At 57.1% G+C, this 42,788-nt stretch carries 43 protein-coding genes; 27 read left to right on the top strand and 16 right to left on the bottom strand.

Annotation, left to right across the window (positions count from 1 at the left end; all coding sequences use genetic code 11):
- The first annotated feature begins 57 nt into the window (after positions 1–57).
- The 3 genes from soxZ (at position 58) to R6U90_RS08110 (ending at position 1,436) form a co-directional block, all read left to right on the top strand.
- Positions 58–372, top strand: coding sequence for a thiosulfate oxidation carrier complex protein SoxZ (gene soxZ, locus R6U90_RS08120; RefSeq protein WP_410352173.1), 315 nt, complete (start codon positions 58–60; stop codon positions 370–372).
- Positions 373–510: 138 nt separating this feature from the next.
- On the top strand, positions 511–657 hold the full coding sequence (locus R6U90_RS08115; RefSeq protein WP_410352172.1) for a hypothetical protein: 147 nt from the start codon (positions 511–513) through the stop codon (positions 655–657).
- A gap of 116 nt (positions 658–773) precedes the next feature.
- Positions 774–1,436: an alpha/beta hydrolase gene (locus R6U90_RS08110; RefSeq protein WP_410352171.1), complete on the top strand. Its 663-nt coding sequence runs from the start codon at positions 774–776 to the stop codon at positions 1,434–1,436.
- Positions 1,437–1,486: 50 nt separating this feature from the next.
- Here R6U90_RS08110 and R6U90_RS08105 read toward each other — a convergent pair whose 3' ends face one another.
- Positions 1,487–2,080 carry a DUF938 domain-containing protein gene (locus R6U90_RS08105; protein WP_410352170.1) on the bottom strand — a complete coding sequence of 198 codons (594 nt, stop codon included), beginning with the start codon at positions 2,078–2,080 and terminating at the stop codon, positions 1,487–1,489.
- Positions 2,081–2,193: 113 nt separating this feature from the next.
- On the opposite strand from R6U90_RS08105, the gene R6U90_RS08100 reads away from it, so the two are divergent.
- Together R6U90_RS08100 and R6U90_RS08095 are read left to right on the top strand one after the other, a co-directional pair.
- Positions 2,194–3,255 (top strand): c-type cytochrome, encoded by a 1,062-nt coding sequence (locus R6U90_RS08100; protein ID WP_410352169.1) that lies wholly within the window; start codon positions 2,194–2,196, stop codon positions 3,253–3,255.
- A complete protein-coding gene (locus tag R6U90_RS08095) occupies positions 3,255–3,701 on the top strand; it encodes a DUF302 domain-containing protein (RefSeq protein WP_410352168.1) in 447 nt (148 codons plus the stop codon). Before R6U90_RS08100 ends, R6U90_RS08095 begins: the two co-directional genes overlap by 1 nt.
- A 5-nt stretch (positions 3,702–3,706) precedes the next feature.
- Here the strand turns inward: R6U90_RS08095 and R6U90_RS08090 are convergent, their stop codons facing one another.
- Complete coding sequence (locus R6U90_RS08090) at positions 3,707–6,613, bottom strand: class I adenylate cyclase (RefSeq protein ID WP_410352167.1); 2,907 nt, start codon at positions 6,611–6,613, stop codon at positions 3,707–3,709.
- A 123-nt stretch (positions 6,614–6,736) separates the two neighbouring features.
- Here R6U90_RS08090 and R6U90_RS08085 point away from each other — a divergent pair, with 123 nt between their 5' ends.
- Complete coding sequence (locus R6U90_RS08085) at positions 6,737–7,600, top strand: diguanylate cyclase domain-containing protein (RefSeq protein ID WP_410352166.1); 864 nt, start codon at positions 6,737–6,739, stop codon at positions 7,598–7,600.
- Positions 7,601–7,824: 224 nt separating this feature from the next.
- On the opposite strand, the gene argH is transcribed toward R6U90_RS08085, so the two are convergent.
- Positions 7,825–9,219 carry an argininosuccinate lyase gene (gene argH, locus R6U90_RS08080; RefSeq protein WP_410352165.1) on the bottom strand — a complete coding sequence of 465 codons (1,395 nt, stop codon included), beginning with the start codon at positions 9,217–9,219 and terminating at the stop codon, positions 7,825–7,827.
- A gap of 126 nt (positions 9,220–9,345) precedes the next feature.
- Between argH and R6U90_RS08075 the strand changes: the two genes are divergently transcribed.
- Both R6U90_RS08075 and R6U90_RS08070 read left to right on the top strand, forming a co-directional pair.
- Entirely contained in the window at positions 9,346–10,440 is a 1,095-nt protein-coding gene (locus tag R6U90_RS08075; RefSeq protein ID WP_410352164.1) for a sensor histidine kinase, read from the top strand.
- A complete protein-coding gene (locus tag R6U90_RS08070) occupies positions 10,418–11,170 on the top strand; it encodes a LytR/AlgR family response regulator transcription factor (protein WP_410352163.1) in 753 nt (250 codons plus the stop codon). Before R6U90_RS08075 ends, R6U90_RS08070 begins: the two co-directional genes overlap by 23 nt.
- 198 nt (positions 11,171–11,368) lie before the next feature.
- Here R6U90_RS08070 and R6U90_RS08065 read toward each other — a convergent pair whose 3' ends face one another.
- Positions 11,369–11,902 carry a thioredoxin family protein gene (locus tag R6U90_RS08065; protein ID WP_410352161.1) on the bottom strand — a complete coding sequence of 178 codons (534 nt, stop codon included), beginning with the start codon at positions 11,900–11,902 and terminating at the stop codon, positions 11,369–11,371.
- 114 nt (positions 11,903–12,016) lie between these two features.
- Between R6U90_RS08065 and hemC the strand changes: the two genes are divergently transcribed.
- Genes hemC through R6U90_RS08045 form a run of 4 tightly spaced genes read left to right on the top strand, consistent with a single transcriptional unit; the run spans position 12,017 to position 16,042 of the window.
- Positions 12,017–12,943: a hydroxymethylbilane synthase gene (hemC, locus tag R6U90_RS08060; protein WP_410352160.1), complete on the top strand. Its 927-nt coding sequence runs from the start codon at positions 12,017–12,019 to the stop codon at positions 12,941–12,943.
- Positions 12,933–13,709, top strand: a complete 777-nt coding sequence (locus R6U90_RS08055; protein ID WP_410352159.1) for a uroporphyrinogen-III synthase — start codon at positions 12,933–12,935, stop codon at positions 13,707–13,709. Before hemC ends, R6U90_RS08055 begins: the two co-directional genes overlap by 11 nt.
- A gap of 6 nt (positions 13,710–13,715) precedes the next feature.
- Complete coding sequence (locus R6U90_RS08050) at positions 13,716–14,873, top strand: uroporphyrinogen-III C-methyltransferase (protein WP_410352158.1); 1,158 nt, start codon at positions 13,716–13,718, stop codon at positions 14,871–14,873.
- Positions 14,870–16,042: a heme biosynthesis HemY N-terminal domain-containing protein gene (locus R6U90_RS08045; RefSeq protein ID WP_410352157.1), complete on the top strand. Its 1,173-nt coding sequence runs from the start codon at positions 14,870–14,872 to the stop codon at positions 16,040–16,042. Before R6U90_RS08050 ends, R6U90_RS08045 begins: the two co-directional genes overlap by 4 nt.
- Here R6U90_RS08045 and R6U90_RS08040 read toward each other — a convergent pair.
- Positions 16,031–16,297 (bottom strand): hypothetical protein, encoded by a 267-nt coding sequence (locus R6U90_RS08040; protein ID WP_410352156.1) that lies wholly within the window; start codon positions 16,295–16,297, stop codon positions 16,031–16,033. The genes R6U90_RS08045 and R6U90_RS08040 overlap by 12 nt on opposite strands.
- Before the next feature lie 84 nt (positions 16,298–16,381).
- Positions 16,382–17,398 carry a CDP-6-deoxy-delta-3,4-glucoseen reductase gene (locus R6U90_RS08035; RefSeq protein ID WP_410352155.1) on the bottom strand — a complete coding sequence of 339 codons (1,017 nt, stop codon included), beginning with the start codon at positions 17,396–17,398 and terminating at the stop codon, positions 16,382–16,384.
- 44 nt (positions 17,399–17,442) lie between these two features.
- Between R6U90_RS08035 and R6U90_RS08030 the strand changes: the two genes are divergently transcribed.
- Positions 17,443–18,372 (top strand): SDR family oxidoreductase, encoded by a 930-nt coding sequence (locus R6U90_RS08030; protein WP_410352154.1) that lies wholly within the window; start codon positions 17,443–17,445, stop codon positions 18,370–18,372.
- Positions 18,373–18,729: 357 nt separating this feature from the next.
- Positions 18,730–20,388, top strand: coding sequence for a ubiquinone biosynthesis regulatory protein kinase UbiB (ubiB, locus tag R6U90_RS08025; protein ID WP_410352153.1), 1,659 nt, complete (start codon positions 18,730–18,732; stop codon positions 20,386–20,388).
- A 435-nt stretch (positions 20,389–20,823) separates the two neighbouring features.
- On the opposite strand, the gene R6U90_RS08020 is transcribed toward ubiB, so the two are convergent.
- Both R6U90_RS08020 and R6U90_RS08015 read right to left on the bottom strand, forming a co-directional pair.
- Positions 20,824–21,039, bottom strand: a complete 216-nt coding sequence (locus tag R6U90_RS08020; protein WP_410352152.1) for a Nif11-like leader peptide family natural product precursor — start codon at positions 21,037–21,039, stop codon at positions 20,824–20,826.
- A 364-nt stretch (positions 21,040–21,403) separates the two neighbouring features.
- Positions 21,404–22,171, bottom strand: coding sequence for a class I SAM-dependent methyltransferase (locus tag R6U90_RS08015; protein ID WP_410352151.1), 768 nt, complete (start codon positions 22,169–22,171; stop codon positions 21,404–21,406).
- A gap of 294 nt (positions 22,172–22,465) precedes the next feature.
- Between R6U90_RS08015 and R6U90_RS08010 the strand changes: the two genes are divergently transcribed.
- On the top strand, positions 22,466–22,744 hold the full coding sequence (locus R6U90_RS08010; protein WP_410352150.1) for a hypothetical protein: 279 nt from the start codon (positions 22,466–22,468) through the stop codon (positions 22,742–22,744).
- An 86-nt stretch (positions 22,745–22,830) separates the two neighbouring features.
- Here R6U90_RS08010 and R6U90_RS08005 read toward each other — a convergent pair whose 3' ends face one another.
- The 6 genes from R6U90_RS08005 to gpmI form a co-directional block, all read right to left on the bottom strand.
- Positions 22,831–23,841, bottom strand: coding sequence for a TIGR00341 family protein (locus R6U90_RS08005; RefSeq protein ID WP_410352149.1), 1,011 nt, complete (start codon positions 23,839–23,841; stop codon positions 22,831–22,833).
- On the bottom strand, positions 23,841–24,398 hold the full coding sequence (locus R6U90_RS08000; RefSeq protein ID WP_410352148.1) for a DJ-1 family glyoxalase III: 558 nt from the start codon (positions 24,396–24,398) through the stop codon (positions 23,841–23,843). Before R6U90_RS08000 ends, R6U90_RS08005 begins: the two co-directional genes overlap by 1 nt.
- Positions 24,344–25,162: a divergent polysaccharide deacetylase family protein gene (locus tag R6U90_RS07995; protein WP_410352147.1), complete on the bottom strand. Its 819-nt coding sequence runs from the start codon at positions 25,160–25,162 to the stop codon at positions 24,344–24,346. The genes R6U90_RS08000 and R6U90_RS07995 overlap by 55 nt, the downstream gene beginning before the upstream one ends.
- 31 nt (positions 25,163–25,193) lie before the next feature.
- The gene (locus tag R6U90_RS07990; protein ID WP_410352146.1) at positions 25,194–26,513 is read right to left on the bottom strand and encodes a S41 family peptidase; all 1,320 of its coding nucleotides are present in this window, start codon (positions 26,511–26,513) and stop codon (positions 25,194–25,196) included.
- A gap of 114 nt (positions 26,514–26,627) precedes the next feature.
- Complete coding sequence (locus R6U90_RS07985) at positions 26,628–27,812, bottom strand: murein hydrolase activator EnvC family protein (protein ID WP_410352145.1); 1,185 nt, start codon at positions 27,810–27,812, stop codon at positions 26,628–26,630.
- 151 nt (positions 27,813–27,963) lie between these two features.
- The gene (gpmI, locus tag R6U90_RS07980) at positions 27,964–29,532 is read right to left on the bottom strand and encodes a 2,3-bisphosphoglycerate-independent phosphoglycerate mutase (RefSeq protein WP_410352144.1); all 1,569 of its coding nucleotides are present in this window, start codon (positions 29,530–29,532) and stop codon (positions 27,964–27,966) included.
- A 249-nt stretch (positions 29,533–29,781) separates the two neighbouring features.
- Between gpmI and R6U90_RS07975 the strand changes: the two genes are divergently transcribed.
- The 8 genes from R6U90_RS07975 to R6U90_RS07940 all read left to right on the top strand — a co-directional run bounded on the left by R6U90_RS07975 (position 29,782) and on the right by R6U90_RS07940 (position 33,993).
- Complete coding sequence (locus R6U90_RS07975) at positions 29,782–30,105, top strand: ArsR/SmtB family transcription factor (RefSeq protein WP_410352143.1); 324 nt, start codon at positions 29,782–29,784, stop codon at positions 30,103–30,105.
- Between the two features lie 121 nt (positions 30,106–30,226).
- Positions 30,227–30,436 (top strand): DUF2892 domain-containing protein, encoded by a 210-nt coding sequence (locus R6U90_RS07970; protein WP_310694340.1) that lies wholly within the window; start codon positions 30,227–30,229, stop codon positions 30,434–30,436.
- 23 nt (positions 30,437–30,459) lie between these two features.
- Positions 30,460–30,897, top strand: coding sequence for a rhodanese-like domain-containing protein (locus R6U90_RS07965; RefSeq protein WP_410352142.1), 438 nt, complete (start codon positions 30,460–30,462; stop codon positions 30,895–30,897).
- Positions 30,898–30,911: 14 nt separating this feature from the next.
- A complete protein-coding gene (gene grxC, locus R6U90_RS07960; RefSeq protein ID WP_410352141.1) occupies positions 30,912–31,175 on the top strand; it encodes a glutaredoxin 3 in 264 nt (87 codons plus the stop codon).
- Between the two features lie 10 nt (positions 31,176–31,185).
- Positions 31,186–31,620 (top strand): thioredoxin TrxC, encoded by a 435-nt coding sequence (trxC, locus tag R6U90_RS07955; protein WP_410352140.1) that lies wholly within the window; start codon positions 31,186–31,188, stop codon positions 31,618–31,620.
- Between the two features lie 86 nt (positions 31,621–31,706).
- Positions 31,707–32,207, top strand: a complete 501-nt coding sequence (gene secB / locus R6U90_RS07950) for a protein-export chaperone SecB (protein WP_410352139.1) — start codon at positions 31,707–31,709, stop codon at positions 32,205–32,207.
- A gap of 6 nt (positions 32,208–32,213) precedes the next feature.
- A complete protein-coding gene (locus R6U90_RS07945; protein ID WP_410352138.1) occupies positions 32,214–33,224 on the top strand; it encodes an NAD(P)H-dependent glycerol-3-phosphate dehydrogenase in 1,011 nt (336 codons plus the stop codon).
- A 271-nt stretch (positions 33,225–33,495) separates the two neighbouring features.
- On the top strand, positions 33,496–33,993 hold the full coding sequence (locus R6U90_RS07940) for a DsrE family protein (protein WP_410352137.1): 498 nt from the start codon (positions 33,496–33,498) through the stop codon (positions 33,991–33,993).
- A 362-nt stretch (positions 33,994–34,355) separates the two neighbouring features.
- On the opposite strand, the gene R6U90_RS07935 is transcribed toward R6U90_RS07940, so the two are convergent.
- The gene (locus R6U90_RS07935; protein ID WP_410352136.1) at positions 34,356–37,070 is read right to left on the bottom strand and encodes a cation-transporting P-type ATPase; all 2,715 of its coding nucleotides are present in this window, start codon (positions 37,068–37,070) and stop codon (positions 34,356–34,358) included.
- Positions 37,071–37,553, bottom strand: a complete 483-nt coding sequence (gene trmL / locus R6U90_RS07930; RefSeq protein WP_410352135.1) for a tRNA (uridine(34)/cytosine(34)/5-carboxymethylaminomethyluridine(34)-2'-O)-methyltransferase TrmL — start codon at positions 37,551–37,553, stop codon at positions 37,071–37,073.
- A gap of 419 nt (positions 37,554–37,972) precedes the next feature.
- On the opposite strand from trmL, the gene R6U90_RS07925 reads away from it, so the two are divergent.
- The 4 genes from R6U90_RS07925 to R6U90_RS07910 all read left to right on the top strand — a co-directional run bounded on the left by R6U90_RS07925 (position 37,973) and on the right by R6U90_RS07910 (position 42,715).
- Positions 37,973–38,935 (top strand): dihydroorotate dehydrogenase, encoded by a 963-nt coding sequence (locus R6U90_RS07925; RefSeq protein ID WP_410352134.1) that lies wholly within the window; start codon positions 37,973–37,975, stop codon positions 38,933–38,935.
- Between the two features lie 246 nt (positions 38,936–39,181).
- Positions 39,182–40,966: a GspE/PulE family protein gene (locus R6U90_RS07920; protein ID WP_410352133.1), complete on the top strand. Its 1,785-nt coding sequence runs from the start codon at positions 39,182–39,184 to the stop codon at positions 40,964–40,966.
- On the top strand, positions 40,953–42,182 hold the full coding sequence (locus R6U90_RS07915) for a type II secretion system F family protein (RefSeq protein WP_410352132.1): 1,230 nt from the start codon (positions 40,953–40,955) through the stop codon (positions 42,180–42,182). The genes R6U90_RS07920 and R6U90_RS07915 overlap by 14 nt, the downstream gene beginning before the upstream one ends.
- The gene (locus tag R6U90_RS07910) at positions 42,182–42,715 is read left to right on the top strand and encodes a prepilin-type N-terminal cleavage/methylation domain-containing protein (protein ID WP_410352131.1); all 534 of its coding nucleotides are present in this window, start codon (positions 42,182–42,184) and stop codon (positions 42,713–42,715) included. The genes R6U90_RS07915 and R6U90_RS07910 overlap by 1 nt, the downstream gene beginning before the upstream one ends.
- The last annotated feature ends 73 nt before the right edge of the window (positions 42,716–42,788 follow it).

Here is a 42,788-nt window from a genome sequence, read left to right as displayed (position 1 = left end):
GGCGGTTGCGGCGGTTAAGCCCGAACTCACACGAATTCAGTCAAGAGGATTTTAATTATGGCGAGTACTATTCGAGCCCGGGCGACCCTCAAGGGGGATACCGTCACGGTCAAAGCGTTGATTACGCACGTTATGGAAACCGGTTTGCGCAAAGACGAGAAAACCGGCAAGAAAATCCCCGCCCACTTCATTCAGGAAGTGAGCTGCACCCATAATGGCACTGAAACCCTGCTGGCGCAGTGGGGACCGGCCGTCTCCAAGAACCCGTATCTGTCTTATCAGTTCACGGGTGGCAAATCCGGTGACGACGTCTCCATCAGCTGGGTCGACAACAAGGGTGAGAAAGATTCCCTGACGACCCAGATCAAGTAAGCGTTAAACCGCCACTTGAAACAAAAGGCGAAGGGGTCTCTCTTCGCCTTTTTGTTTGTGCACTTTTCACTCCTGTAAATTAAACGTCCGAAGAGCCGTTGATTTTACTGTAAGTGGCCTGGAACAAGGAGTAACACGATGGCTCCCGGCTTTGCCGGATTTCAGGTGGTACCGCTTCGTTTGTTCCACCCTGCAGGGGATGACCGGGCAGGGGAAATTTTTATTTTGTGCGGCATTGATATGCCGTTCAACATACCACCGAACACCCTGATAACACTGAAATAACAGCCTTAACAATCCCGGCAGTCGGTACTGTCGGGATTCTCCTCCCCTGTCGCAAGTTGTCGGGTGCATCTCATCGGGCGTACAATCGCGGCACAAATACCACCTGCGATAAATCGATGTCTCAATTACCCGAATGTGTCGAAGTCGGGCCAGCCGAAGCACAATCCAGCATCCTCTGGTTGCATGGGCTGGGGGCCGATGGTCATGATTTCGAACCGCTGGTTCCCGAGCTGGGGCTGGACGATCTCAGCGTGCGCTTTGTGTTCCCCCATGCCCCGGTACTGCCTGTCACCGTCAACGGTGGCATGCCCATGCGCGCCTGGTATGACATTCGCTCACCACAAATCCAGCAGGACGAAGACAGCGACGGCATCCGTGCTTCGCAAATGATGCTCGAAGATCTGATCCGCCGCGAACGCGAGCGCGGTATCGACAGTCGTCAGCTGATTCTGGCCGGCTTTTCCCAGGGCGGCGCCATTGCCCTGCATACCGGCCTGCGCCATAGCCAACCGCTGGGCGGCATTCTCGCCCTCTCCACCTACCTGCCGCTGGTCGATACATTTGAGCAGGAACGTGCGCCCGCCAACCAGACAGTGCCCGTTTTCATGGCCCATGGTAAAAGCGACCCCATCGTGCCTCTGTGGCTGGCCGACGATTCACGCCATTATCTGGAACAGGCCGGCTACAGCATCGACTGGCACACCTATGCGATGCAACATCAGGTCGCACTGGGTGAAATTAGCGATATAAGTCGTTGGTTAAAGCTACGTTTTCAATAAACGCTGTGCTGTACGGATACAGGTTCTAGCTGCTAGCGACTAGTGACCAGTCACTGTTTCTGCCAGACCAGCACCCGGTTATTCACCGGCATTTCGATATCCTCGATCAGCGACAAGCCCCCGGCCTCGGCAAGTTGCTGCAGATCGTTCCGATCACGTACGCCACTGACCGGATTGCGTTGCCGTAACCCCACGTCAAATCGTGCGTTGTTTTCACTGGTATGCACACCATTATATTTGAACGGCCCGTAGAGACAGAAGCGGCCGCCGCTCGCCAGCACGCGCCCCACACCCAAAAACAACGTCTCCACCGCCGGCCAGCTCATGATGTGCACGGTATTGGCACTGAATATGCCGTCGAAGATAGCTTGAGGCCAGTCGGGTTTACGCATATCCAGCACAATCGGCTCAGCAATATTGTCACTTTGGGACTCCGCCAGCCATAACCCAATGCCCGGCAGATTTTCCGCCATGTCACTGGGTTGCCAGTGCAGGTGCGGCAGGTGCGCCGCAAAAAAGACCGCATGCTGACCCGTGCCGCTGCCGATTTCCAGAATAGTCCGGCAATCGGCGAACTGCTGTTCCAGCACCGCGAGAATCGGACGCTTGTTTTCTTCACAGGCTTCGGCAAAAGGCTTTATCATGAGCGACACCATAGATTAAAAATTCTGATTCGTTTGATCTGCATCAACAACCCGATTCTATATAAGTAATACAGTGACTTCTAATGAATCAGCCACGCAATAAAGGAATCAGCATGCGCATTGTGCTGCTATTTGGCCTGCTGTCAATCGTTCTGGCCGGTTGTCAGGAACCGTCTTCAGACGCCGTCGCGCAACCTGATGGGGCGCAGCTGTATGCGCAACACTGTGCGGCCTGCCACGGAGACAATGGCGGCGGCGGGGTGGGTGTCCCTCTGAATCTCGCAGTATTTCAGTATGGCGTGAGCGATGAATTCCTGAAATTGACGATTCAACACGGTCGTCCCGGTCGCGTCATGCCTGCTTTTCCCAAACTTAGCGAGACGGAGGTTGACGCGCTTGTCATGCATCTTCGCAGCTGGGCCCCGGGTAAACCGGTCATCCCGGCCAATGGGCATATTGACGGCAATCCTCAACGGGGCAAGGCCCTGTATGCACAACACTGCGCCAGTTGCCACGGCAACCAGGGTGAGGGCGGAGAAGGCACCGGAGTCACCTTTTCACGACCCCGCGATCTGCCTATCATTGCCCCGGCACTGAATAACGATGGCTTTCTCATCGCCGCCACAGATCAGCTGATCAAAGCCGCCGTGGTTAACGGCCGTGAAGGCACGCCGATGCCTTCATTCCGTGAACGGGGACTGAGTGATACCCAGATCAACGATATCGTCAGTTATGTGCGCAGCTTTGAAAACCAGCCCGATCCCAATCCGGTGGGCAACACCGATAATGAGCCACTGACCATCGCCCACGACTCTCCCTATTCGGTCGAAGAAACGGTCAAAGCCCTGGAGCGTGCGGCGGTTGGCATAAACTTCCGCATCATACGCACCCAGACCCTGGAAGATGGCCTGTTTCCCGAACAGGAACAAAACCCGGACCAGATAATCGTTTATTTCTGCAACTTTGACCTCGTCAACAAGGCGCTGGCGATCGATCCCCGTGTCGGTCTGTTTCTCCCCTGTCGCGTTACGGTAGTGGAACAGGACGACGGCGTGAAGGTTATGTCGATCAACCCCAAGCGTCTCGCATATCTGTTCAACAACGCCGAGCTGAACCGGTTGTGCGATGAAATGGTAAAAACTTATTCTAACATTATCGAAGAAGCGACATTCTGATGATAAAACGACTCGCAGCGCTGTTTTCCCTGATCCTGCTAACATCGCCGTTACAGGCGGATGATCGTCTGCTCATGGCGCGCACGACCCAGAACTTCCCGGAAGCCATGCTGCAACTGCAGGAAGTAATCAAACAGCACGGTTATACAGTCAGCCGGGTCCAGCGTGTCGACATCGGGCTGACCAATTTCGGTTATCAGACTGACAAGTATCGTCTGGTCTTTTACGGAAAACCCGAACAAATCCGCGAGATGACGGATCAATATCCGCAACTGATTCCCTATCTCCCGTTGAAAATTGCTATTTTCGCCGAGCTGGAGGACACCCTGCTGGTCGCCTCCAGTCCGATGCAATTGATGCAGACCGATGAATCCGAACTCACACAGATATTAAATACCTGGACAGCTGATCTGCTGTCGATTATGGAAGCCATGCGCAGTCAATAATCCCATTATTGCAATTCGGCGAGCAATCGCTCCTCGATCATTTTCTTATACTCGAGAAACCGGACCGTCTGAACCTGATTACCACTTTCGTTTAGCAGGTTAGGCGCTAAATCCATATCGGTAATATAAATCGGATACGCCTCTCCACTGCGCCGCAATCCCACAATATGCGCAGCTACCTGGCGATATAGATCCTGACCATATTCAAGGCTGGAGAATTCACGGTCTTCACAAAACACCGAGAACGCCGGTTTGTCCTCGACGGCACTGACCAGCACCTGCAAACGCAGATAACCCGAGGGTTTGACATACTGGTTGAGCGAATGAGGTTTAACGCTTTTTTGCCCGTCGCTACCGCTGTCGACACGGTAAAACTGAACTTCCGCCATTGCAGTCTCCCCGGAGACCTCTTCCTGGCCCAGTAACAGTTGACGCTCCCGGATGCAATCAAAGAACTCCTGATAATGCCTGATCAGGCCCACCACGTCATAAAACGGTTTATTCTGCATGGTCAGCGAACCTCGTTCATCCAGAATATACACCGCGACCTGCTCACCGCGCACTTCATAAAAACACTGAACCATGCCCGGACGATTGTTCTGGTAGATGAGAGGCAACACATTCTCGGCCAGACTCTCGTCATCAAACATCAATCGACGAAAGTGCGCCTGCGGATTACCCAGGTAACGGAAAAGAGCCTTCATGTCACCAACTTTATGATACTGCAAAGTATCATGTTCGATGCGCAGTACGTAGTATGCCGATTCAATGCCCAGAATATATTCGATATACTCTGCGTCTCCTGTGCCATAAAAACAGCGCAGAATCCCTGCAAAAAGATTTTCTATCCGGCGGGCAATGGCACTGCCCCGGTAGGAAGAAAAACTGAACGCATTGATCGATGGCGGCGGCCTGCCAGAACCCGGCGGCGACCATTTGATATAGTCCTGCAAACACTTCATCAGGCCGGCGACACCCAGATAACGATAGGTCATCACTTCCTGCCAGCTGTTAACGATCACCTGATCGATACTCAAGGCAAGATTCTCGAACAATCCACCGTATTTAAGCGCATCGGTACGATTACTGGTCAGATGACGACCCTGTCGTGTCCGGCTGGAGAAAGGATCCAGCCCGACATTCACAAACGTGCCGATCGCCGCAATGCGCGCCGGCTGACGCAACTCATGAATCGAAGACTCCTTCAGCACGTCATCCGTAAACAGTCTGCATAATCGCTCTACAACCTGCTGCAGCTCTTTTTCAGTCAAATCGGTGTCGTCGGTATAAATCCCCATTAACGTGTTCGCGTGTAATATGCGATTGAAATAGCACCAGGCAATCAGTTCCAGCAGGCTATAGGCACGCCGCAGCGGGCGGGTCACCGCCAACTCAGAGGCGGGAACCACGCCGTTAAACACCATCCAGTATTCGTCACCCTCTTCACTGAATAAACGATGAAATGACAAGTGGCTGGCATACATGTCCGGCGTGATGCCACGATACATGATCTCGATCTTGCCTGCCTTGCGCTCGAACGCAGCATACAGCTTGCGTCCCAGGATATGCACGTCATCGGCCCTGATCAGGTTTGTTGTGTTTCCTTGCTGGCGGGTAAATTCAGACAGAAACCGATAGGTGGTAGTAAATTCACGAATGATCTGTTTGCGCTCGTCCATCACGCTGTCCAGCTTCCATTCATCACGTCGATCCAGGCGCAGCACTTTGCCATGTGGCCAGCCCCATTGTTCGACCAGCCGGGTCAGTTGTTCCCGCCGCCAGGGTGTGCCCACCGCATCCGGATCAGACAGCTTCTCGTTGACCTTGAAATAAAAACTGCGCCGAGCCAGATCCAGCCTTTGCGGTGACTCTTGCGTGGAAAGATATGCCTCAACCTTGTGCAACATCATACGATAGGGATCCAGCGCGTCGATATCCGGATCCTGTTCCTGATAGATCTGCCTTTTAAATTCGACGCACAACAAATCGATGCCGGGAAACTCACTGGCGTAGGCTTCCATCAACAGTGTCTTGAGTATCGACTTGTAAGGGGCATTGATGCCCTTGTACAACAACCATAGCGAGGCGCCGTAAAACTCCTCTGCCCGTATGGCCGCCAGTCCGCCGAAATCGATATGGTCCTTGCTGTGGATATAACGCTTGAGTTTAATGTCCGCGACATACTCATCGTAGTTCAGCTCATGTTCCGCTGGCACCAGCCACCACAACGGATACCTTCCCGCCAGCAACACCCCGGTTCGGTAGAATTCCTCCAGTAACAGATAATGCTGCATGCTGCCGCTGCTTTCCCGGGTCAGCCGACTATGCTCACCCTGGCGAAAACGCTCCGGGTTGACCAGAAACAGATGCGCCTCAACATCCAGTGTTCGGGCCCACTGTTCTATGCCCTGGGCCTTGAGTTGCAAAGCTTCGATCTGGCCGGGATCCAGCCCCGGATCGTGACAGACCCAGATATCAAAATCGCTGGTGGGAGAATAGGCGATGGTGCCGGGACTGCCCATCAGATAGAGCGCCTGGATCTCGAAACGCCGATAGGCCCGCTTTTTCAGCTCGAAGCTTTTGGCCAGCCGCCGGGCGGCGCTTAACGCCAGTGCATCAGGCGAATAGTCAGGGACCCCCGACGGTGTCGTCTTGTCGACATAGCCGGGCAGAAGGGGATGATTGATATGAAACAGCAATGGCAACAGTTGCAGAAATTCCTGCTGCAACGGCCGCAAATCCCCGCTGATGCGCGCCAGCCGGGCCCGGTTGAGGCGCTGAAAACGGTCCCGGATGACCCGAAAATCGGGGCGGTCGGTATGTGTTGGCTCAATAGGCTCGTGCTGTTCCATCACCCTGAGGTTATCGGCGCCGGCGGCAGTTTCTTCAGTCCGGGTCGGGACAGACGTCACACTTCGAGACCCGGACCCGATTTGCTGTCAGCGCGGCGGGGCAACGTGCTCTACGCACTTGCACATTGACCGCTGCGGCGGTAGCTTAGGTCTCCGCCAACGCAGCGCAACAGGCTTATCAACATGCTCGACAAACTCGATCCCATTTTATTACAGCAGATCATCCGTGCCTGCCCCACCGGCATCTTGCTGCTGGATAACCATGGCCGCGCCAACTGGGCCAACGACGCCCTGGGCGAGATGCTGGGGGAAGTTCGCTGCGCACAATTGCTCAACAAGCAGGTCGATGAAGTGTCCGCCCCCCTTTCAGCCCTGTTCGATTTGAGTACCACCCTGCATTTGCCCGGTGATGAATTCCATGAAGATCTATGGCTGATGGGGCATCAGCAACCGCTGCCGGATAATACCGGCCAGGTGCAGTATTTTGTCGACATCACACCCCTGTACTGGCTGATGCAGGAGCGCGACCAGCTCAAGGATGAACTTAACGACGTCATCATGGTGGATAGCGAAACCGGGATGCGTAACCGCAAGGGACTCTATTACAGTCTGGAACCACAACTGTCCCGCAGCCGCCGCTACGATCGCCCCCTGACTATCATTTTGCTGCGCCTCGACTGCCTGGATCGCTTCAAACAGCAGTACCAGCGCGAGGATGCGCGCCCGCTGCTGGTCACCCTCAGCCAGCTACTCAGTGATCAGCTGCGCTGGGCGGATATCGTCGGACGTCTGAACGAAACCGACTTTCTGCTGGTACTGCCGGAAATTCACGCCAACGATGCCGCTACCGTGGTGGAAAACCTGCGCCAGCAGCTGGCCGAACTGACCATTGATGAACCCGAAACAGAGGATTTCACCATCACCGCCCGCTTCGGCATCGCCGAATGGCGCAAGGGCGACGACATGAGTCTGCTGCTGATGCGTGCCCGGCAAATGCTCGATGACGACGCCGATCCCCAACCCGCCGAACCCATGTCTCATGGGTAGGGACGAGTGACGAGTTACGAGGGACGAGGAAACCTGTAGGCCCGATAGAGCACCCTGCGGGCATCAACTCCGTGGTATCGGGCATTTCTCCGGGTTGCCGGACACCGCTTTGCTATGTCCGGCCTACCCCCTCACCAGAAACCACGAAACAGTTAGATTCATTCTTCGTGTCTTCGCGTCTTCGTGGTGAATATTTTTCCTCGTCACTCGTCCCTCGTAACTCGTTACTGTTCCATTCTGGTGCGCACCCGGATGATGGCAGTGCGGACCTGTTCGGGGGCGGTGCCACCGATGTGGTTACGCGCGGCCACGGAGCCTTCCAGGGTCAGTACCTCGAACACATCCTGTTCGATCACTTTGGAAAACTGTTGCAACTCATCGAGGCTCATCTCGGAGAGGTCCTTGCTGTTATCCACGCCGTAACGCACTGCCTTGCCGACAATTTCATGCGCATCGCGAAAAGCCACGCCCTTGCGTACCAGGTAATCGGCCAGATCGGTGGCGGTTGAAAAGCCGCTACGAGCGGCTTCATACAGCCTGTCACGTTTGACACTGATCTGCGGCATCATATCAGCATACAGTTTAAGGCAGCCCTTGAGATTGTCGATGGTATCGAACAGCGGTTCCTTGTCTTCCTGGTTATCCTTGTTATACGCCAGCGGCTGGCCCTTCATCAGGGTCAGCAGCGACATGAGATGCCCGTAGATGCGTCCGGTCTTGCCGCGCACCAGTTCGGGGACATCGGGGTTTTTCTTCTGTGGCATGATGCTCGACCCGGTACAGAAGCTGTCCCCCAGATCGACAAAATCGAATTGCGCCGATGACCAGAGGATCAGTTCCTCGGAAAATCGCGACAGATGCATCATCAGCAGGGAAGCATCGGAGACCAGTTCGATGGCAAAATCCCGATCGCTGACCGCATCCAGCGAGTTTTCCGCCACACTATCGAACCCCAGTTCGCGGGCGGTAAATTCGCGATCGATCGGATAAGTGGTCCCGGCCAGCGCGGCGGCCCCCAGCGGCATGACATTGACCCGCTTGAAGGTTTCGCCCAGGCGCGCCATATCCCGCACCAGCATCTCCACCCAGGCCAGCATATGATGGCCAAAGGTGACCGGCTGGGCGGTCTGCAAATGCGTAAAGCCGGGCATGATCGTGTCGGCCTCCCGTTCGGCCAGTTGCAGCAGCCCGTCGATCAGCCGTTTCAGCTCGGCCTTTATCTCGCGAATCTCCTCGCGCAGATATAAACGGATATCGGTCGCGACCTGATCATTACGCGAACGGCCGGTATGCAGTTTCTTGCCGACACTGCCGATACGATCGGTCAGCCGCGCCTCGATGTTCATGTGGACATCTTCGAGCGTCGTCGACCAGGCAAACTCGCCGCGCTCAATGTCCTGTTCGATAACCTTGAGCCCCTCAATAATGCTATCGCGCTCTGACTCGCTCAACACGCCGACATGCGCCAGCATACGCGCGTGGGCGATGGAACCGGCAATGTCATGCTTGTAGAGACGCTTGTCAAAACCGACCGAGGCGGTGAATACTTCAACAAAAGCATCTGTGGGGGCAGTAAAACGCCCGGCCCAGGGCTTGTCGGTCTGACTGGCATCGCTCATAACGGATTATCCATTCATGTATCGGAGGAGTTGATTATAACGTGTTCATCGTGAGCGCGCATGGGATAGCCCCATTCGTGCTTTAATTCAGTTAACATAACTCTCACAATCAATCCGGAACAGACTATGCCCGCCACCCCGGAACCATCACGCCAGACTTTGCCCGAACCGGGACAGGATAATCTGTTCCTGCCGGATTTTTGCGGCATCCGCATGGTATTTCTGGTGGTGGTCATCGCCGAGCTGGCGGCCATTGTCATTGCCCTGGCGCCAATGGAAACCCCGTGGACAGAGCGTTGGGCCCGGCTGGGGCTAATCTCGCTGTTTGTCCAATGGTGCGCTCTGAGCAGCTGTGCGCTGCTCTGCCTGCTGCGCCGCCAGCTCCGTCGTTTACCTCCCTGGCAGGCAGGGATTGGCAGCTATCTGCTAATCCTCCTGGTAATTGCCCTGGTCAGCGAGGGCGCCTACTGGCTGATTCATTATCCCGGCGGCATGGGTAGCCTGTGGCATGGCAGGTTTATGACCCGCAACCTGCTGATCGGACTGATTATCACCGGGCCCCTGTTGCGTTATTTCTATGTACAACACCAGTGGCGGCGTCAGGTCCGGGCCGAATCAGAAGCCCGCCTGCAGGCATTGCAATCCCGTATCCGTCCGCACTTTTTGTTTAACAGCATGAACACCATCGTCAGCCTCATCCAGCATAAACCGCAACAGGCCGAACAGGTGGTTGAAAATCTCGCCGATCTGTTTCGCGCCTCGCTAAGCGATGCGCGCCAGCGTGTCACGCTGGCCGATGAACTCGCGTTGTGCCGTCGCTATTTGCAAATCGAGAAATTGCGTCTCGGCGAACGCCTCGATGTTCACTGGCAGGTAGATACCTTGCCCGAAGATGCCCGCTTGCCGGCCCTGCTCATTCAACCTTTGATCGAAAACGCGATCTATCACGGTATTGAACCGCGCACCGATGGCGGCACCATCGATATTAGCGGCGAACTGGTTGACAACCAGTTGCATATCACCCTCGTCAACCCGATACCCGACAACCCCGCCCGGGCGCATGGCCGGGGCAATCAGTTGGCCCATCAGAACATTCGTGATCGCCTCTCCGCCAGTTTCGAGGGGGCGACCCGGCTGGCTCTTGACGAAATGAATCATCACTATAGAGTCTGCTTGAGTTTTCCCTATGAGTCCTGGCATGAAAATTCTGATCGCCGATGATGAACCGCTGGCACGCTCACGCCTGCAATCCCTGCTGGAAGATCTGATCGGCTGGCAAGTCATCGGTGAAGCGGCCAATGGCCACCAGGTGCTGGAACGGGTCCAGCGACACCAGCCGGATGTCGTGCTGCTGGATATTCGCATGCCAGGTATGGACGGAATAGAAGCGGCGGAGCATCTCAACAAGTTGCCCAACCCGCCGGCGATCATTTTTACCACCGCTTACGATCAATACGCACTGCAGGCGTTCAAAACCCATGCGGTGGATTACCTGCTCAAACCGATCAAACAGCAACAACTGGAACAGGCCCTGCAGGCAGCCACCCGATTAACCCGCACCCAACTGCAATCCCTGACGCAATTGCAACAGGAACAGGACATATCCCCGCTGCATATCAGCGCCCGGGTACAGGGTGGCGTACGTCTGGTACCGATTAATGAGGTACTTTATTTTCTGGCCGAACACAAATACGTGACCGTGTGTTATCACGACGGGGAAGTGTTGATCGAGGAACCGCTCAAATCCCTGGAACAGAAATTCGCCGATCAGTTCATTCGCATTCACCGCAATGCGCTGGTAGCCAAACAATTTATCAGGGGATTACGCAAGGATAACTCCGGGCGGATCTTCATGCAGCTGCACCAGGGCGCGCATCAGCTGGAAGTCAGTCGTCGCCATTTACCGCAGGTACGGGAACTGTTACGCCGCCTTTCGGCGGCGGGTGACTGAGAATCGTCTACGACCCACAAAGTGGGGTAGTTTATGAAAGCTCCGGCGGGCTGTCAGGGAAGGAGTGCATTCAACACACCGAACTCTGGTCGTGAGGGCCCCTGGCAGTAATACTCTGGCCAGGATGCAGGGCTCGCTGAGAAGGAAGTGAAATCAGATTTTTTTGCGCCACGGCGGCTCTGCGAGATAAAAGATTTATTATTGCAGGCGGTTGTCCGCGGCAGGCTGCAGCGACACATTCATCGGTCGTAGCCGCTGCAGGGCCAGATCGATCGCATCGTCCAGTTCACCACCGTAAAAGTCCACGGTGGTCAGCCCGAGAATGCGCTCGGCCAGTTCATGGCCGCGATAGTCGACAAAGACTACCGTTGGCGTGACACTGGCCCGGTAGCGCAGGGCGATTGCGTCCGGCTCACGCCACTGACCGTCAAAATCTCTTATCTCCTCGAAAGAATCGAGCTTGATCTTGCGCATGATCACCTTGTCGGTATAGTCACCGCTTTTGCGCATCGGTTCGAGAAACTGCTGCAGGACCTGCTCACAATAACTGCAGCCGGTTTGCGAAAACATGATCAGGATCGGCAGATTCTGTTGCCGCGCCAGCTGACCATCGGCCTGCAGATCCCCGGTGCGCGGTACCTTGTAGGCCGGCGCTCCCTGATCCGCCGCGCTCACCGGCAGCGTCATCAGCAGCAGGGGTAACAGGGAAATGGCAAGTAAACGTCTTAACATCGGGGCATCGGGGGCAGTTGGAATTGGTGTATTATAAAGGTTTGTCCGAATCGCTCCGCAAAAGTTTTATAAACTCTTTTTATATCTCCATTAATCTTAAACCAAGAGTAAGTCATGACCGACATTCTCCGCATCGCGACACGCAAAAGCCAGCTGGCCCTGTGGCAGGCCGAGTACGTCAAGGCCGCGCTGGAAGCCGCCCACGCCGATCTGCGGGTTGAGCTGATTAAAATGACCACCCAGGGTGACAAAATCCTCGATACGCCGCTGGCCAAGGTGGGCGGCAAGGGGCTGTTCGTCAAAGAGCTGGAGAACGGGCTGCTCAGCGGCGAGGCGGACATCGCCGTACATTCGATGAAGGATGTGCCCGTGGAGCTGCCCGACGGGCTGCACCTGCCGGTGATCTGCCCGCGCGAAGATCCGCGCGACGCCTTCGTCTCCAACCGCCATCCGAGTCTGGAGGCGTTACCCGAAGGGGCCCGTCTGGGCACCTCCAGCCTGCGCCGCCAGTGCCAGATCGCCGAGCTGCGGCCGGATCTGCAAATCATCGATCTGCGCGGCAACGTGAATACCCGCCTGCAAAAGCTCGATGACGATCACTACGACGCCATCATCCTCGCCGCCGCCGGCCTCAAGCGACTCGGCTTCGAGGAACGCATCAGCCAGTCTCTCGGCCCGGAGATCAGCCTGCCGGCGATCGGCCAGGGCGCGGTTGGTATCGAATGTCGCCGCGACGATGAGCGCATCAACCGCTTGATTGCCCCACTCAATGACAAGACCACCGCGCTGCGGGTGCGCGCCGAACGGGCCATGAACCACCGGCTCAATGGCGGCTGCCAGGTTCCGATCGCCGGCTACGCCGAGCTCTCCCACGGTGTCATTCTGCTGCGCGGCCTGGTCGGGCGCACCGACGGCAGCGAAATCGTGCGCGGCGAAATCGCCGGCCAGCCCGAAAACGCCGACGAACTGGGACAGGTCCTGGCCGAAGACCTGCTCTCGCGTGGCGCCGACGCGATTCTGGACGCCCTGTATGCCGAATGATCTGGCCGGCTTGCGGGTGGTCATCACCCGTCCGCCCCACCAGAGCGCCGACCTGCAACACCAGCTGGAGCAGGCCGGAGCCCGCCCCCTGCTATTCCCCCTGCTGGCCATCGATCGACCCGCCAATCCCTCTGCTGCGCAACAGGCCCTGACCCGCCTGCAGGACTATGACCTGCTGATCTTCATCAGCCCCAATGCGGTACAGCACGCCCTGGCCCTGTTGCCTGACGGCCTGCCGAACAATCTGACACTGGCCTGTGTCGGCCGGGGCACCGCCCGGGCCCTGCAGGAACAGGGCGGGCGTTCACCCGATCTGATGCCGCAACAGGGTCACGACAGCGAGGCGCTGCTGGCACTGCCGGACCTGCAGGCGGAACAGATTCACGGCAAAAGCGTGCTGATTGTGCGCGGCGAGGGCGGGCGTGAAAAACTGGCGACCAGCCTGCGTGCCAGAGATGCGCAGGTGGAGTATGCTGAGGTGTATCGCCGGCTGAAACCGGCCAACGATCCCGAAACCCTGCTCGGGCCGCTGCGCCGGGGAGAAATTGATATCATCAGTCTCAGCAGCAGTGAGGCCCTGACAAACCTGCTCGAGATTGGGCAGAACGAACAGGAAATATTGCAACACACCCCGCTGGTGGTGTTTCATCAACGCATTGCCGACGCGGCCCGGCAACGGGGCTTTAGCGGACCAATCCTGGTCTGCGAACAACCCGGCGATCAGGGGCTGCTCGACACACTGCGCCACTGGCGCCATGCTGAGTAACAGGTCATGACTGACAACGACAAGCCACACGACGAAATTACCTCGCCCGGGGACGACGCCGACAACCCGGAAGTCACGGAATCGGGCGAGACAAATCCGGAGAACGCCGGCGAATCGACGCCCCGTGCGCGCGGTGCCGGCTTCGCCCTGTTCGTCGCCCTGCTGGGACTGCTCGGCGCCCTGGGCGCAGGGGCCGGCGGCTATTATCTGTGGCAGGCCCAGCAGCAGCTCGCCAGCGAACAGCGCCGGCAACTGGCCACGCTGGAAGAGACCGTTACCGACCTGCGCCGTCAGCACAGCAAACAGAACAGCCGCCGGGACGATCAGTTGCAACAAGTGCAGACGCGCCAGCAAAACCTGGATGATGCCCTGCAAACCCTCATTAAAAGCCGTAGTCATCTGCGCAACGACTGGTTGCTGACCGAAGCTGAATACCTGCTCAAACTGGCCAATCATCGGCTATTGCTGGAACGGGACGTGGCCACTGCCATCGTCGCTCTGCAATCCGCCGACGCGCGACTACGTGAAGTGGCCGACCCCGGCCTGCTGAAAATCCGCCAGCGTATCGCCGCGGACATCAATGATTTGCGCGCCGTCAATCAGCCCGATCTGGCCGGCCTCTCCTTCAATCTGAGCAGCCTGGCCGAAGATATTTCCCGCCTGCCGCTGGCCACCCCCGATCCGCAAACCCGGCAACAGCTCGACGCGGCCGCCTCGCAGAGCGACAAGGTGGATACCTGGCGCGAACTGCCGACCGCCCTGTGGCAGGACCTCAAATCCCTGGTCGTCATTCGCCAGCATGATGAACCGATCCAGCCGCTGCTGGCGCCCGAACAACGTTTTTTCCTGACCCAGAACCTCCAGTTACAGCTGGAGCAGGCGCGCCTGGCGCTGCTCAACGGCCAGACTCGCGTCTATCGCGAACGGCTGCAACAGGCCCGCCAGTGGGTGGAGACCTATTTTGACACCGAGCAGGCACCGACCCGCCAGACGCTCGAACAGCTGAAGCAGCTGTCCGAACGGGAAATTCATCCCGAGCTGCCGGACATCAGTGATACTCACCAGGCACTGGAGAGTTTCCGGCAACAACGACGCCTCAACGATGAGACTCCGGCGCAGGGCGGTGACGCTCCCGTCGACACAACCGAAAGCGCCGACTCATGAAGTGGTTGTTCACGGCCTTTTTGATCCTGCTGGCGGCCGTACTCCTCGGTCTGCTGGCTTACCAGGACCCGGGCTATGTCCTGATCAGCCGGGGCCAGACCACCCTGGAGATGAGCCTGTCGCTGTTTGCCAGTATTGTGGTCATCGGTTTTCTCCTGCTCTATTTTCTGATTCGCACACTGGTGCGCGGCTGGCATGTCCCGGGCCGGTTGCGTCGCTGGCGCCAGTTACGCCGGCGACGCAAGGCCCGCCATTCCTCCAATCGCGGTCTTATCGAGCTGGCCGAAGGGAACTGGCGACGCGCCGAACGGGCGTTGATCAATCACGCCAAAGACAGTGACACACCGCTACTGAATTACCTGTCTGCCGCCCGTGCCGCGCAAAAACAGCATGCACACGAACGCCGCGATCACTATCTGTCGCTGGCGCATAACAGCGCGCCCGGGGCGGATATCGCGGTGGAACTGACCCAGGCGGAGCTGCAACTGGCTCACGGTCAGCTGGAACAGGCGCTGGCCTCGCTGATGCATTTGCAATCCCTGGCACCGCGTCATCCCCATGTGCTTTATCTACTGGCCCGGCTGTACGAGCAACTGCACAGCTGGGGCGATCTGCAGGCTCTGTTACCCAAACTCGACAAATACCATGTGCTCGATGAAAAGGAACATGAGCAGTTAAGCAAGACGGTCTATCGCAACCTGTTACAGGTCAATAGCCACAAAGCGGAAAATCTTAATAACATCTGGCAACAGATTCCGCGCAACCTGCGTCACGATCAGGATCTGGTGGAAGAATACGCCTCCCGTCTGATCATTCTGGAACAACACGACAGGGCCGAGACGATCCTGCGCGAGGCGATCAAACGGGAATACAACGGCGAGCTGGTGCGCCTTTACGGACGGGTGCAATCAAGTACCCCGGATCGCCAGTTACAACAGGCGGAGCACTGGTTAAAAGGGCGGGAAAACAACGCCAACCTGCTACTGACTCTGGGGCGACTGGCGATGCACTGTGAATTATGGGGCAAGGCCCGCAATTATCTGGAAGCCAGCCTGGGCAATCATGAACAGCCCGAAACCTGCCGTGAGCTGGGTCAGTTACTGGACAGACTTAATGAAACGGAGCAGGCCGCCGACTATTATCGCCGGGGATTGTTATTAACGATCTGAGCCGGGGTCAGTCTTGATCTCGTATTCTCCGGACTCCATCTCGCCGACTTCTCTGGCGACTTCATCAAACAGGTTGTTACATGTCAGTTGCAGATCGTGTAACTGATTGACCACGTTGATCGCCCTGTCATAGGTATCACCGTGCAGGTCCTGCTGCATGCGATGCGCCGTGCCATAGGCAATACGCAACAAATCGCATAACTGTGCAGCCTCATCCAGCAGGCGACTACCTGTTTGACCGACTGAATCTACCACCAAACTAGCTCCTGATTACGGAACCGACTGTCCCTTTTGCAAAGATAGCAGAACCGGGCGGGATTTGCGATTTACCGGCCCGGCTCAATCCCTGTTGTATTCAAATGCGTCGGAATAATAGTGCTCCAGATCCAGGCCGTGACCGGGGAAGGCATCCTGCCCGGCATAAACCATCGGCGGCGGGCCCGAGGCATAGATGTCGTATCCGGCCAGCTGCGGATGATCGACGATCACCGTATCATGTACATAACCGGTACGCCCCTGCCAGTGATCCTCCACCATGGGTTCGGAGAGCACCGGGGTATAACTGAAATTGGTGTGTTCTTCGGCCCATTGTTCGGGCAGTTCCGGCAGATACAGATCCCGTTTGGCCCGCGCGCCCCAGTACAGATGCATGGGCCGCTCGATGCCCGAGGCGAAGGCATGTTCAATCATCCCCTTGATGGGCGCAAAACCGGTGCCGCCGGCCATGAAAATAATTGGTCGATCCGACTCCTCACGCAGATAAAAGCCGCCGAATGGTCCCTCGATGCGCAAAATATCCTTGACCTTCATCTTGTCGAACACTTCACCCGTAAAACTGCCCCCTTCAACATGACGGATATGCAAGACCAGATAATCATCATCATGCGGGGCATTGGCGAGGGAGAAACTGCGTCGCCGTCCATCCTTGAGGATGAAATCCACATACTGGCCGGCCAGAAACTGTAGCCTTTCGGTACTCGGCAGCTTGAGTTTGAGCAACATGACATCATGGTTGAGCCGGGTCATCTCGGCAATGCGACTGGGTAACTTTTTGATCGGAATGTCCTGGCCTTCTGCTACCTCGCGGGTTTCGATCACCAGATTACTTCGGGCCACTGCCTGGCAAAACAGCGCCATGCCGGCGGCGGTCTGATCTTTCGTCAACGCCGGGGGCAACTCATCGTCGGAATAAGCGATCTTGCCTTCCACCACCTTGCCCATGCAGGATCCACAGGCACCATTACGACAGCCGTAGGGCAGGGCCAGACCATGGCGTAGTGCCGCATCCAGGATCGATTCATTCTCTTCCAGGGGAAAAGTATGGCCGCTGGGCTCGACTTTGACAGAAAAACTCATAAAATTACTCAACTTTTCATCACAAAGCGCGGAATTATCTCCTAATGAACCCGGCAGTAAAACCCCCCGATCAGGTATTTATCGTCGGCTGCGGCGACATCGGCACCCGTGTCGCCCGGCTCTGGCTGGCTGAAGACGTGCCGGTCACCGGTCTGGCCCGCCATGGCGATCGGCTGACGGCGGCGGATATTCCGGCGTACCCGGCGGATCTGGATGACCCAACCACCCTGACCGACCTGCCGGTGGAGCAGGCTCTGATCTATTACTTTGCCCCGCCGCCGCCGCGGGGGCAGAACGATCCGCGAATGACCCGCTTTTTACAGGCTGTCGATCAGCAGGGCCGGCGTCCCGCTCGGATGGTTTACATCAGCACCTCAGGGGTTTATGGCGATCGGCAAGGGGGGATCGTGACCGAACAAGCCGAGCCCAATCCACAGGTAGATCGTGCCCGGCGCCGCTACGCCGCCGAACAGACCCTGCGCGAGTGGGGCCAAAAGCACGCCGTGCCTGTCATCGTGTTACGGGTCGGCGGCATTTACGGCCCCGGCCGCCTGCCAATCAAGCGACTCCGTGAGCAGGTACCGATGATTCATGAAGCCCTGGCACCGCAGACCAACCGAATCCACGCGGCGGATCTCGCGGCAATCTGTGTTGCCGCCGCGCGCCGGGGCACGCCGGGTGCGATTTATAATGTCAGTGATGGCAATGACAGCAACATGACCCAGTACTTCAATACGGTCGCCGATTTTCTCGGGCTGCCGCGTCCGCCACTGATCGACATGGATGCGGCACGACAGACTCTGAGCGAAGGCATGCTCTCCTACCTGGGTGAATCGCGACGCATGGATACCTCGCGACTGCGCAAAGAACTGGGCATCGAATTGCAGTACCCGACCTTGCAGATCGGTCTGGAAGCCACATGCCAACACGATAGGGACGAGGTACGAGAGACAAGTCGTAGGAGGGGCTTGTAGCCGCGACTTGTTGAATTCAGTCAGGTCGCCGATGGAATCGCCTCCCACGGTCTGGAAGACACCTGCCAAAGAGACAGGTACGAGGGATGAGTGGCGAGTTGTAGGAGGGGCTTGTAGCCGCGACTTGTTGAATTCAGTCAGGTCGCCGATGGAATCGCCTCCCACGGTCTGGAAGACACCTGCCAACCATACAGGGACGAAATACAGGGGCGAGTTCCTAGTGACTAGCAACTAGCCCCTGTCTGTCAGTTCCCCGGTCTCTCACAAACCGCTGCCCTGCCAGCTCTTCTGTTACTGGTTTCAGGCAGGCACACCCCGTACAATGCGGGTTGATTTGTTTTTTAGTTCGGCCTGCGCATGAAACCTATTAGTCAGTTCTTTCGCCTGTTTTACATCAGCTTTGTGCTGATGCGTCACGGGCTGGACGGGCTGCTGCTCAATACGCCGCTGTTTCGCCCCTTCCGGATTCTCAAGATCTTCATGCCCTGGCTGTGGTGGCAGCGCAAGCAGCCGCGCGGTGAGCGGGTGCGTCTGGCCCTGGAAGATCTCGGGCCGATTTTTATCAAGTTCGGGCAGATCCTCTCGACCCGCCGTGATCTGCTGCCCGATGATATCGCCGAGGAATTGACCCGGCTTCAGGATCAGGTGCCGCCGTTTTCCGATCAACAGGCGCGTGCCATCATCGAACGCGATCTGGGCCAGCCGATCGATGCCATCTTTGCTGAATTCGGCGCCACCCCCTTTGCTTCGGCTTCCATTGCCCAGGTCCACGGCGCCACGCTACATGATGGCAAGAAAGTCGTGGTCAAGGTATTGCGCCCGGACATCCTGCCCGTCATCCGGCGTGATATTGGTCTCATGTATCTGTTCGCCGGCGCGTTCGAACGTTACTGGTCTCTCGGACGGCAATTGCATGCAATCGAAGTTGTCAGTGAGTTTGAGAAAACGATTCTTGATGAGCTGGACCTGAGCCGTGAAGCAGCCAATGCTTCGCAATTGCGACGCAATTTTATCGATTCGCCGCTGTTATATGTTCCGGAAGTATACTGGGACTATTGCCGTCGCCACGTCATGGTCATGGAGCGCATCGACGGGATTCCGATTGGCCACATCGAACGGCTACACCAGGCTAATATCGACCTCAAGGCCCTCGCAGAACACGGGGTGGAAATATTCTTTACCCAAGTTTTCCGTGACAGTTTCTTCCATGCGGATATGCATCCTGGCAATATCTTCGTCTCGAATGAAGGCCAATACCTCGCGGTGGACTTTGGCATCATGGGGACTCTTAACCCCAGCGATCAACGTTATCTGGCCGAAAACTTCCATGCCTTTTTCAACCGCGATTATCGCCGGGTCGCTCAGCTGCACATCGATTCTGGCTGGATCGATCGTGATACCCGCATTGATGAGTTTGAAGGCGCTATTCGGACTGTTTGCGAACCGATCTTCAACAAACCTCTGAGCCAGATCTCCTTCGGCCACCTGCTGCTGCGGCTGTTCCAGACTGCGCGGCGCTTCAATATGGAAGTGCAGCCGCAACTCGTACTGTTACAAAAGACCCTGCTGAATATCGAGGGCCTCGGCCGCCAGCTCTATCCGGAACTGGATCTGTGGAAAACCGCCAAGCCGTTCCTGGAACGCTGGATCCGCGAACAGATTGGCCCCAAAGCCTTTATCAAACACCTGCGTATCAACTTCCCCATGTGGGCCGAGCGACTCCCGCAATTGCCCAACATGGTTCACGACGTGTTGCAGCAGGCCAAAGACGGCCATCTGAAAGTGGAATTGCAGGACAGACAAATGCACCAGCTACGCAGTGAAATCCGCCGCGCCAACCGCCGTACCTGGGGCGCCATCGTCGGCGGCAGTCTGTTACTTTCCGCCACCATTCTCGCGGCGCTGGATGGTTACGCCAAACCGATGCTGGGCGATCTGCCGGTCTACTCCTGGGTAATGGGGAGCGTGGGGATCATCATCCTTCTGGCGGCCTGGCCGGATTATCGGAACGACTGACGATTAGTCCATTTCCAGACTCACTGGGAAGAACACGAACAGCGCAGAGACGCAGAAGAAAAAGCAGATTATTTTTCCAGCCGGTTCCCTGTCGATTATTTCAAATAGCCCGATTCAAGCAGCAACACGACGGCTGCCGGTTTTACCGTTGTGACATAACGCTTTTTTATGGAGGATGTCGCAATCAAAGTCGGTTACTTCCAGGATATCGATACACTCCGACAAAGTGCTCTGATTCCTTTGGCCCTGTAGCGGCTTACTTTTGGCTTTTCTGTTCAAGCCAAACGCAACGCATCGTTTAGTCAGGACGATATTTCCTTGAAGTGTGGTAAGAGCTGGCAGTGCGAGTGTTCAATGCAGGGCATCATACTCTTGAGATGAGGAACTCTGGGGCTGCTTTTCCTGTATTTGCACAATCAGATATTAAAAATGAATTTAATTGTACTCTCCAGGGAGATCGTTTTTTATAACAGTAACCCTGCCAACTTTCTTGCCTGACATTCTCAATAATTCATCGCCTGAAAATTCATAGCCAAGCTTAAGTGCTATTCGCGCAACATCATCGGCAGTTGATGTAGCAAGCACTTCATTTTTAAGTGCAGGTTCAGATTGCATTTTCTTTAAAAATGCCTCGAGCTGATCTAAAGCCATATTTGAACTCCCTGTTCTCGCTAACTGCTATATATTAAACAGAAAACCCGTTAAAGGGGTCATGAAAATTCTACTATCACTTCGAGATGCCGGCAACGAGCGGCACCCTGAAAGGAGGATTTGTTGTGCAGAAGGCACAACTATAGCAATTAAGAGGGGGCTTATCTGGCGCAGTATTTGTTGGCACTGATAACCCAATCCCACGCTGCTCCGCCAGACTCCCTTCTTGAGAACCTCAGTACTTTAAGAGCAGAAATGCATGCGGTTCGGCTGATACAGAATCCCCGATGTCACTGATCGTTGTGCCTCACTGGATCCGCGTCAACCTCCCGCATTCACAATAATAACTTTTCCCAAGGTCTGATTATGCCCGGGTTTTGCGTCTCAGTACCCAGATCTCGAGCAATGCCCATTCCTCACCAGGGTAGTTCTCCTGCTCCAGGGGCGACAGGCGACGATGCCGTGAGGCCATACTGCCGACGAATTCGAGTCGCTCCAGCAACATCCGCTTGGTCTCGTCGGCTTTTTCCAGGGCGAAAGGGTTGAGGAAGTTGACCAGCATGTAACCTTCTCCATCGCCTTTGGCGAAAGCGTCCAGTAGCCGGGCGATCGCTTCGGGTTCGAGATAGACGAGAGACGCAGTCGAGATTACGATGTCCGCATTTTTCAGGGCCGCCTCGACCTGGCTCTGCACCTCTGCCGGCGCGGCATTGAGATCGGCTTCGATGGTTTCATCATACAGGCCGGCCTCGTGACCATAGGCCAGCGCATTGGCGGAGATGTCGATGCCGGTGGTGGTCGCAGGGAAGCGTCGCTTCCCGTCAATCTGCTTGCATACCTCGGCATCGCGCCAGTTGTTTCGGATCGCGTCGTAATCCATGCCGTACAGCGTGGCCATGGTAGTGTTGCCAAAGCAGCCGGCCAGATCCACGTAGTTCAGCGGCTTGTCCGCGCTCGCGTTTTGCTGTGCCCAGGGCAGGATCAGGCGGTCGAAGGTCTGGCGATTGAAGTTGTCGGAAACATATTCCAGCGCATCCAGAATCCGCTCCTTGAACGGCACCGGGTTCTCGGCCACATAAATATCATCGAAATGCTGCTTTTTCTCATCGGTACGCACGTCCGGCTTGGGCATGAGGACTCCTTGTTTTCTGTCATTCATGAATTTCACAATACTGTCTACAATTATACCGTTTCCGCCAGGGTTTCTACAGGCCTCATCAGGTCTCGCTGAGCAATGCCTGAGGTTTTCGCCTGAAAATCACAGTTTTTTTATATCTGCAGCCAGATACGTACTATTTTCTGATTGTCAGATGAGGTAATGTTAATCGCGAGTAACAGCCATTCTGATATATTTTATCTTTTATGCCTGACTTACAGGCTATAACCTGCTGATGATTAACTGACTACCACTGGTCCAAATACAGTTATGCAACAACAAGCTCGAAAATTATTCTGGTTTATTCTGCGACGATTCGAGACAGGCAAGGGTCCATATAATTACAGACCACTGAATCGAAAAATATTGATCGTTGTTGGTCTGCTTTTTGGTGTGCTTTGCCTGGGGACAGGCTATCTGGCCATCGGCCACGGTGGCCTTGGTTATTTACTTCCTGTCATCGTATTTTTCAGTATCGCGCTTGTCTGTCTGACAATCGGCCTGCTTGGTTCTGATCGGGCTGTTGCCAATATCTGGGGCAATCGTTAACAGTAAAGACGGGTATTCTTGGATGCCGGCATGGATCTGACTGTTTAATAAGATAATGCATCACAGAAACATGGACGTTTGCACTTTCATTTTACCAGTATCTGCACACTCTCGGCGAGATAGCGTTCATGTACCGGGATGGTAATCAGTAAGATTATTAATGATACAATCCAGAATACAATATAGGTAATCATGGACTGCCGGGCTTTTTGTTTCAGCCACCAGGTCCGGGGACGTACACCCCGAATCAAGAACGTAATCTTGGCCGCCAGGTTAACGCAAACCACATTGACCGCCAGTAACAACAGGGCACCCAGCGCCATTTGAAAATTTCCTGCGCCGAGCATCAGGCCCAGGGTTGCCGCTGGCGGTAGCAAGGCGACCGCGACCATGACTCCGACCAGCGTCGCGGAAATACCGCTGGTCAGGCTCAATCCTGCTGCCATCCCTGATGCCAGTGCCAATACAATACCCTCCAGGCCCACATCGGTCCGCAGCAGTAATTCCTGGCTGTCAAAATTCAGAGGCCAGAGCAGGCCAATGACAATCGTTATCAGCAACGCGATCAGCACGCCACTAACATTGGTTTTGAGCGATTGTAATGCCAGTCGAGTATCACCCAGGGCAGCGGCAAAGGCCATAGCCATGTTCGGGCCTAGCAACGGTGCGATCACCATTGCACCAATCACCACAGCGACATTGTCTTCCAGCAAACCAATGGCCACCACTACGGTAGAGAGTACCGCCATCATTATAAAGGTATTATCCAGCGTGGACCCGGCTGCAACCCGCGTATAGAGTTCTTCACGAGAACGGATCAATGCTTTGCTTTTTGCGTCTTCCGGCTCAGGCGGCCGGGGTAGCGTAGCTTCTACCGGCTGAATGATGATGCGGGAATTCTCGGTTTTTCCCAGTGCACTTTGTAATGCATCAATGACATCCTGTATTTTATCCGGGGTAACCAGCATTCGGCATATACACCGACCCGTTTCTTCTCCGGGCTGAAAGTGCCAGTGATCGTACACTTCATGCTGTTCGGCAATGCTGATCAGTGTATCGACATGGCCACAGTCGGTTACGACTTCAATGATACGCATCAGGCGGCGGGGCGTTGCAGACCGGCTTCCACCTCATCGCGTTTAGCCTTGCTCAGCAGGTGTTCTATCAGGGTCAGCGCAAAATCCATGGCAGTGCCGGGTCCCCGCGAGGTGATCACCTTGCCATCGACGACGACCGGCGTCTGTTCGTATTGCAGGTTATCGGTCTGGATATTGTCCAGCGCCCCGGGGAAACTGGTGGCATGCTTGCCATTTAATAAGCCGGCACTGGCCAACACCTTTGGTGCGGCGCAGATTGCCGCGGTGTATTTGCCGGCGTCGGTCATCTGCAATAAGAGTGTATGAATACGCGGGTCGTTGTTGAGGTGATCGGCACCGGGCAGACCACCAGGCAAGACGATCATATCGAAATCCCTGTCCAGCACCGCCTCCAGGGTGGTATCCGGCATCAACACGGTCCCCCGGCTGGCCTTGACCGGCTGATCGTCGAGACCTGCGGTAATAACCTCGACACCTGCGCGGCGCAACAGATCGATGACGGTTACGGCTTCGAGCTCTTCGCAACCCTGGGCGAGCGGGATGAGTACATTGGCCATGTTGAATCCCTCCGTTGTTGTCGCAGTTCAATCAGTTCTGACACCGGCACCAGACGCACGCCATGCTCTTGCAGCACCGGCAGCCACGCTCCCAGCGTGTCCAGGGTCGCCGGGTAGGGGTGACCGATAGCCAGGGCAGTCCCGTCACGCCAGGCCCGCTGAATCAGTTTCGTCAACTGTTCAGCAACCACCTGTGCATCATCGCCCTGATAATCCAGAAAGATATCGCGCGAGGTGTTACGTATACGCCGCTGGCTGGCCTGTTGCTCGGCTACTGTATAGCGCGTGGTTCGGCTGTCGATGAAATAGAGATCGTCGCGGAACATGGCGGCCTGCATCAGCCAGCGCATGCGGCTGGTACTGGCAGTCAGACGACTGCCCATGTGGTTGTTGAAGCCTACCGCATGAGGTACCGCTTCAAAATTATGGCGGACTTCCGTTTTGAACTGTTTTTCGGCCATATCACTCAGGAGTCCCCCGGGACCCAGCGCTGCCCCTGACTCGGCTTCCATCGGAACGTGGATCATCACTTCCTTGTTCTGGCCATGGGCATAGCGGGCCAGAAGGCGGGTAAAGGGCCGATGGGGCAAAATGGCATAAGTAATCGGGCCGGGCAGATTGATGGCCCTCAACCCGCTGCCCTGCTGATTGCCCAAATCATCAATGATGATACTGACAGCTGGCTGCAGATCGTCCGATGCTACCGCTACGGTCTGGTTGTCTGCCTGAAGGGTTGTTGGGCCCAGCAATAGCAGCCACAACAATACGCTTTTTGCTACCGGCTTAATCAGAGTTTTACTCCTGACTGTTAAGCAGATGCAGACCTTTGAGCAGGTTCAATGCTTCAAAGACCGGGTAATCATCACTGGCCAGAGAAATAACATTTTCTTTATTATCCTGGCTTTCGCTGTCTGTCTCTGCATCCTTGTCGCTACCGTTCATCAGGTGACCGCCGAGATCCGCCTCACGCAACGGCTTGAAACCATCATCGCGCGACGCGACGGTCACATCGCTGAGCCGGATATCCGGTTGAATCCCTTCGGCCTGAATCGAACGCATTTCCGGGGTGTAATACAATGCTGTGGTCAGCTTGATGGCGGTATCGTTTTGCAGTTCAATCACAGACTGTACCGAACCCTTGCCGAAGGTTTCGCTACCCATGATGATGCCACGCCGCTGATCCTGCAGGGCGCCGGCGACGATCTCCGAGGCCGAAGCCGAGCCACCATTGATCAGCACGACAATTGGCGCGCCATTAAGAATATCCTCGGGTGTAGCTCGGGCGGTTTTCTTGTTGTCATCCGTGCGGCCCTTGATGGATACGATGTCACCCCTGGTGATAAACGCATCAGAAACGGAGATCGCCGCATCGAGTAATCCCCCCGGATTGTTGCGCAAGTCCAGCACCAGCCCTTTAAGTTTGCCGTCATTTTCTTTCTTGAGCCGGGTGACTTCCTTGCGCAAATCCGAGCCGGTACGCATCTGGAAGTTGGAGATGCGAACATAGCCATAGCCATCGCCCAGCAATCGGGCCTTGACGCTTTCTACGCGGATCTTGTCACGGGTCAGTTCAAAAGTGAGCGGCTTGTCTTCTCCCTCGCGCACAACAGTCAGAGTGATCTTGGTGCCCGGCTCGCCGCGCATCAGCTTGACTGCGTCGTCCAGACTCATGCCTTTGACCGACTCGTCATCCAGCCGGATGATCATATCACCGCTTTGAATGCCCGCCTTTGCCGCCGGGGTATCATCGATGGGAGAGACAACTTTGACGAAACCGTCTTCCATACCGACCACGATGCCCAGTCCGCCAAATTCGCCTGAGGTACCGATGCGCAGTTCGGTGGTGGCTTTTTCGTCCAGGTAGCTGGAGTGGGGATCAAGCCCGGTCAGCATGCCGCGAATGGCATTTTCCAGCAGGGTCTCATCGTCGACTTCCTCGACATAGTTCTCTTTCACCCGCTGGAACACTTCGCTCAATGCCTGCACCGTTTCCAGCGGCAAGTGCTCGGCGCCCGCCGGCTGACGCTCGGCAATCACCCCGCCGGTGATCGAGAGTGAGACGCCCAGCACCAGGCCAAGCAGCAGAATAAGGGTGTTACGGGTAAAGGCATTCATTGCTCTAACTCCTGGTGCCGGAGCTCATTCCGGCATGAACTTGTCACGCTACGTCGTTGATAAATTTACAGGTATTAACTTTAACACCTTTTATCAGGCTTGTCGGTCAAATCTTCAGCCGCGCCGGGTCCGGCGACACCAGCTGGCGGGATTGGTCGGTTTGCCGTTGTGACGGATCTCAAAATAGAGCCCGGCCTCGTCCCGGCCGCCGCTGCTGCCCACCTCGGCAATCGGCTCGTCCGCCTCGACCCAGGTGCCAACTTCTTTTAACAGACCCTGATTATGGCCATAGAGACTCATGTAGCCGTCTCCATGATCAACGATTATCATTAATCCATACCCTCGCAACCAGTCGGCATAGGCGACACGGCCGGGCGCCACCGCATAGACTGTATTGCCGGCGCTTTCACCGATCAAGACCCCGTTCCAGCGCAGCTCGCCGGCATTGCGGGGCTGACCAAACAGTTTTTGCACATCGCCCCGTGCCGGCCAGGTCAACCGGCCGCGCAGTTCGGCAAAACGCTTCTGGCTATCCTTGCCGGTCAATAAATCGCCCAGCTCCCGGTTCAGGCCCTGCAGCAGTTGCTGTAACTGTTTTTCGTCTTCACGCAAACGGGTCAGCTGCTGATCCTTGCTGCTGATTTCCTGCCTGAGCCGGGCCAGAGCCTGGGAGCGCTGGCGAAAGTTTTTTTCCAGTTCGTCTTTTTGCCGGGTTTCACGCGCCAGCAGGGTTTGCAGTTCGCCGCGCTGTGCTTCGATCTCCGTTTCAACCTGATCCAGACGGGTGATGGTCGCAATGGCCCGCTCGATCTGTTCACTGCGGGCGCGATTGAAATAGTCGTAATAGATGGAAACGCGCCCGAGCGCCGCCGGGCTCTGCTGGTTGAGTAACAGCTTGAGGAACTCCTGACGGCCGATGATATAGGCGGCCTTGATCTGCTGGCCCAGCAAATCACGCTGATCGGCCAGTTCGCGTTGCAACTGCTGTTGTTCCTGTTGCAGTCGGACGAGCTTGCGGTTCTGGGCTTTTAATTGATCTTTGATGTTCCGCAGGCTTTTGACCTGCCGGCCGATACGCGTTTCGATCTGTTGCAGTTGACGAACCACTTCACTGTGCAGTTCCCGCCGGGAAGTCAGCTCCTGTTTGATCTGATCGATCTTCGTCCGCAATGCCTCGAGCTCACGGGCCTTTTGCTGTTGTGTGGCGGAATCGGCGTACAGGTCAGACGCTGACAGCAGCGGAAACATCAGCGTCAGCAAGAGTAACCAGCGAGAATAGGCAGCTAACATGTTCGGCATCTTAACCCTGTTATCGCAGCAAATACTATTGCCAGGCGAAAACCCGATAGCATCTCACGAGAGCAAAAATGACAAAATGCCGGGTAAATCCCCCTGATTCAAGTCTTTCGGCCGGACACTTTAATATTCAGTGTTTATTACCGTTAACCGTTTATACCGCGTCTTGCACGGCATCCTCGGATTGAGCGATCAGGGAATGGCCGTTCATTTCGGCCGGCAGGGGAATGCCCATCAACTCCAGCATCGTCGGGGCAATGTCAGAGAGGGCACCGTTACCCTTGAGCTTGAAATCTCGACCAACATAGATCAGCGGCACCAGGTTGGTGGTGTGCGCAGTGTGCGCCTGGTTGGTGTCAGTGTTTTGCATCATCTCCGCGTTGCCATGATCAGCAGTAATCAGCATCTCGCCACCGGCCTTGCGAATCGATGTGACTACCCGCTCGAGACATTTATCAATTGCCTCAATCGCCTTGACCGTCGCATTAAAATTACCGCTGTGACCCACCATGTCGGGATTGGCGTAGTTGCAGATGATGACATCGTATTGATCGCCTTCAATTGCCTCGACCAGCCTGTCGGTCAGCTCGGGCGCGCTCATCTCCGGCTGCAGATCGTAGGTCGCCACATTGGGCGAGTTGATCAGCACCCGGTCTTCGAATTCGAACGGCTCCTCGCGCCCGCCATTAAAAAAGAAGGTCACATGGGCATATTTTTCGGTCTCGGCAATGCGCAGCTGATGCATCCCCAGGCCGGAGATGTATTCGCCGAAGACATTCTTCAGCCGTTCCGGCGGATAGGCCACGGGAATATCGTATTCCGAGTTGTATTCGGTCAGGCTGACGAAGCGGCCCAGCTTCGGGGTCGCCTCGCGCTCGAAGGCGTCGAAATCGGGCTCGATGAACGGCCGGGTGATCTGACGCGCCCGATCGGAGCGGTAATTCATAAATACGACCACATCACCATCTTCCACTTTCACCGGCTCGCTGCCGGGCGGCACGATGGCGGTGGCCTTGACGAACTCGTCGCTCTCGTCCCGCGCATAGGCCATTTCCAGCCCTTGCATGGCCGTCTCGGCGGTGAACTCGCCCTTGCCCAGGGTAATCAGATCGTAGGCGCTCTGGATCCGTGGCCAGCGGTGGTCCCGATCCATGGCGAAATAACGCCCGATGATGGAGGCAAAGCGTCCGCCGCCGATTTCGGCGAATTTAGCCTCCATTTTCTCGATTGAGTCGGCGGCGCTTTTCGGCGCGGTATCGCGGCCGTCGAGAAAGGCGTGCACATAAACCTTTTTCGCACCCTGTTTGACCGCCAGCTCGGCCATGGCATGGATGTGCTCTTCGTGGCTATGCACCCCGCCGGGGGAGAGCAGACCGAGGATATGCACGGCCCGATCGGTGTCCACCGCAAGCTGGGCGGCATCCACCAGGGTCTGGTTGGAGAAAAACGAGCCGGTTTTGATCGAGCGACTGACCCGGGTGTACTCCTGGTAAACCACGCGGCCCGCGCCCAGATTCAGATGTCCGACTTCGGAATTACCCATCTGATCGGCGGGCAACCCAACCTCGGCGCCGGAGCCGCGAATCAGGGTGTGCGGGCATTCCTGCCACAGGCGGTTCCAGACCGGTTTGTTAGCATGAGCGATGGCATTGCCTTCGAGGATTTCGGAGTAACCCCAGCCATCGAGAATAACCAGGACCATCGGTTTCGGATTCTGTGACATAAACTAGAGGTAAATGCTCGATTTATAACAAGTTTTAAATTTAGACGGAGTCTAACGGATAACCTCGCGCGGCGCCAGCATTATGCCGGTAAGCCTGCCCGCTGTCGGCCGGAAAATCCCTGCTCCATCTGCGAAAAGCCTTCTCAAACGGTAGATTATTGTATAATGTTTTATTAATAAAAGGCACCATGGCGTGCCATGGCAATTTCAAGGCCTGACAAGACGCAGGTATAGCATTCGGAAGGTCCTATGAATACAGAAACGATGGAAATGACCGGTCTGATGACCCGCGACGAGGATATCGATCGCGCCTCCCGCTCGCTGAAGGCAATGTCACATCCGCTACGGCTGAAAATCCTCTGCACCCTGGGTGACCAGGAGACCAGTGTTCAGGATATCGTCGAGCAGGTAGGTACCTCCCAGAGCAATATCTCACAGCATCTGGCAATCCTGCGCGACAAGGGAATTCTTGACTCCCGCAAAGATGCCAACCGCGTTTACTACCGCGTGGGCGATGCACGGACCCTGCGCCTGATCGAAATGATGCGCGAAGTGTTCTGCAACGCCAACTGATCCGGCTGCGATAACCGGCCGGATTATCGGCCTGGTTTCCGTCAGGGGGCAGGGCATTGTTTGAATTTCGCTCCCCTGTCTCTATCGTGACTATATTCTGATGACCCTGGAGGCACCCACTATGACGACTGAAAGAATCATCCGTTCCCTGGCCGGTTTTCTATTGCTGCTCTCCCTGGCGCTGGGCGTGGAAGCCAGCCCGGTCTATCACAGCGTGCACTGGTTGTGGCTGACCGCATTTGTCAGCCTGAATCTGCTGCAAAGTGGTTTCACCAATTTCTGCCCGCCGGAAAAACTGTTAAAACGCTTCGGCGTCAAAAGCTGTAACTAAAACCCGTTTCCCAAGGAGTTATCGTGGATCAACTCACCACCTTCGTCACCAATAACTGGATTCTGGTCGGCGCCCTGCTCGTTATCCTGATTTTACTGACCTACAGTTACATTGGCGGGAGTTTGCGCGGCTATGCCTCCACCTCGCCCGGCGAGGCGGTGAAAATGATCAACCGCGATGATGCACTGGTTCTGGATGTTCGGGAAGACACGGAATACCAGGAAGGGCATATCATCAACGCCATGCATCTGCCCCTCAGCCAGCTTGACGATAAGATGAAAAAGCTGGAAAAACACAAGGAACAGCCGATCATCGTGGCCTGCCGTTCCGGCCAGCGATCCGGACAGGCCTGCGCTACACTCAAAAAGGCCGGTTTCGACAACGTCTACAATCTCGGCGGCGGGATCCTGGCGTGGAAAAACGCCAACCTGCCACTGGTCAATCAAAAACAAAGCAAATAACAGGGAGGCAGCCCATGGCCGACGTCACCATCTACACCACCCGCTTCTGTCCTTACTGTGTTCGTGCCAAGCGACTGCTCGACAGCAAGCAGGTCAGCTATCACGAAATCCCGGTCGACAGCGACAACGAACAACGCCAGATCATGATGGAACGCAGCAAGGGCCACACGGTACCGCAGATCTTTATCAACGAAGAACATGTGGGTGGCTGCGATGAGCTCTATGCCCTGGAAGCGGCGGGTCAACTGGATCAACGCCTCGGACTGAGCGACGCCTGAGACAGAAATCATGAGCGACGCGCTGCATATCGTTTGCCCCCATTGCGACAGCATCAACCGGCTGCCGGCCGACAAACTGAGCGCCGGCGGCAAGTGCGGCAAATGCCACAAGCCGCTGTTCGACGGCCAACCGGTGGAACTGAGCGCCGCCAACTTTGCCCGGCACATCGGTAAAAACGACATTCCGGTGCTGGTCGACTTCTGGGCGCCCTGGTGCGGTCCCTGCAAAATGATGGCCCCGGTCTTCGAACAGGCCGCCGCGCAACTGCAACCGAAGCTGCGCCTGGCCAGGGTCAACACCGAGGCACAGCAGCAGCTGGCCGCCCAGTACCAGATCCGCAGCATTCCGACCCTGGTCGTGTTTAAACACGGCCGTGAGCTGGACCGTCAGGCCGGCGCCATGGATCTGTCGAACCTGAGCCGCTGGGCACAGCAGTTTATCTGAGTCGCCCCTGCCCAGGCCCGTCGCCGATCTGCTACTATTCCGGCCTTTACCGGACAATTTCATATTCACAACGACAAGACGAACTCATGGCCGATAACGATACCCCGCAAACTTCTGACCAGCAAACTTCCGGCGAGAACGCCGAACAGCAGTTCGCTGTCCAGAAGATCTATACCAAGGACATCTCTTTCGAATCGCCCAATGCGCCGGGGATTTTCACCGAACAGCTGCAGCCGCAGATCAACCTCGAACTGAACAGCAACGGCAAGCGCGTCGCCGAAGAGATCTATGAGGTGATTCTGTCATTGACCGTCACCGTCAAACACGAAGAGAAGACCGCCTATCTGATCGAAGTGCAGCAAAGCGGCGTGTTTTATATCAAGGGCTTCAATCGCGACGAACTGGGCCACATGCTCGGCAGCTTTTGCCCCGAGATGCTGTTCCCCTATGCCCGCGAAGTGGTCTCGGATATCGCCACCCGCGGCGGCTTTCCCCAGTTATTATTGGCGCCGGTTAACTTCGAGGCCCTGTACGCCAAACACCTGGCCGATCAGCAACAGGCCGACGCCGACAGCGCCAGTCAATAACTGCCCATGTCCCGTCCCGCGCAACGCTTTGCCGTTCTGGGCGCCGGTTCCTGGGGGACGGCGCTGGCCATGCTGCTGGCGGACAACGGGCATAGCGTCACGCTCTGGACCCATCGCCCCGAACAGGCCGACATTCTCAATCGCGATCGCGCCAACCAGCGCTACCTGCATGGCCTGGGCTTTCCCGATGGCCTGAACGCCAGCGGCGAACTCGACGCCACGCTGGCCCAGGCCGAAATCGTTCTGCTGGTGGTTCCCAGCCACGCCTTTCGCGAAACCTTGACCCGCATCAAGCCGCTGCTGCGCGACGATCACAAAGTCTGCTGGGCCACCAAGGGGCTGGAGCCGGATAGCCAGAAGCTGCTGCATCAGCAGGCCGAAGAAGAGCTGGGCACCGACATCCCGATAGCCGTCATATCCGGGCCGACCTTTGCCCGCGAAGTCGCACAACAGCTACCCGGCGCGGTCACCGTCGCCTCTCGCAATAGTGATTATGCCCTGGAACTGGCCCACGCTCTGCACAACGATCACTTTCGCGCCTACACCGGCGACGACATCATCGGCGTCGAAGTAGGCGGCGCCTGCAAGAACGTGCTGGCCATCGCCGCCGGCACCGCCGACGGCCTGGGCTTCGGCGCCAATGCCCGCGCCGCGCTCATCGCCCGCGGCGTGGCCGAAATCATGCGCCTGGGTGTCGCCCTCGGGGCGCAACACGATACCTTCATGGGCCTCACCGGCCTGGGCGACCTGGTTCTCACCTGCACCGACAATCAGTCCCGCAACCGCCGCCTCGGCCTGGCACTGGGTCAGGGGCGCAGCAAGGACGACGTGGTCGAGGAGATCGGCCAGGTGGTCGAAGGCATCAACACCTGCAAGGAAGTCTTCGCCCTGGCGCAACGCCACAACGTCGACATGCCCATCACCGAACAGGTCTATCGTGTCATCCACGAAGGCCACACGCCCACCGAAGCACTCCACGCATTAATGGAACGGGCAATTCGGCCGGAGCTGGACTGATTAGCTAATTCTCCGGTCAATAACGCGAAGATCGCAAAGCTGCAAAGTCGTGGAAAAAAATAGATTTTGTACCGTTGCGAAATGAGTTTCTATTTTGACTCCAGGCTATTTTAGCTAACTGTAAATAAGGGCCGTTTGTCACCGGCTCCATTTGCGTGAAAATTTTTGCATTGACCCTGAACGTTTCTTCTCACCTGGTTTTATGAGCTGAAAATCTCATCCTGACTGCTACGCTTGAAAAGCGAAATCACACCGCCCGGGAGATCTCATTATGAAACGAATTACTACTATCCTCGCTTTGCTGGGCCTGTTATTGCCCGCTGTTGTGCATGCCGATTCGGACAAGCCGGATGATACCCGCGCCCTGCAGGGCATTGAAACCGGACGAATTCTCTGGGACGTGACGCTGGGCGACCCCGCCGCGCTGGCCGGCCGTCTCGACGTGATACAGGAAACCTACGACGACATGCTGCGTCAAGGTGTCGAACCCGAGATGATATTTGGTTTTCGCGGCGGTGCCGCACGCCTGATCGCACGCGATACCCGGCACAGTGAGCTTAATCAGGTCACCGAGATCAAGGCCGTCCATCAGCGGCTGAAAAGTCTGCTGGAACTGGATGGCGTGCACATGGAAGCCTGTAACATTGCAACCCGTCGCATCAACCTTGGAGCCGACGACCTGCTACCGGGGATCGAGCTGGTTGGCAACACCTTCCTCTCCATCATGGGTTACCAGCAACAAGGCTATGCGACAATCCGTATTGACTAGACACGCATTACTCGTGCAGCCGGCTTCACAGAAAGATCCAGAGATCAACGCAGAGAAAAAAACTGATTCTGTGTTATCGCGGAATAAGCTTTAGGCTGATTGCAAATGTGAATCATTTGTCACCGACCGGCTCATTTGCGATCAAATAGGTATACTGTCCGGAATTCCAGATTCCGGCCCGCGCTTTCAAGATTCAGGGCGCCCGGAGGACGATCATTTTGATAAGTCAGGGGCACCGGAAACAGTCGCCGCTGCAAGCGCCTACCACAAAATAGATTCGACTCTGTGCCAAACCGGTATGCACCGCTTCAGATTCGGCGTCCTCTGTATCCAAACGACGGCACAAACATCTTTGTTGTGAATTATTTTTTCCGCCGCAGCCAGAGTTTTTCCAGTTCGAGGATGGCGAACAGGCCGATGCCGATCAGGATAATCTCCACGCCGTGGACGAAGTCGACGGGGCGGGTATCGAAGAAGCGTTCCATAAACGGGGCATAGGTGAACAGCAGTTGCAACAGAACGACCACAACGACAGCAATCAACGCGGCGCGGGAGTTGAACATGCGCTTCCAGGTCAGCGACGGGGTGCGCAGGAAGCGCACGCTGAACAGGTAGAAGATCTCCATTACCACCAGGGTGTTAACCGCGTAGGTACGGGCCTCTTCCAGGCTCGATCCGTTGGCGGTCGCCCAGCCGAAGATGCCGAATACGCCGGCGGCCATCAGTATGGATACCAGCGCGATGCGCCATACCAGAAAGGATGACAACATCGCCTCGCGCGGCGCCCGGGGCGGGCGATGCATGGTATCCGGTTCGGTTGCCTCGAAGGCGAGCGCCATGGCCAGAGCCACCGAGCTGACCATGTTGACCCACAGGATCTGCACCGGTGAGATCGGCAGGGTAAACCCGAACAATACCGCGATCAGAATACTCATCGCCTCGCCGCCATTGATGGGCAGCAGGAAGACAATTGCTTTTTTCAGGTTGTCGTAGACCGTGCGGCCCTGTTCCACCGCGTGGGCGATAGAGGCGAAGTTGTCGTCGGCGATGACCATCTCCGAGGCGTCCTTGGCCGCTTCAGTGCCTTTGTGACCCATAGCGATGCCGACATCGGCGCGCTTGAGTGCCGGCGCGTCGTTGACGCCGTCACCGGTCATGGCAACGATGGCCCCCTGTTCCTGCAACAGGGTGACCAGCCGCAGTTTGTGTTCGGGACTCACCCGCGCATAAACGTCGACTCCGGCGACCCGCCGGACCAGCTCAGCGTCGTCCATGGTTTCCAGTTCCTGGCCGGTAATGACCTCGTCGCTGTTATCGAGTTTCAGTTGCGCGGCGATCGCCCGCGCAGTACCGCCGTGATCGCCGGTAATCATCTTCACCCGGATGCCTGCCTGCCGGCAGGCGACCACCGCCTCGATCGCCTCCTCGCGTGGCGGATCGATCAGGCCGAACAGACCCAGTAACAGCAGATTCGATTCCACATCATCGAAATCGACTTCGTGTGCATGATCCGGCATCGGCTTGCAGGCCACCGCCAGCACCCGCTGACCCTGGTCGGCCAGTTGATCCACCTGTGCCTGCCAGTATGTTTGATCCAGTGACTGTTCCAGCCCATCGCTGTTTTGTACCGCGCGACAGCGGGCCAGTACCTGTTCCGGTGCGCCCTTGAGATAGACAAATGCCTCGCCCTCGTGGCTGTGATGTAACGTGGCCATGAACTTGTGTTCTGAATCGAAGGGAATAAGATCGTCGCGGGGATACTGTTTGCGCTCGAAGCCGACTTCCAACCCCGCCTTGAGCGCGGCGACCACCAGCGCGCCTTCCATGGGATCGCCGTGCACCTGCCAGTGCTCACCTTTTTGTTCCAGATCGGCATCGTTGCACAGCAAGCCGGCACGCAGTGCCTGCATCAGAACCGGGGCCTGATCCATTGCCACGGTTTGCTCGTCGAGCACAAAGCTGCCGCGCGGAATATAGCCGTCACCCTCCACCTGATAAGTCCCGTCGGCGGTGACCAGGCTGCGTACCATCATCTCGTTGCGGGTGAGGGTGCCGGTCTTGTCGGAGCAAATGACGCTGACCGAGCCCAGGGTTTCGACTACCGGCAGGCGCCGGATAATGGCATGTCGACCAGCCAGCCGCTGTACGCCAATGGCCAGGGTCACGGTCAGGATCGCCGGCAGGCCTTCGGGAATGGCGGCCACCGCCAGTCCCACCACGGTCATGAACATCTCTGTGGCGGTCATCGACCAGACCAGAATCCCGAACAGGAACATCAGCGCCGCCAGTCCCAGCACCGCGCCGGTCAGCCAGCGGGAGAAGACCGCCATCTGGCGCAACAGCGGGGTGGTCAGGGTTTCGACCTGCGACACCAGATCGCTGATGCGCCCGATCTCGGTGTGGGCGCCGGTGGCCACCACCACGCCCACTCCCTGGCCATGGCTGACCAGCGTGCCCGAATAGGTCATATCAAAGCGATCGCCCAGGGCGGCATCGGCCGCCACCGCCGGGGTGGATTTTTCCACGGCGACCGACTCGCCGGTCAGCGCGGCTTCCTGGATTTGCAGGCCGCGCGCCCGGAGCAGGCGCAGATCCGCAGGCACCTTGTCGCCGGCCTGCAGCAACACAATATCACCGGGTACCAGATCCTCGGCCGGCACACTGAACAGGCGTCCGCCGCGACGCACCATGGCGTGGGCCGAGAGCATGTTGCGGATCGCTGCCAGCGCATCCTCGGCCTTACCCTCCTGGACAAAGCCGATCACGGCGTTAACCAGCACCACAGCCAGGATCACCATAGTATCCACCCAGTGATCCAGCAACGCGGTAATCAACGCCGCGCCCAGCAGCACATAGATCAGTAAATTCTGGAACTGGGCCAGCAGGCGTTTGAGCGGACCGCGCTGCCGGGTCTCGGCCAGGCGATTGAGGCCAAACTGCTCGCGGCGACGGATGACTTCGGTCTCATCCAGTCCCTGTTCGGCGTCGACCTGCAGTTGCTTCAGCACCTCCTCCGCCGGGCATGCATGCCAGTCACTGTTGCCGGCGAGTGCCGGCGTGTCCCTGTTATTCTCCATTTATGACTCCGATGTTTGATTCCCGGCTCCGGCAAACCCCTGTTGCCGCCACCCCTCATACACAATGACAGCGACGGCATTGGCCAGGTTCAAACTGCGATTGGTCGGCTGCATCGGCAAACGCAGCACAAAGTCTTCCCCGAGGCCCTCGCGCAGCTCCTGCGGCAGGCCGCGCGTTTCAGGACCAAATAAAAAGGCATCCCGCGGTTGATAAGTGATTTCGAACGCATTGCGCCTGCCTTTGGTAGAGAAGCCGAACAGCCGTGTGGGCTGTACGCTCAATAAAAAGGCATCAAAGCTGGCATGCCGCTGGATGTCGGCATATTCATGATAGTCCAGCCCGGCGCGCTTGAGACGCACGTCGTCCAGTTCGAAACCCAGCGGCTCGATCAAATGCAACACTGCACCGGTATTGGCACACAGACGGATGATGTTGCCGGTATTCGGGGGGATTTCAGGTTGATACAGCACGACGTGGAACATGGCATCCGACCAGGCAATGGAGATTGTCCATCATACCGTAATGATTCGTGATGCTGATCGGGTTGTTGCCGACATCGTTGTAACTTTGTTCGGACTTAGGGCAGTAACGGTGGCATGAGCGTCGAAGCGGGCTTGCTGGAACTGAATTTATATCACCCCTCCCTGACCCTCCCCTGGAAGGGAAGGGAATGATCTTGAATAATAGCGCGATCGGTTGCCCCTCCCTCAGGGAGGGGTTTGGGGAGGGGATATAATCCGGCCCCAGCACAACCGATTCTTTACTCGCCACTCGGCCCTCGACCCTCGTGCCTCGTCGCTGTCTCACACAGGCACAGCTCATAAAAAGTCCCCGGCTCACCGGGAGTTACGCTCCCGGCCTGACTTGTACCTGCGACGTAATACAGGTATCTTGCCTCGCCATGACCAACGACGAGCTTGAGCTGCTGCGCACTGACTTTTGCGGGATGGATTTCCGGACCCCGCTGGTGCTGCTGTCCGGTTGTGTCGGTTTCGGCGAGGAATATACGCGGGTGGTCGGCTATTCGAACCGGGATGTGGGCGCGGTGTGTCTCAAGGGCACGACGCTGGAACCGCGAGCGGGCAATCCGCCGCACCGGATTTTCGAGACGCCGATGGGGATGCTCAATGCCATCGGGCTGCAGAACCCCGGTTCGCACCATGTGGTCGATACCATTCTTCCCGGGCTGGATTTTTCCGAGACCCGTTTTATCGCCAACCTCTCCGGCTCCACCCTCGAAGAGTATGTCGAGGTGGCGCGCATCTTCGACGACTCGCCCATCGACGCGATGGAGATCAATATCTCCTGTCCGAACGTCAAAGAGGGTGGGGTGGCCTTTGGCAATGACCCGGATATGTCTGCACGGGTGGTCGCCGCCTGTCGAAAGGTGACCGACAAACCGCTGATTACCAAGCTCTCGCCGAATCAGACCGACATTGCCGACAACGCCCGGCGCTGCATTGAGGCGGGCACCGACGGCTTTGCGGTAATCAACACGTTGATGGGCATGGCCATCGATATCGAATCGCGCAGCCCCATTATCGGCAATAACCAGGGCGGCCTCTCCGGCCCGGCGATCAAGCCGATTGCGCTGCTCAAGGTGCACCAGGTCTACCAGGTGGCGCGCGAGCACGGCATTCCGATCATCGGCCAGGGCGGGGTCAACTCGGCCGGGGATGCGATCGAATTTCTGATCGCCGGCGCCTCGGCCATCGGGCTCGGAACCGCGCTGTTCTATGACCCGCTGATCTGCGCCAGAATCAACGCCGGTATCATGGAGTACATGAATCGCCACAATCTGGCCAACGTGGCGCAGATCACCGGCAGCTTGCGATTGAATGACGCCGGTGGTTCCTGCAGTTGAGGCAGAGCGCCGGACACCGCTGCGCACTGTCCGGCCTACCTGGTCTGGTAGGCCCGATAAAGCGAAGCGATCTCGGGCAGCTTGTGATTCCGGGTGGCTTGCCGGACACCGCGGAGTTTATGCCCGAAGGGTGCTATGTCCGGCCTACCTCTGGTGTATTTAATAAAGAAAAAACCGCTCGCAACCGATAACCCTTTCATCTAACGTATTGTTATTTAATCAATGAATGTTTAAACGAGCCCGTTAATGGCTACAACCACCGCTTCCCGCAAAAAAATCCGTCTCGGCGATCTGCTGGTCGAAAATGGCGTGATCAGCGAAGACCAGCTGATGGCCGCGCTGGCCGATCAGAAAAAGACCGGCCAGAAACTGGGCCGCACCCTGATCCAGAAACAGCTGGTTTCCGAACAACAGCTGATGGAGCTGCTCTCCACCCAGCTCAATCTGCCGTACATCGATCTGAAAAAATACAGCTATGAACCGGACACTGTGCGCCTGATTCCCGAGACCCTGGCGCGCCGTTACCGGGTTATCGCCCTCAAGCAAAACCCCGACAACAGCCTGCTGGTGGGCATGGCCGATCCCACGGATATTTTTGCCTTTGATGAGCTGGCCAAGGTGCTCAAGCGGGATATCAAGCAGGCGGTGGTGCGCGAATCCGATCTGCTGGCCGCCATCGATTCCACCTACCGACGCACTGCCGATATCAGCAACCTGGCCGGGGAGCTGGACGTTCAGCTGGATGAGAGCGATATCGATCTCAGCCAGATGGCGCAGAACGAGGACGTGGCCAACGCGCCGGTGGTGCGCCTGCTGCAGACCCTGTTCGAGGACGCGTTGCAGATCGGCGCCTCGGATATCCATATCGAACCGGATGAAAGCGTGTTGCGCATCCGCCAGCGCGTGGACGGCGTGTTGCAGGAACAGGTGATGAAGGAAAAGCGCATCGCCAATGCCCTGGTCTCGCGCCTGAAACTGATGGCGGGGCTGAATATCTCCGAACGACGCGTACCCCAGGACGGGCGCTTTAACATCCGGGTGCGCGACAAAAGCATCGACGTGCGTCTGTCCACCATGCCCGTGCAGTATGGCGAATCGGTGGTCATGCGTCTGCTGGATCAGTCGGGTGAGATGCTCCAGCTCGAACACCTGGGCATGACCGACGACATCCTGCAGCACTTTCGCAACCAGATACAGCGCCCCTACGGCATGGTGCTGGTGACCGGCCCGACCGGTAGTGGTAAAACCACCACCCTGTATGCCGCCCTGTCGGAACTGAATGACGCGACAAAGAAGATCATCACGGTCGAGGACCCGGTGGAATACCGCCTGCCACGGATCAACCAGGTGCAGGTGAATCCGCGTATCGATCTGACCTTCGCCCGTGTATTGCGTACCGCATTGCGCCAGGACCCGGACATTGTGCTGGTCGGCGAAATGCGCGATCAGGAAACCGCCCAGATCGGCCTGCGCGCCTCCATCACCGGCCATCTGGTGCTCTCCACCCTGCATACCAACGATGCCATCTCCAGTGTCAATCGCCTGCTGGATATGGGCGCCGAAGGCTATCTGCTGGCCGGCGCGCTGCGCGCGGTCATCGCCCAGCGTCTGGTGCGGCGGGTCTGCGACAGCTGCTCCACACCATATCACCCCGAACCCAATGAGCTGGCCTGGCTCTACAATACCCTGGGTGACGACATCGATGAGAGCCACTTCGTGCACGGCAGCGGGTGTCCACACTGCAACAACACCGGCTATCACGGTCGGATCGGTGTCTTCGAGTACCTGGAGATCAACGAGGATCTGGCCAACGCGCTGCGCCGGGCCGACTCGGTGGAATTCACCCAGCTGGCCCGGCGCAGCGAGACCTTCCGCCCCTTCGCCCGCCATGCGCTGGATTACGCCCTGCAGGGCGTCACCTCGCTGGAGGAAGTCATGCGTGTAACCGGCACCGTGGAAGAGGTCTCATTACCGGTTCCGCCGGCAGAAGAGAGCAGCGACGCATCGGAAACGAGCCATGCCCCGGTTTGATTACAGGGGCCGGGATCGCGCCGGCAGCGCCACCAATGGCAGCGTGGAGGCGCCCTCGCTCGACGGTGCCGCCAGCCAGCTGCTGAACAGCGGCGTCACCCCCATCGAGATCACCGAGTCCCGGCCCCGTAGTCCCTCCCTGGCCGAGCGCTATCGCAAATGGCGCGCCAGCCGCCGGCCAAAGCTGGACGACATGATCCTGTTCGCCCGCCAGCTGTATACCCTGATGCGCTCGGGCGTGCCCATCATCCGCGCCCTCAACGGCCTGGCCGAGAATGTCGACAACCCCTATCTGCAGGACGTCATCCGCGATCTGGTCACCGGCCTGGAGTCGGGACTTAATCTCTCCGGCGCCATGGCGCGCCATCCGCAGGTCTTCTCCGATCTGTTCATCAGCATGGTGCAGGTGGGCGAGCACAGCGGGAACCTGGACGACGCACTGCTGCAGCTGTCCGAGTATCTGGAGCGGGAAAAAGACACCCGGGACCGGATCAAGACCGCCATGCGCTACCCAATGTTCGTGATTGTTGCGATCGCCATCGCGATCAGTGTGATCAACTTTTTCGTGATTCCCACCTTCGCCGGCATTTTCGCCAAGTTCGATGCCGAACTGCCGTGGCAGACCCGCCTGCTGGTGGGCATGTCCAACTTTATGGTCGAATACTGGTATGTGATGGCCGCGATCCTGATTGCCGGCATTGTCGGTATCCGCGCCTGGCTCAAAACGCCCAACGGCCGGCTCACCTGGGATCGCTACAAACTCAAACTGCCGGCGGTGGGCATCATCCTCCATCAGGCACTGCTGCAACGTTTTGCCACGTCATTCGCCATGACCCTGCGCGCCGGCGTGCCGCTCACCCAGGGGCTGACCGTGGTTGGCAACGCGGTGGACAACGCCTATGTGGAACAGCGCATTCAGGGCATGCGTACCGGGGTGGAGCAGGGCGAGTCGCTGACCCGCACCGCCACCCACAGCGAGATGTTCACCCCGTTGATCCTGCAGATGATCGCCGTGGGCGAGGAGACCGGCGCGGTGGACGAGATGCTGGACAATGTCGCCACCTTCTACAATCGCGAGGTCGATTACCGGCTCAAGTACCTGAGCAGCGCGCTGGAGCCGATCCTGATCGTGATCCTCGGCGCGATGGTTTTCGTGCTCGCGCTGGGGGTCTTTTTGCCCATGTGGGATCTCATGTCCGCGGTGCGGGGAGGCTGATGAGGTTGCCGGTACGCCGACGCTCCCGACAATCGGGCTTTACCCTGCTGGAACTGGTGCTGGTCATCCTGATCATTTCCATTCTGGGCATCGCCGCCATCGATCGTCTGCTCGAGTACCGCGTCGACGCCGAACGGGCCATGGTCCAGACCGTGGTCGGCAATCTGCGCAGCGGTTTGGGAATGGAAGTGGCCAAACGGGTGGCCCGGAACGAGATCCGGACCATTAGCAACCTGGAACACAGCAACCCCATCGCGTTGCTGGCCCAGCCGCCGGACAATTATATTGGCGAGATAACGAATGAATCGCAGGTTAATAAAGCCGGGGTCTGGTATTTCGATATCGACAACTCGGCACTGGTCTACCGCATTCGGTTCAGCGACTATTTCCGCACGCCGTTGCCCGGCCCGGCCCGGGTGCGCTACCGCATCGAGCTGGTTCACGCGAACGGCCTGAACGGGGAGGACTCCACCCGAATCGCCGGCCTGAACCTGGTCCCCCTGGAAAACTACCAATGGGAATTTCCACAATGAATAACAATCCCGATACCTATCTGACGCTGTTGCAAAGCACACTGTTGATTCTGGCGGTGTTACTGGCGCTGGC

This window comes from Thiohalophilus sp., assembly GCF_046483665.1.
In the GTDB taxonomy this organism is placed as follows: Bacteria; Pseudomonadota; Gammaproteobacteria; order UBA6429; family Thiohalophilaceae; genus Thiohalophilus.
The sequence above is the reverse complement of the archived record's forward strand: the minus strand, read 5'-3'. Positions and strand labels throughout refer to the sequence as shown.

What these genes read in the sequence shown, in the direction of transcription:
- soxZ (WP_410352173.1), top strand. Translation starts at nt 58, where the DNA reads ATGGCGAGTACTATTCGAGCCCGGGCGACCCTCAAGGGGGATACCGTC.
- R6U90_RS08115 (WP_410352172.1), top strand. Translation starts at nt 511, where the DNA reads ATGGCTCCCGGCTTTGCCGGATTTCAGGTGGTACCGCTTCGTTTGTTC.
- R6U90_RS08110 (WP_410352171.1), top strand. Translation starts at nt 774, where the DNA reads ATGTCTCAATTACCCGAATGTGTCGAAGTCGGGCCAGCCGAAGCACAA.
- R6U90_RS08105 (WP_410352170.1), bottom strand. Translation starts at nt 2,080, where the DNA reads ATGATAAAGCCTTTTGCCGAAGCCTGTGAAGAAAACAAGCGTCCGATT.
- R6U90_RS08100 (WP_410352169.1), top strand. Translation starts at nt 2,194, where the DNA reads ATGCGCATTGTGCTGCTATTTGGCCTGCTGTCAATCGTTCTGGCCGGT.
- R6U90_RS08095 (WP_410352168.1), top strand. Translation starts at nt 3,255, where the DNA reads ATGATAAAACGACTCGCAGCGCTGTTTTCCCTGATCCTGCTAACATCG.
- R6U90_RS08085 (WP_410352166.1), top strand. Translation starts at nt 6,737, where the DNA reads ATGCTCGACAAACTCGATCCCATTTTATTACAGCAGATCATCCGTGCC.
- argH (WP_410352165.1), bottom strand. Translation starts at nt 9,219, where the DNA reads ATGAGCGATGCCAGTCAGACCGACAAGCCCTGGGCCGGGCGTTTTACT.
- R6U90_RS08075 (WP_410352164.1), top strand. Translation starts at nt 9,346, where the DNA reads ATGCCCGCCACCCCGGAACCATCACGCCAGACTTTGCCCGAACCGGGA.
- R6U90_RS08070 (WP_410352163.1), top strand. Translation starts at nt 10,418, where the DNA reads ATGAAAATTCTGATCGCCGATGATGAACCGCTGGCACGCTCACGCCTG.
- R6U90_RS08065 (WP_410352161.1), bottom strand. Translation starts at nt 11,902, where the DNA reads ATGTTAAGACGTTTACTTGCCATTTCCCTGTTACCCCTGCTGCTGATG.
- hemC (WP_410352160.1), top strand. Translation starts at nt 12,017, where the DNA reads ATGACCGACATTCTCCGCATCGCGACACGCAAAAGCCAGCTGGCCCTG.
- R6U90_RS08055 (WP_410352159.1), top strand. Translation starts at nt 12,933, where the DNA reads ATGCCGAATGATCTGGCCGGCTTGCGGGTGGTCATCACCCGTCCGCCC.
- R6U90_RS08050 (WP_410352158.1), top strand. Translation starts at nt 13,716, where the DNA reads ATGACTGACAACGACAAGCCACACGACGAAATTACCTCGCCCGGGGAC.
- R6U90_RS08045 (WP_410352157.1), top strand. Translation starts at nt 14,870, where the DNA reads ATGAAGTGGTTGTTCACGGCCTTTTTGATCCTGCTGGCGGCCGTACTC.
- R6U90_RS08035 (WP_410352155.1), bottom strand. Translation starts at nt 17,398, where the DNA reads ATGAGTTTTTCTGTCAAAGTCGAGCCCAGCGGCCATACTTTTCCCCTG.
- R6U90_RS08030 (WP_410352154.1), top strand. Translation starts at nt 17,443, where the DNA reads ATGAACCCGGCAGTAAAACCCCCCGATCAGGTATTTATCGTCGGCTGC.
- ubiB (WP_410352153.1), top strand. Translation starts at nt 18,730, where the DNA reads ATGAAACCTATTAGTCAGTTCTTTCGCCTGTTTTACATCAGCTTTGTG.
- R6U90_RS08020 (WP_410352152.1), bottom strand. Translation starts at nt 21,039, where the DNA reads ATGGCTTTAGATCAGCTCGAGGCATTTTTAAAGAAAATGCAATCTGAA.
- R6U90_RS08015 (WP_410352151.1), bottom strand. Translation starts at nt 22,171, where the DNA reads ATGCCCAAGCCGGACGTGCGTACCGATGAGAAAAAGCAGCATTTCGAT.
- R6U90_RS08010 (WP_410352150.1), top strand. Translation starts at nt 22,466, where the DNA reads ATGCAACAACAAGCTCGAAAATTATTCTGGTTTATTCTGCGACGATTC.
- R6U90_RS08005 (WP_410352149.1), bottom strand. Translation starts at nt 23,841, where the DNA reads ATGCGTATCATTGAAGTCGTAACCGACTGTGGCCATGTCGATACACTG.
- R6U90_RS08000 (WP_410352148.1), bottom strand. Translation starts at nt 24,398, where the DNA reads ATGGCCAATGTACTCATCCCGCTCGCCCAGGGTTGCGAAGAGCTCGAA.
- R6U90_RS07990 (WP_410352146.1), bottom strand. Translation starts at nt 26,513, where the DNA reads ATGAATGCCTTTACCCGTAACACCCTTATTCTGCTGCTTGGCCTGGTG.
- R6U90_RS07985 (WP_410352145.1), bottom strand. Translation starts at nt 27,812, where the DNA reads ATGCCGAACATGTTAGCTGCCTATTCTCGCTGGTTACTCTTGCTGACG.
- gpmI (WP_410352144.1), bottom strand. Translation starts at nt 29,532, where the DNA reads ATGTCACAGAATCCGAAACCGATGGTCCTGGTTATTCTCGATGGCTGG.
- R6U90_RS07975 (WP_410352143.1), top strand. Translation starts at nt 29,782, where the DNA reads ATGAATACAGAAACGATGGAAATGACCGGTCTGATGACCCGCGACGAG.
- R6U90_RS07970 (WP_310694340.1), top strand. Translation starts at nt 30,227, where the DNA reads ATGACGACTGAAAGAATCATCCGTTCCCTGGCCGGTTTTCTATTGCTG.
- grxC (WP_410352141.1), top strand. Translation starts at nt 30,912, where the DNA reads ATGGCCGACGTCACCATCTACACCACCCGCTTCTGTCCTTACTGTGTT.
- trxC (WP_410352140.1), top strand. Translation starts at nt 31,186, where the DNA reads ATGAGCGACGCGCTGCATATCGTTTGCCCCCATTGCGACAGCATCAAC.
- secB (WP_410352139.1), top strand. Translation starts at nt 31,707, where the DNA reads ATGGCCGATAACGATACCCCGCAAACTTCTGACCAGCAAACTTCCGGC.
- R6U90_RS07945 (WP_410352138.1), top strand. Translation starts at nt 32,214, where the DNA reads ATGTCCCGTCCCGCGCAACGCTTTGCCGTTCTGGGCGCCGGTTCCTGG.
- R6U90_RS07940 (WP_410352137.1), top strand. Translation starts at nt 33,496, where the DNA reads ATGAAACGAATTACTACTATCCTCGCTTTGCTGGGCCTGTTATTGCCC.
- R6U90_RS07935 (WP_410352136.1), bottom strand. Translation starts at nt 37,070, where the DNA reads ATGGAGAATAACAGGGACACGCCGGCACTCGCCGGCAACAGTGACTGG.
- trmL (WP_410352135.1), bottom strand. Translation starts at nt 37,553, where the DNA reads ATGTTCCACGTCGTGCTGTATCAACCTGAAATCCCCCCGAATACCGGC.
- R6U90_RS07925 (WP_410352134.1), top strand. Translation starts at nt 37,973, where the DNA reads ATGACCAACGACGAGCTTGAGCTGCTGCGCACTGACTTTTGCGGGATG.
- R6U90_RS07920 (WP_410352133.1), top strand. Translation starts at nt 39,182, where the DNA reads ATGGCTACAACCACCGCTTCCCGCAAAAAAATCCGTCTCGGCGATCTG.
- R6U90_RS07915 (WP_410352132.1), top strand. Translation starts at nt 40,953, where the DNA reads ATGCCCCGGTTTGATTACAGGGGCCGGGATCGCGCCGGCAGCGCCACC.
- R6U90_RS07910 (WP_410352131.1), top strand. Translation starts at nt 42,182, where the DNA reads ATGAGGTTGCCGGTACGCCGACGCTCCCGACAATCGGGCTTTACCCTG.